The sequence below is a fragment of the Modestobacter sp. NPDC049651 genome, from assembly GCF_040659695.1.
Taxonomy (GTDB): Bacteria; Actinomycetota; Actinomycetes; order Mycobacteriales; family Geodermatophilaceae; genus Modestobacter.
Map to the genome: position 1 here is coordinate 57672 of NZ_JBFAOG010000016.1, position 44954 is coordinate 102625.

Below are 44954 nucleotides of genomic sequence, written 5' to 3' on the forward strand. Positions count from 1 at the left end.
GCACGCCGACCAGCGGCGCACCGACGTCACCACCGAGGTCGTCCGCGGCGGCACCGTCACCGAGCGCTGGGTGCCGGTGCGCCGGGTCGGGCTGTACGTGCCCGGCGGCCTGGCCCCGCTGCTGAGCTCCGTGGTGATGAACGTCGTGCCCGCGCAGATCGCCGGCGTGGAGTCGATCGCGGTGGCCAGCCCGCCGCAGCGCGACCACGGGGGCCTGCCCGACCCGGGGGTCCTGGCGGCGTGCGCGCTGCTGGGCGTGACCGAGGTCTACGCGGTGGGCGGGGCGCAGGCGATCGCCGTCTTCGGCTACGGCGCGGGCTCGTGCGAGCCGGTCGACATGGTCACCGGGCCGGGCAACGTCTACACGACCGCGGCCAAGCGGCTGCTGCGCGGCCTGATCGGCATCGACTCCGAGGCCGGCCCGACCGAGGTCGCCGTGCTGGCCGACGAGACCGCCGACCCCGCGCACGTCGCGGCCGACCTGATCAGCCAGGCCGAGCACGACCCGCTGGCCGGCGCGGTGCTGGTGACCACCAGCGAGGAGCTGGCCGACCGGGTGCTCGACCTGGTGCCCGGCCAGGTGGCCGCCACCAAGCACAGCGACCGGATCACCACGGCGCTCGACGGCAGCCAGTCCGGGGTCGTGCTCGTCGACGACCTCGACGCGGGCCTCGCGGTGGTCGACGCCTACGCGGCCGAGCACCTGGAGATCCAGACCCGCGACGCCCGCGAGGTCGCGGCGCGGGTGCGCAACGCCGGCGCTGTCTTCGTCGGCGCCTGGTCGCCGGTGTCGCTGGGCGACTACATCGCCGGGTCCAACCACGTGCTGCCCACGGGCGGTTGCGCGCGGCACTCCAGCGGCCTGTCCGTGCAGTCGTTCCTGCGCGGCATCCACGTCATCGAGTACGACGAGCAGGCGCTGGCCGAGGTCGCCGGGCACATCGACGCGCTGGCCAACGCCGAGGACCTGCCCGGCCACGCGGCGGCCGTGCGGGTGCGGCAGCGCTGATGACGGACCAGCACGTGACCAGCACCGACCAGTTGCCGCTCCGCCCGGAGCTGCGCGGGAAGTCGCCCTACGGGGCGCCGCAGCTGCCGGTCAAGCACCAGCTGAACACCAACGAGAACCCCTACCCGCTGCCCGAGGCGCTGGTCGCGGACCTCGCGACGGCGCTGGGCACGGCCGCCCAGGGGCTCAACCGGTACCCCGACCGGGACGCGCTCGCGCTGCGCACCGACCTCGCCACCTACCTGACCCGCACCAGCGGCGAGCAGGTGTCCGCGGCGCAGGTGTGGGCGGCCAACGGCTCCAACGAGGTGCTCCAGCAGCTGCTGCAGACCTTCGGCGGCGGGGGCCGGACGGCGCTGGGCTTCACGCCGTCCTACTCGATGCACCCGATCATCAGCGCGTCGACCGGCACCCGGTGGGTCGACGGGCACCGCCGCGAGGACTTCACCATCGACGTCGAGAAGGCGGCCGCGCAGGTGCGCGAGGTCGCACCGGACGTCGTCTTCGTGACCAGCCCGAACAACCCGACCGGCACCGCGGTCGAGCTGGGCACGATCGCCGCGCTCTACGACGCGACCGAGGGCGTGGTCGTCGTCGACGAGGCGTACGCGGAGTTCGCCCGCCCGGGCACGCCGTCGGCGCTGACCCTGCTGCCCGGCCGGCCGCGGTTGGTGGTCAGCCGGACGATGAGCAAGGCCTTCGGCATGGCCGGCCTGCGGCTGGGCTACCTGGCGGCCGACCCGGCGGTGGTCGACGCCGTCCAGCTGGTCCGGCTGCCGTACCACCTGAGCTCGCTGACCCAGGTCGCCGCGCGCACCGCGCTGGCGCACACCGACGCGCTGCTGGCCACCGTCGACGCGGTCAAGGCCGAGCGCGACCGGATCGTCGCCGCGCTGCCGGCGCTGGGGCTGACCAGCGTGCCCAGCGACGCGAACTTCGTGCTGTTCGGCCACTTCGCCGACCAGCACGCCGCCTGGCAGGCGCTGCTGGACCGGGACGTGCTGGTGCGCGACCCCGGCCTGCCCGGCTGGCTGCGGGTGACCGCCGGCACACCCGAAGAGACGGAGGCCTTCCTCACCGCGCTGGGTGAGGTGGCCCCCACCCACCGCCTGGGAGACTGACCCCATGACCCGCAGGGCACGCGTCGAGCGCGCGACCAACGAGACCAAGCTGGTCGTCGAGCTCGACCTCGACGGCACCGGCACGTCCGACATCGCCACCGGGGTCGGGTTCTACGACCACATGCTCACGGCGCTGTCCAAGCACAGCGGCATCGACCTGACGGTGCGGGCGGACGGCGACCTGCACATCGACGCCCACCACACCGTCGAGGACGTCGCGATCGCGCTGGGCCAGGCGTTCGCGGAGGCGCTGGGCGACAAGCGGGGGATCACCCGCTACGGCGACGCCACGATCCCGATGGACGAGGTGCTGGTGCAGGCCGCCGTCGACCTGTCCGGCCGGCCGTACTTCGTGCACGCCGAGCCCGAGGGCATGACGCCGATGATCGGGCCGGACTACCCGACGTCGCTCACCAAGCACGTGCTCGAGTCGTTCGCGTTCAACGCGCGGATCACCCTGCACGTCCGGGTGCTCTACGCCGGCCGGGACGCCCACCACATCGTCGAGGGGCAGTTCAAGGCGCTGGCCCGGGCGCTGCGGACGGCGGTCGCGCTCGACCCGCGGGTCACCGACGTGCCCTCGACCAAGGGCGCTCTGTAGCCGGGTGACGTTCGGCAACATCCTGATCGTCGTCGGGCTCTTCCTGCTCGGCGGCGCGTGGAGCATCTTCCGCGCCGACCACGACACCAAGGGCCGCACCGGCGGGCAGTGGCTGTTCAGCGGCATCCTGCTCGCCGCCGCGGCGCTGGCGGTCGCCGCGGGCGTGCTCCGGCTGGTCTGACCCGGTCGGGCGGCCGACCGGACGGTCCGGTGACCGGACGTGTGGCGAAGGTCTCCGTCGGCACGACGACCTGCCGCGACGGGCAAGCCGCAGGTCAGCGTGCCGGGTGACCCCCGTCACTGGTGCGGGTGTGACCGACCGGTCTCGGAAGTCCCGCGGAGGGGTTGACCGCGACCGGGGGTGCGCACCTACCGTCATTGACCGAGCACCCGGTGTGCTCGTCCGCCCGGACGTGCGTCGTCCCTCCGGGTGGTGCGCCGCGGCCGGCGGACCTGCGTCCCGGCCCGGTGGCCGACGTCGCGTACCAGCCGAAGAGGACCGTCCATGCCCAGCGCCCGCCCCTGCGAGCCGACGCCGTGAGCTCGGCGCTGGACCGCACGTCCCCGCCGCAGTGGCTGTACGTCGACCCCACCCCGAGCGGCCACCGGCTGGAGCAGCTGGCCAACGGGGAGCGCGCGGTGCACCCCGGCGTCACCAGCAGGCGGCGCAAGGCCCCGGCGACCGGGCTGCGGCAGGCCGCCTGGCTCGGCCTGCACCTGCTGCTGGCCGTGGCCCCGCTGGCGGTCTGCTTCGCCGATCCCCGGCCCGGACGCGGCTTCGTCGTCGAGTTCTCCGTCGCGCTGGGGTTCGTCGCGCTGTCGGTGCTGGGGCTGCAGTTCGCCCTGGCCGCCCGGTTCTCCCGGAGCGCGGCGCCCTTCGGGATCGACGTCGTCCTCCGGTACCACCGGCAGGTCTCGTTCCTGGCGGTGGCGGCTGCCTTCGGGCACCCGCTGCTGCTGTTCGCCGACTCCGCCCGCTACCGCGAGCTGCTCGACCTGGCGCACGACCCGCTGCGGGCCCAGTTCGCGTGGCTGTCGGTCGCGGCGCTCGCCCTGCTGATGGTGACCTCGATCTGGCGGCGGGCCCTGCGGCTGCCCTACCCCGTCTGGCACGTCCTGCACTCGGTGCTCGGCGTGGTGATCGTGCTGGCCGGCTTCGCGCACGCGTTCCTGGTCGGGCACTGGCTGGGTGCGCCGTGGGTGCGCCTGGTCTGGTCGGTGTACCTCGCGGCGTTCCTCTGGCTCGCGGTCTGGGTGCGGCTGGTCAAGCCGCTGCGACTGGCGCTGCGACCCTGGCGGGTGGCCGAGCTGTGGCCGGAGCCGGGCGGCAGCGTGACCGTGGGGCTGGAGCCCGCGTTCCGGCACGGCGGGCAGGAGTTCTCCTTCCGGGCGGGGCAGTTCGCCTGGATCCTGCCCAGCCGCAACCCGTTCACCCCGACCTGGCACCCGTTCTCCATCTCGTCCAGCGCGCTGCGGTCCCGGGTGGAGTTCACGATCAAGGACGTCGGTGGCTTCACCGGGTCGATCCGCCGGCTGCGGGTCGGCGACCGGGTCCACCTCGACGGTCCGCACGGCTCGTTCACGCTCGAGAGCAACCCGGGCATGGGCTACGTGATGATCGGGGCCGGCGTGGGCGTCACCCCGTTCCTGTCGATGCTGGCCACGCTGGCCGACCAGGGTGACCAGCGGCCGTGCTGGCTGTTCCTGGCCAACCGCTACGAGGACCAGGTGACCGGGGTCCGGCAGCTGGCCCGGCTGCAGGACCGGCTCAACCTGCGGGTCGTGCACGTGGTCAGCCGGCCCTCCGGCCAGTGGCGCGGGGAGCGCGGCCGGATCGACGCCGACCTGCTCGACCGGCACCTCCCGCTGGAGCGGCGGGTGCTGGAGTACTTCATCTGCGCCTCGGGGGAGGTCGTCCAGTCGGTGGAGACCTCCCTGGGGCAGCTGGGGATCGACGCGGACAACGTCCACAGCGAGCAGTTCGGGATGGTCTGACGATGCGCATGTCCGCCACCGCGGCCGCCTGGCTGGTCAGCGGGATCGTGCTGCTGCTGTGCGTGCTCTGGGCAGCCGTGCAGGCCTGAGGGTGCCGCCTCAGCCCAGCCGGGCGGCGAACGCCTCGGCGGTCGCCAGCCGGGCCCGCAGCGCCGCGACCCGCTCGGCGGCCTGCGCCCGGAACGCGGTCAGCCGGGCGGGGTCGGCGTCGTCCCCGGCGTCGAGCAGCTCCAGCAGCTCGCGCATCTCCTCCAGGGAGAAGCCCAGCGGCTTCATCTGCATGATGACCCGCAGCCGCTCGACGTCGTCGTCCGCGTAGAGCCGGAAGCCGCCGTCCGACCGGGCCGAGGGGACGGCGAGGCCGACCTCCTCGTAGTACCGGATGGTGCGCAGCGACAGGCCGATGCGCTCGGCGACCTCGCCGATCTGCATCCGCCGCGGCTCGCTCACCCGGCACCGCCCAGCCGGCCGGCGAGCCGGCGGTGGTAGTGGCCGGTCACCTCGGTCAGCCCGGTGATCTCCACGGTCTTCCCGCGGCCGGCGTACTTGTGCTCGACCGCGTCGAGGACGGCCACCGACGAGGCGTCCCAGACGTGCGCGCCGGACAGGTCGATGCGCACCCGCCCGGGGTCGCCGGCGTAGTCGAACCGGCCGATCAGGTCGTTGGTCGAGGCGAAGAACAGCGCGCCGGTGACCGTGTACACCCGCGCGCCGTCCGGTGCGTCGGTCGCGGTGACGGTGACCAGGTGGGCGACCCGGCGGGCGAAGAGCACGCAGGCCAGCAGGACGCCGACCGCGACGCCGATCGCCAGGTTGGAGGTGGCCACCACGACGACGACGGTGACGACCATGACGGCGGTCTCGCTGTACGGCATCCGGCGCAGCGTGCGCAGGCTGTGCCAGTCGAAGGTGGCGATCGCGACGAACACCATCACCGCGGCCAGCGCCGCCATCGGGATGACCCCGACGACCGGGCCGAGCACCACGACCAGCACCAGCAGGAAGGCCCCCGCGAGGAAGGTCGACAACCGGGTGCGCGCGCCGGACCGGACGTTGATCATCGTCTGCCCGATCATCGCGCAGCCGCCCATGCCGCCGAAGAGGCCGGTGACCAGGTTGGCCACGCCCTGGCCCCACGACTCGCGGGTCTTGCTGGACCGGGTGTCGGTCAGCTCGTCGACGAGCTTGGCCGTCATCAGCGACTCCATCAGCCCGACCAGGGCCATGCCGAGGGCGTAGGGCGCGATGACCGTCAGGGTGTGCCAGGTGAACGGCACGTCGGGCAGGCCCAGGGTGGGCAGGCTGGTGGGCAGCTCGCCCTCGTCGCTGACCGTCGGGACGTCGATGCCGGCGGTCACCGTGACGACCGTGACGACGACGATCGCCACCAGGGGCGCCGGGACGGCGGTGGTGACCCGGGGGAGCAGGAAGATGATCGCCAGGGCACCGGCGGCCAGCGGGTAGACCAGCCACGGCACACCGGTGAGCTGGGGGAGCTGCGCGGTGAACAGCAGGATGCCCAGCGCGTTGACGAAGCCGACCATCACGCTGCGCGGCACGAACCGCATCACCCTGGCGACGCCCAGCAGGCCGAGCACCACCTGCAGGACACCGGCCAGCAGCACCGTGGCGATCAGGTACTGCAGGCCGTGGTCGCGCACCACGGGAGCGACGACCAGGGCGACGGCCCCCGTCGCGGCGGAGATCATCGCGGGCCGGCCACCGACGACCGCGATCGTCACCGCCATGGTCACCGCGGAGAAGAGCCCCACCCGCGGGTCGACCCCGGCGATCACGGAGAAGGAGATGGCCTCGGGGATCAGCGCGAGGCCGACGACGAGGGCGGCGAGCACCTCGGTGCGCAGCGTGCGGGGCGAGGTGAGCGCGGCGACCCACTGGGGACGCCGGTCGGCGAGTGCGGCTGTCATGACGCCTTTCGTCCATCGGGAGGGCAGCGCACCGTTGCGCGAGCCACCGAACCTACCCTCACGTGAGGGGAGGGTTCCTGTCGGACCCCTGCGGCACCCTCCGGTCATGGACCTCCGCCTGAGCCCCGTCACCCCCGCCACCGTGACCGCCGCCTGCCGGCTGCGGATCCGCCCGGAGCAGGAGGGTGTGGTGGCGCCCGTCGCCGAGTCGCTCGCCGAGGCCTACGCCAGCCCCGACGTCGCGTGGCCGCGGGTGGTCACCGACGGCGACGGCGGCCCCGTCGTCGGCTTCGTCATGGCCGCCTTCGACCCGGGCAACGAGATCGAGGCGTTCCGCTGCGGCATCTGGCGGCTCGCCGTCGCCGCGGAGGCACAGGGGCAGGGAGTCGGCCGGTTCGCCGTCCGGGCCGTGGCCGACGAGGCCCGCCGGCGGGGGCAGGAGCGGATCACCGTGCTGTGGGAGCGGCACCCGCACGGGCCGGAGGGCTTCTACCTGCGCCTGGGCTTCCGGCCCACCGGGGAGGAGCTGTTCGGTGAGGTCGTGGGGGAGCTGGTGCTCTGAGCGGTGGCCGTGGTCACCGCCGTGCGGCGGAACACCGCGGGCCCGTCGGGGGCTGGTGGGTAGCGTGGCAGCTGTGAAGAAGGTCGTCGTGCTGGACTACGGGTCGGGCAACCTGCGCTCGGCCGAGCGGGCGCTCACCCGGGTGGGTGCCGACGTCACGGTGACCGCCGACCCGCACGCCGCCCTGGAGGCCGACGGTCTCGTCGTCCCGGGTGTCGGCGCGTACGCGGCCTGCATGGCGGGGCTGCGGGCGGTCGAGGGGCCGAAGGTGATCGGCCGCCGGGTGGCCGGCGGGCGCCCGGTGCTCGGCATCTGCGTGGGCATGCAGGTGCTGTTCGAGCGGGGCGTCGAGCACGGCGTGGACGCCGAGGGGTGCGGCGAGTGGCCGGGCACCGTCGAGCAGCTGAAGGCGCCGGTGCTGCCGCACATGGGCTGGAACACCGTGCAGCCCGCGGAGGGCTCGACGCTGTTCGCGGGCCTCGAGGACCAGCGCTTCTACTTCGTGCACTCCTACGGGGTGCGGCACTTCCCGCTGTCCGAGCCCGGCGTCACCGGCCGGCTCACGCCGCCGTCGGTCACCTGGGCCGAGCACGGCGACCGCTTCGTCGCGGGCGTGGAGAACGGCCCGCTGTCGGCGACCCAGTTCCACCCGGAGAAGAGCGGCGACGCCGGCGCGCAGCTGCTCACCAACTGGCTCGACTCGCTGGACTGACCTGGTCCTCCGGACGCGGCCGGCGCACCCCTAGGGTGAGCCGGCTCTCGTCTGCTGGAGGTCGTCGGTGCGTGCCGGTCGTGTACCCGGGCTGGTCGCCCTGCTCCTGCTCGGGGCGCTGGCCGCGCTGAGCGTGCTGGTGCTCCAGCCGCCCGCGCCCGCGGCGTCCGACGCGCCGGCCGACCGGTTCAGCGCCGGGCGCGCGTTCGCGGACGTCGAGGAGATCGCGCGGGAGACGCACGTGACCGGCAGCGCCGCCGACGACCGGGTCCGCGACCACCTCCTCGCCCGGCTCACCGGCCTCGGGCTGCAGCCGCGGGTCCAGGACGCCGTCGGCGCGAACCCGGGCGACCCGGGCGAGGTGGAGATGGCGCGGGTGCGCAACGTCGTCGCCGAGCTGCCCGGCCGCGACCCCACCGGCCGGCTGCTGCTCGTCGCGCACCACGACTCGGTGGAGACCGGCCCCGGCGGCAACGACGACGCGGCGGGCGTCTCCTCGGTGCTGGAGACGCTGCGCGCGCTCACCGCGGGCCCGCAGCTGCGCAACGACGTCGTGGTGGTGTTCACCGACGCCGAGGAGGCGTGCCTCTGCGGCGCGGAGGCCTTCGCGGCCGGCGACCCGCTCGCGGCCGACGGCGGGGTCGTGCTGAACCTGGAGGCCCGCGGCACCGGCGGCCCGCCGATCATGTTCGAGACGGCGCGGGGCAACGCCGGGCTGGCCGGCGTCTTCGCCGCGGCCGCGCCGCACCCGGTTGCCACCAGCTTCGCCGTCGAGGTCTACCGCGCGCTGCCCAACGACACCGACTTCAGCCCGCTGCTCGACGCCGGGTTCACCGGGCTGAACACCGCCTGGATCGAGGGCTCGGCGGCGTACCACACGCCCGAGGACACACCGGACCGGATGGACCGCGGCAGCCTGCAGGCGATGGGCGACAACGCCCTGGCGCTGACCCGGGAGCTCGGCGGCCGCGACCTGCGCGAGCTGGCCCGCCCCGGGGACGCCGACGCGGTGTACTTCCCGGTCCTCGGCCGGCTGGTCCGGTTCCCCGGCTGGTCGGTGTGGCCGCTCGCCGGCCTGGCGGTGGCCGCGCTGGGCGGGTTGGCCGCGCTCGCCCGGAGCCGGGCCGGGACGCCGCTGCGCCGGTCGCTGGCCGGCTTCGGGCTCGCGCTGCTGCCCGTCGTCCTCGCCCCGCTGGCGGCGCAGGGGGCGTGGGCGCTGCTGACCGCGGTGCGGCCGGGCTACGCCGGGATGATCGACCCGTGGCGACCGGGCTGGTACCGGCTCGGCGTGGTCGCGCTGGTGCTCTTCGTGGTGCTCGCCTGGTACGCGCTGCTGCGCCGGGTCGGGGCGACGGCGCTGGCGGTGGGGGCGCTGGGCTGGCCGGTGGTGCTGGGCGCCGTCCTCGCCGCGGTCGCGCCCGGCGGGTCGTACCTGGCCGCGCTGCCGGCGCTGGCCGGCGGGGTGGCCGGCGTGGTCGGGCTGCTGTCGGGCCGGCCGTGGGTCCGGCTGCTCGGCGCGCTGCTCGCCGGGGCGGTGGCGGTGGTCGTGCTCGCGCCGACGATCGCGCTGTTCTTCCCGGCGCTGGGGCTGGCGACCGGGGCGGCGCCGGCGCTGTTCGCGGTGCTGCTCGCGCTGGTCCTGCTGCCGGTGCTGGAGCTGCTGTTCCCGGCGGCGGAGCGGGCTGCGGCGGGAGAGCGGCCCCGGCGGCGGGGCGCGGCGCTGGTGCCGGCGGTGGCGGGGGTGCTCGTGGTGGCGCTGTTCGGCACCGGGCTGGTCGTCGACCGGTTCGACGCGCGGCACCCGGTGCCCACCCAGCTGATGTACGCCCTGGACGCCGACCGGGACCGGGCCTGGTGGATCAGCACCGAGGACGACCCGGTCGACTGGACGGCGCGGTACGTCGGCGGGCACGAGGACCTCGGCGACGCGTTCCCGGTGTTCTCCGGCGACGTCACCACCGGCCGGGCGGAGGCCGCGGACCTGCCCGCGCCCGCGCTGACGACCGCGGTCCGGGACCTCGTCGGGGGCCGGCGGGAGCTCACCGTGCGGCTGCAGTCGCAGCGGGCCGCGCGGCTGGTGGTGCTGGACGTCGCCGGCGCGGAGGTCACCGGTGCGGTGGTGGCCGGGCGGGAGGTGCCCGCCGAGGCGCTGGGCACCGACCGGCTGACCGTCACCTTCCACGCGCCGCCGGCCGAGGGGGTCACGGCGACGGTCGAGGTGTCCGGCGACGGCCCGGTGACCGTGCGTGCGCTGGACGGCAGCGACGGGCTCGCCGACCTGCCCGGCTTCGTGCCGCGGCCGGCCGGGGTGGGGGTCGCCGGGACCCACACCTCCGACCTGCTGGTGGTCGGGACCTCCCGCGAGGTGCGCTAGCTGCGCAGGTAGCTGCCGCCGTTGACGTCGACGATCGTGCCGGTGGAGAACGCCGCCTCGGGGGAGGCCAGCCACAGCACCGCGGAGGCGACCTCCTCGGGCTTCGCCACCCGGCCGTAGGGCGACTGGGCGCGGACGGCGTCCCCGCCCGGCCCGTCGAGCACGTCGCGGGCCATCTCGGTCTGCACGAACCCGGGCGCGACGCAGGTGACCGAGATGCCCTGCGGGGCCAGCGCGAGGGCCATCGACTGGGCGAAGGCGTTGAGCCCGGCCTTGGACGCGCCGTAGGCGGGGGTGTCGGGCTCACCGCGGAACGCGCCGCGGCTGGTGACGTTGACGACCGCCCCGCCGCCGGCGGCGACCAGGTGCGGGACGGCGCGGAACGTCGCGTTGGCCGCGCCGGTGAGGTTCACCGCGAGCGTGCGCGCCCAGATCGCCTGCCAGTCCTCGTACGCGGTGGTCAGCGGCGGGTGGGCGGTGAAGACGCCGGCGTTGTTGACCAGCACCTGCAGCCCGCCGAGCGCCTCGGCCGCCTCGTCGACGAACCGGGCCACCGCGGCGGCGTCCGCGAGATCGCCCTGCACGACGGTGTGCCCGCTGCCGGGGAGCTCTGCTGCGACCTGCTCGGCAGCCGCCCGGGAGCTGCTGGAGTGCACGGCCACCCGGTCGCCGCGGGACGCGAACGCGTGCGCGATGGCGCGGCCGATGCCGCGGGAGGAACCGGTCACGAGCACGGGGCGGGAGTCGGTCACCGCGGCAGTCAACCAGCCGCGCCCCACCTGCCCCGGTGCACCACCTCGTCGACCCCGCGGCGCCCGCGCCGCAACGACGGCGACCGCGGGTCGTCGGAGCCGGGGTAGCCGACCGAGACGCAGCCGACCGGCTGGTACCCGTCGGGCACGCCGAACGCGGCGCGGAACGCCGGGATGCGCTCGGGCGGCACGCCGAAGAAGCAGGCGCCGAGGCCCTCGTCGACCGCGGTGAGCAGCACGAGCAGTGCGGCCATGCCGGTGTCGACGTCCCAGTAGGGCACCGGCCAGCGGGCCTCGTCGCGGTCGGTCCAGCCCTTGTCGGCGGCGGCGTAGCGGTCGAGGTAGGCGGCCTTGTGCGACAGCGGCACGACCAGCAGCGGGGCGCGGCGCATCCGGGTGAGCCAGCGGTCCGGCGGGCCGTCCCCGGTGGTCGCCGTCCAGAAGCGGTCGCGCTCCTCGGGGCTCTCCAGGACCAGGAACGCCCAGCCCTGGCTGAACCCGGCCGAGGGGGCGCGGATGGCGTGCTCGAGCAGCCGCTCGCGGACCTCGGGCGGCACCGGGCGGTCGGGGTCGTAGTCGCGGACCATCCGGCGCCGGCGCACCACCTCGCGGAACTCCATGGCAGCACCCTGCCGCAGCGGTCCGGCAGGACCCGTCGGGAGGTCCACCTAGGCTGACGCCGTGCCCGAACTGCAGCTGCTGCCCGCCGTCGACGTCGCCGACGGCCTCGCCGTCCGACTGACCCAGGGGGAGGCCGGGAGCGAGACCTCCTACGGCGACCCGCTGGAGGCCGCGCTGCAGTGGCAGCGCGACGGGGCGCAGTGGGTGCACCTGGTCGACCTGGACGCCGCCTTCGGCCGCGGCTCGAACCGGGAGCTGCTGGCCCGCGTCGTCGGCGAGCTCGACGTCGACGTGGAGCTGTCCGGCGGCATCCGGGACGACGAGTCGCTGGCCGCCGCGCTGGCCACCGGCTGCCGCCGGGTCAACCTGGGCACCGCGGCGCTGGAGTCGCCGGAGTGGTGCGCCCGGGCGATCGCCGAGCACGGTGACCGGATCGCCGTCGGCCTGGACGTGCGCGGCACCCGGCTGGCCGCCCGCGGCTGGACCCAGGAGGGCGGCGAGCTGTACGAGACGCTGGCCCGGCTGGACGCCGAGGGCTGCTCCCGCTACGTCGTCACCGACATCACCAAGGACGGCACGCTGCGCGGGCCGAACCTCGACCTGCTGCGCGAGGTCTGCGCCGCCACCCCGCGGCCGGTCGTCGCGTCGGGTGGGGTCAGCTCGCTCGACGACATCCGCGCGCTGGCCGGGCTGACCGCGGTCGGCGTCGAGGGCGCGATCGTGGGCAAGGCGCTGTACGCGGGGGCGTTCACGCTGCCCGAGGCGCTGGCGGTGACCAGGGGGTGACCACCCAGCGGCTCGGGTCCGGCGCGCCCTGGGAGCCGGTCGTCGGCTACAGCCGGGTGGTCGTCGCCGGTGACCGGGCGTGGGTGAGCGGCACGACGGCGACGGTCGACGGCGTCGTGCAGCACCCGGGCGACCTGGCCGCGCAGACGCGCGTGGCGCTGGCGAACGTGGCCGCGGCGCTGGCGCAGGCGGGCTTCGCGCTGGGCGACGTCGTCCGCACCCGGATGTACGTCACCGACATCAGCCGGTGGGAGGAGGCCGGGCGGGTGCACGGCGAGCACTTCGCCGACGTGCGGCCGGCCACCTCGATGGTGCAGGTGGCGGCGCTGATCGACCCGGCGATGCTGATCGAGATCGAGGCGGACGCGGTGCGAGGAGCTGGGGCATGAGCTTGGCGGTGCGGGTGATCCCGTGTCTGGACGTCGACGCCGGCCGGGTGGTCAAGGGCGTCAACTTCGTCGACCTGGTCGACGCCGGCGACCCGGTGGAGATGGCCCGGGTCTACGACGCCGAGGGCGCCGACGAGCTGACCTTCCTGGACATCACGGCGAGCTCCGGTGACCGGGAGACCACCTACGACGTCGTCCGGCGGACGGCGGAGTCCGTGTTCATCCCGCTGACCGTGGGCGGCGGCGTGCGGTCGGTGGCCGACGTCGACAAGCTCCTGCGGGCCGGTGCCGACAAGGTCGCGGTGAACACCGCCGCGGTCGCCCGCCCGGAGCTGATCAGCGAGATCGCCGACCGGTTCGGCAACCAGGTGCTGGTGCTGTCGCTGGACGCGCGCCGCGTGCAGGACGGCGCACGCACCGACTCGGGCTTCGAGATCACCACGCACGGCGGCCGCCGGGGCACCGGCCGGGACGCCGTCGAGTGGGTGGTGCAGGCCGCGGAGCTGGGCGTGGGCGAGGTGCTGCTCAACTCGATGGACGCCGACGGCACCCGCGCCGGGTTCGACACCGAGCTGATCCGCGCGGTGCGCCGCGAGGTGACCGTGCCGCTGATCGCCAGTGGGGGAGCGGGCGCGGTCGAGCACTTCCCGCCGGCGGTCGAGGCCGGCGCCGACGCCGTGCTGGCGGCGAGCGTCTTCCACTTCGGGCAGCTGCGGGTCGGCGACGTGAAGCAGGCGCTGGACGCGGCCGGTGTGCCGATCCGCCGGGAGTCCGACCGCCCCCTGGTCTGACCGCCGTGGAGCAGCTGGTCGCGCTGGGGACGGCCGACGCCGGTGAGGTGCTGACGCTGCAGCGCGCCGCCTACGTGACCGAGGCGCAGGCGCACGACGACCTGCAGCTGCCCGCCCTGCGGCAGTCGCTCGCGGAGCTGTCCGACGAGCTCGGCCGCCCGGACGTCGTGGCGGTGGGGTGGCGGGACGGTGCCGGGCGGCTGGTGGCGGCCGTCCGGGCGACCGTGGTGGGCGCCGTCGCCGAGATCGGCCGCCTCACGGTCGCACCGGACCGGCAGGGCGAACGGCTCGGGTCGCGGCTGCTGGCCGCGGTCGAGGAGGCCCTGCCGGCCGCGGTCCGGGAGGTGCGGCTGTTCACCGGCGAGCGCAGCGGGGCCAACCTGCGGCTCTACCGACGGCTCGGCTACCGCGAGACGCACCGCACCCGCACCCCCGCGGGGTACGCGCTCGTGCACCTGGGCAAGCCGCGGGGCTGACGTTGCCGGGCGTCTGCACCCCGTTCCGGCGCTGTCCACAGGCACCGTTCCGGCTGGTCAGCGGTCCACCCGGTCGGTATGATCGAACACGTGTTCGAACGACAGGCGAGTGTGCTCGACCGGCCGGGTGGGTCGGCCGTCGAGACCGAGCTGCGCCGGCTGCTCGACAGCGTGTCGTCCGAGCTGGAGCTGCACCCGCCGGTGCCCTGCGTCGAGTGGGTACCGGAGCTGGCCGGCCGGCGCCGTACCGCGGACGCCCGGTTCGCAGCGCGGGCGGAGCGGCTGGACCAGCTGGCCACGGAGGGTGGCGCGCACCTGGAGCGAGCGGTGCGCGCGCAGCGGGAGCTGTCCCGGGCCGCCGCCGAGCAGGCCGAGGCGCTGGCAGGGTTCGCGCGGTGCCGGCCGTCGTCGTTCGACCGGCCGGAGTCGGAGATCGGCGCGGCCGCGGCCCGCACCCGGGCGGCTCGGCCGGCGGTGCTGGCCGACGTCAGCGAGTGGGCGGTCGACGAGGTCAGCACCGGGCTCGGGCTGACCGCCGACGCCGCGCAGGGACTGCTCGTCGACTCGCTGCTGCTGGTCGACCGGCTGCCGGCCACCCTCGATGCCCTGGCCGACGGCCGGATCAGCTGGGGGCACGCCCGGGTGATGACCGACCTGGTCGCGCCGCTGCGCGACGAGGTGCGGGCCGACGCCGAGGCGCGGCTGCTGGCCCGGAGCGCGGGGAAGACACGCAACCAGCTGCGCGCGGCCGCGCGCCGGCTGGTGATGGAGCTGGACGCCGCGGCGGTGGCCCGGCGGGTGACCGAGGCGGTGCGGCGGCGCCGGGTCGTCGTCCACGGCGGCGACGACGGGATGGCCACGCTGTCGGTCGTGCTGCCCGCGCCCGTGGCCCGGGCGCTGCAGGACGCGCTGCGCCGGTTCGCCGACGCAGCAGCGACCGAGGGTGACGAGCGCACGCGGGAGCAGCGGATGGTCGACTGCCTGGTCGACCTGGTGCTGCGCCCGGGGGAGCACGGGCTCTCGCCGGTGCAGGCACGGATCACGCTGGTGACGGCGATCGAGACGCTGCTGGGCGGCGACGAGCCGGGGGAGGTCGACGGGGACCTGGTGCCGGCGCAGATGGTGCGGGAGCTCGCGGAGGCGCTGGGGCTGATGCCGCGGACCGACCCGCCCGAGGCCGAGCGCGAGCCGTTGGCCGACCCGGACCCCGAGCCGCCCAGCCGTACCGCCGCAGATCCTGGACCGGAGCGTGCCCCTGTTGATGAGCTCGACCGCTCGCCCGCGGACGAGCGTGCCCGCGCGGGGCTGGCCGACCTGCTCACCGCGCGGGTCCTGCGGGGCACCGCGCTGGCGCACCGGCCGCACCTGGGGCTGATCGACGGGTTGAGCGGTCAGCTGGTCGCGCTCACCGACGCCCTCGCGCTGCGTGCGGCCGCCGCGCCGGCCGCGCCCTCGGGCCACCACCGGAGACGCCGCGGTACCGACCCGCGGCCGAGCTGGACGCGTTCGTCCGGCTGCGCGACCGGCGCTGCCGGTTCCCCGGCTGCCGCGCGCGGCCGATCCGCTGCGACCTCGACCACACTCTGCCGTTCCCGTACGGCCCGACCGCGCACCACAACCTGTGCTGCCTCTGCCGGCACCACCACCGGCTCAGCCACCAGGCGCCCGGCTGGTCGCTGCGCGGCCTCCCCGACGGCGGGCTGGAGTGGGCCACCCCCACCGGCCAGGTGCTCATCACCCACCCGCCACGCTTCGGGGCGGACGACGACCTGCCGCCGGACCCGACGGCCGCAGGGGCACGGCCGCAGGAAGGGCCCCCGCAGGGCGATCCGCCACCGTTCTGAGCCCCGCCGGGCCACCTCGCCCCCTGCGGTCCCTCGGCAGCCCGACCGGTGATCGGCACCATCTCAGCTGCCAACTCCCTGGGAGTTTCTTCGGCAGCGGCCGCCCGGGTCGTCCGCCGGTCCGCGCGGTGCGGCCGACCTACGGTCCCCCGTGGCTGCCGCGCTCTGCGCCGGCCACGCAGACTCCAGCAACTGACGGGACTTCCAGCATGCGCACGTCGCGACGCACCGGGCCGACCGCCCGCCGGCTCGCCCTCCTCCTCGCCACCGCCGTCGGAGGCGCCGTGGTCGCCACCGCGGCGGCCGGTCCCGCGCTGGCCGCTCCGGCCTCCGCGACCGCGTGGCCCGCCTCGCCGCAGGTGGACTCGCCGTACGGGCTCGACTTCCACGGCGACGTCCTCTACGTCGCGCAGCGGAGCACCGGCATCTCCACCGTCACAGCGGACGGCACCGCGACCCCCATCGTCCAGGGCACCGAGGACGTCATGGGCATCGCGGTCGCCCCGAACGGGGACATCTACTTCACCCTCGACAGCGGGCCCGACGTCCGACGGATCGACGCCACGGACCTCGCCGCCAACCCGGCCGCCTACAAGTCCGCCGGCTGGATGGCGCGGACCACGGTGGTCGCCACCCTGCCCATCTCCGGGACCCTGGGCCTCGAGCGCGCCGACGACGGCACCCTCTACGTCACGGACTACTACACGCGACAGCTCTACCGCGTGAGCAACGGCGTCACCACCCCGCTGCTCAGCGACCCGCACCGGTTCTGGGGCATGGACCTGACCGCCGACGGCGACCTGTACGCCACCGACGACCAGACCTATGAGCTCTACCGCATCGACGCGGCCGACCTGGCCGCCGGTGCGATCACCGACGGCGACCTGACCGACCTGGGCGAGGCCAACGGGACCTGCGGTCTGGCGTTCTTCGGCGACGGCAACACCTACTACGAGAGCGACTGCGGCGGCATGCAGAAGCTGGCCCTCGTGCCGTCGGACGGCGGCGACCAGAGCGGCGGTGGCACCCCCATCGACACCCCCGTCGACACCCCCGACACCTCGACGCCGGACACCTCGACGCCGGACACCTCGACGCCGGGCACCTCGACGCCGGGCACCTCGACGCCCGTGACCGACCCGCCGGTCACCCAGCCTGCGCCGGTCACCCAGCCTGCGCCGGTCACCCAGCCTGCGCCGGTCACCCAGCCCGCGCCGGTGACCCAGCCGGCTCCGGCCTCGGGGCGCGCCGCCAAGGCCTCGGTCGCGCCCGGGCAGGTCCAGACCATCACCGGTGAGGGCTTCCTCCCGGGCGAGCGGGTCCACGGCGTACTGCACTCGACCCCCGTCGACCTCGGCTGGGCGACCGCCGACGCGAACGGCGTGGCGACGTTCACGGTGACCCTGCCCGCCGGGTTCGAGCCGGGGGCGCACAGCGTGACGATGCAGGGCGAGACCAGCGGCCTCGTCGTCACCGCCGACTTCACGGTCGCCGACACGCCGGCCGCTGCCGGGAGCTCCCACGGTCTGGCCTACACCGGCGCGGCCGTGAGCGTCCCGCTGGTCGGCGGTGTGCTGCTGCTCGGCGGTGGCGCGGCTCTCACGCTGGTCGCCCGGCGACGGGCCCAGCAGGGCTGACCCGAACGGGTCCACCCCGGGCCGCCCGGTGACGCACGTCGTCACCGGGCGGCCTGGTTGCGTCAGCCGCCGGTGACCTCCACCCGGGCCACGTCCTGCCGGCCGCTCACCCACAGCAGCACCTCCAGCGGCTCCCCGGCCACCGTCGTCATGGGCGAGCCGCTGCGCAGCCGGCGCACCGACGTCCCGCCCGGCAGGTCGGTGCGCCGGGCGAGCAGCCCGCCGTCGACGCCGGCCGCGTTCGACCGGGCCAGCAGCGGCACCGCCGACCACAGCTGGTCCTGCACGGCCCGGTCCAGCTCCCGCGGCGACCACCCCGGCTGCGCCCGCCGCACGTCCTCGTGGTGGATCACCATCTCCGTGGTGTTGAGCAGCCGGTCCACCACCGGCCACGCGGTGGGCACCCACCCGGGCGGCCCGCTGCGCACGTCCGCGACCAGCGCCGCGAAGTCCCGCTGCGCGGCACCCGCCATCGCCCGGTCGGTCCACGCGCCCAGCCGCCCGCCGACCACGAACCCGGGCGCCGCGTCCGGCCGCCGGTCCCGCAGCACCACGTGCGCCGCGAGGTCGCGGGCCCGCCACCCCTCGCAGCACGTGGGCGCATCAGGCCCGACCTCCGCGAGCAGGTCGGCGAGCGCGCGGCGCTCGGTCCGGGACGGCGCAGGGGAGTCGGTCACCGACCGGGGATACCGAGCCGACGACCAGCGGAAACGGACCCGGGTGCGAGGAAATTACCCGCGGTAACGATCGCGGGTAGTCTGCCAGCACCGCCCACGCACCGAGCAAGAGGAGATCCGTGTCCCGCCGCCGGACCCCCGATCCCGCAGCGGGCACCCGCCCGAGCGCCCCGGACGAGCGGAAGGACGTCGTCCGCCGCGGCCTCCGCCACGTCGCCCGCTCCATCCGCGAGCAGCCCGGCATCTTCACCTGGGCCGTCCTCGGGAGCAGCCTCTACGGCGGCATGACCGTCGCCAGCGCCTACGTCGTCGGCGGTGTCACCGACCGGGTGGTCCTCCCGGCCTACGACGACGGCGACACCTCCGCCGCCGCCCTCACGCTCGCCGCGCTGGTGATCATGGCCGTCGCCGTCCTCAAGATCGTCGGGATCATCGGCCGGCGGCTGTTCGCCGGCATCATGAGCTACCGGCTGCAGGCCGACTACCGCCGCCGCGTCACCGGCCAGTACCTCCGCCTGCCGCTGTCCTGGCACCAGCGCCACCCCACCGGCCAGCTGCTGTCCAACGCCAACTCCGACGTCGAGTCCGCCTGGTACTTCGTCTCCCCGCTGCCCTTCGCCGTCGGCGCCCTGGTGATGATCGGCATCACGGTCGCGGCCCTGCTGCTCACCGACCCGCTGCTCGCGGTCGTCGGCTTCGTCGTCTTCCCGCTCGTCTTCGTCATCAACGCCGTCTACAGCCAGGTGATGAGCCCCCGCATGGCCCGCGCCCAGCAGCTGCGCGCCGAGGTCAGCGAGATCGCCCACGAGAGCTTCGACGCCGCGCTCGTCGTCAAGACCCTCGGCCGCGAGCAGTCCGAGACCGACCGGTTCGCCGAGCGCGCCTACGAGCTGCGCGACGGTCTGGTCGCCGTCGGCCGGGTCCGCGGCCTGTTCGACCCGCTCATGGAGGCGCTGCCCAACCTCGGCACCCTCGCCGTCCTGCTGGTCGGCGCCGAGCGGGTCGCCGGCGGCGCCACCGACGCCGGTGAGCTGGTCTCCATCGCCTACCTGTTCACCCTGCTCGCCCTGCCCATCCGGGCCATCGGCTGGGTGCTCGCCGACCTGCCCCGCGCGCTGGCCGGCTTCGACCGGGTCGCGCCCGTGCTCGCCGCCACCGGCGAGACCCCGCACGGTCCGGACGCCGCCCCGGCCGGCACCGGCGGCGCCGCGCTCGCCGTCGACGACCTCACCTTCGGCTACGACGGCGTCGCGCGCCCCACCCTGGAGGGCGTCACCTTCGACGTCGCCCCCGGCCGCACCCTCGCCGTCGTCGGCCCCACCGGGTCGGGCAAGTCGACGCTCGCCGGCCTGCTGGTCCGCCTCGTCGACCCGTCCACCGGGCAGGTGCTGCTCGACGGCGTCGACCTGCGGACCCTCCGCGAGGGCGAGGTCAGCACCCAGGCTGCGTTCGTCCCGCAGGGCACGTTCCTCTTCGACGACACGGTCCGCGGCAACGTCACCCTCGGCGGACCCTGGGACGACGACGAGGTCTGGGCCGCGCTGCGCACCGCCGCCGCCGACGACTTCGTCAGCCGCCTCCCCGAGGGCCTCGACACCCGGGTGGGGGAGCGCGGCGCCAGCCTGTCCGGTGGTCAGCGGCAGCGGCTCGCGCTGGCCCGCGCCGTCGTCCGCCGTCCCCGGCTGCTGGTCCTCGACGACGCCACCAGCGCCGTCGACCCGGCCGTCGAGGCGCGCATCCTCGACGCGCTGCGCGCCGGCGACCACCCGGTCACCGTCGTGGTCGTCGCCTACCGGCAGGCCACCATCGCGCTGGCCGACGAGGTCGTGTGGATCGACCGCGGCCGGCTCGTCGCCCGTGGCATCCACGCCGAGCTGCTCGCCCAGGTGCCCGGCTACGCCCGCCTCGTGCAGGCCTACCAACCACCCGAGGACTCCCCGACCGCGCTGCAGGAGGTGCCGGCATGAGCACCGGGCTCGACGCCACCGAGCAGCGGCCGAAGAGCGCGCTCGCCACGCTCCGCCGCGGCCTGCGGATGATGCCGGAGTTCCGCCAGGGGCTGCCGGCCACGTTCGCCCTCTCGCTCATCGCCACCGCCGGCCGGGTGGTCGTGCCGATCGCCGTCCAGCAGACCCTCGACCGCGGTCTCGGCGCCCCCGGCGGCCCGGACCTCCCGCTGGTCCGCTGGCTGGTGGCGGCCTGCGCCGTGATCGTGGTCGTCACCGGCGTCGCCGTGTACCGGATGAACGTCCGGCTGTTCCGCACCACCGAGACCGCGCTCGCCGGCCTGCGGGTGCGCGCGTTCCGGCACGTGCACGACCTGTCGGTGCTGCACCAGCAGGGCCAGCGCCGCGGCTCGCTGGTCTCCCGGGTCACCAGCGACGTCGACCAGCTGTCGGTGTTCATGCAGTGGGGCGGCGTGCTCGGCCTGGTCAGCCTCGGCCAGCTCGTCGTCGCCACCGTGGTCATGGCGGTCTACTCCTGGCAGCTGACGCTGCTGGTGCTCGTCTGCTTCGTGCCGCTGGCGGTCGCGATCAAGTTCTTCGCCCGGCGGCTCGCGCACGTCTACGGCATCGTCCGCGAGCGGGTCGGCGACGTGCTGGCCGCGGTCGGCGAGTCCGTCGTCGGCGCCCCCACGGTGCGCGCCTACGGCATCCGCGCCCGGACGGCGGCCCGCATCGACACCGCGATCACCCGGCACTACGAGGCCTCCGTGCGCGCCCAGCGCACCACCGCGGCCGTCTACGTCAGCGGCGAGTTCGTCGCCGCCGTCGCCAACGCCGCGATCGTGGTCGTCGGCGTGCTGCTCGGGATCGGCGGGCACATCAGCGCCGGCACCCTGGTCGCCTTCCTGTTCCTCGTCACGCTGTTCGTCTCGCCGGTGCAGACCGCCAGCGAGGTGCTCAACGAGGCGCAGAACGCGGTCGCCGGCTTCCGCCGCGTGCTCGACGTGCTGGACACCGAGCCCGACGTCCGCGACCCCGCCGCGGGCCGCACGCTGCCGCCGGGCCCGCTGGACGTCCGCTTCGAGCACGTCACCTTCGCCTACGCCCCCGGCGCGCGGCCGGCGCTCACCGACGTCGACCTGGCCATCGCCGCCCGCACCCGGGTGGCCATCGTCGGCGAGACCGGCTCGGGCAAGACCACCTTCGCCAAGCTGGTCACCCGGCTGATGGACCCCACCGGCGGCCGCGTGCTCGTCGGTGGCGTCCCCGTGGACGAGGTGGCGTTCTCCTCGCTGCGCGAGCGGGTCGTGATGGTCCCGCAGGACGGCTTCCTCTTCGACGCCTCGGTCGCCGACAACGTCCGCTACGGCCGGCCCGGGCTCACCGACGCGCAGATCACCGCGGCCTTCGAGGAGCTCGGCCTGGGCGACTGGCTGGGCGGCCTCCCGGACGGCGTCGCGACGCCGGTCGGCCAGCGCGGCGAGTCGCTGTCGGCCGGCGAGCGGCAGCTCGTCGCCGTCGCCCGCGCCTACGTCGCCGACCCCGACCTGCTGGTGCTCGACGAGGCGACCAGCGCCGTCGACCCGGCCACCGAGATGGCGCTCACCCGCGCGCTGGACACGCTCACCAGCGGCCGCACCACGCTGACCATCGCGCACCGGCTGTCGACCGCCGAGCGGGCCGACGAGGTGCTCGTCGTCGACGCCGGCCGGGTGGTGCAGCGCGGCCGGCACGACGAGCTGGTCGACGCCGAGGGCCCCTACGCGCGGCTGCACGCCTCCTGGCGGCGGTCGTCGGGGCGCACGCCCGAGACGATCGCCTGACGCGCTTCCCCCGCCCGGGGGCCCGCAGGCCTTAGGTTCGCGCGCATGTCCCGCCGCCGTCCGCCGGCCGCCGCGCTCGTGGCCGCCCCGCTCGCCCTGCTCACCGCCTTCGGCGTCGGGCTGTTCGAGCTGCTCGCCCTCGCCTTCTCCAACGGCCAGTTCGACGACGGCGGGTGGCTGGTGGTCACCGTGCCGCTGCTGCTGATCGCCTGGCTCGTCGTCGGCGCGGTGCTGCTGCTCGTCGGCCGGTCGTGGCTGGCGCTGCTGCTGCCCGCCGCGGCGCTCGCGGTGTTCCTGGTGGTCGTCGGCGTCACCGAGGACGTCATCGCCGAGCTGGCCGTCGTCGCGCTGGTGCCCGCCGCCACCGCGCTGCTCAGCGCCCTGCCGGGGGTGCGGACCTGGGTGGCCGCGCGCTCCCAGCTCAGTCCCAGCTGACCACCAGCCGGCGCTGGACCGCCGTTCCTAACCTGCGCACCGTGCCGACGTCGACCCAGCGCCGCAGCCCGCGCGCCGTCCCGGCTCCGGCCCGCCGTCCGGCCCGCCGGGGCCCCGTCCCCACCACCCCCGCCCGGCCGCTGCCGGTGCCGTTCGCCGCGGTGTTCGGCGTGCTCACCGCGGTCGTCGACGGCTACCTCGGCTGGGTGCTCGTCTCCGACCCGGACGTGCCCGCGGGCTGGTGGCTCGTCCCGTTCGCCCTGCTGGCGGCGCTCGCCCTCCTCGGCGCCGCGCTCACCCTGGCCGGCCGCGCCCGGGGCGCCGCCGTGCTGGCCACCGCCGGCGCGCTGACGCTCGTCGGGCTCGTCGTCCTGCTGGTGCTCTTCCTCGCCGTCGGGCAGGCCGGCGGCACCTGGTGGGTGCTGGCCCTCCTCGTCGCGCCGCTGGGCGCGCTGGTGCTCGCCGCGCAGCGGCCGGTCCGGGCGTGGACCCACCGCAGGGGCCGTACCGCCCAGTAACGTCCGGCCGGTGAGCAGTGCGCAGAGGGACACGGACGCCGACGTGATCGTGGTGGGCGCGGGGCTGGCCGGGCTGGTCGCCACCGCCGAGCTGGCTGACGCCGGCAAGCGGGTGCTGCTGGTCGAGCAGGAGCCGGCGGCCGCGCTGGGCGGCCAGGCCTTCTGGTCCTTCGGCGGGCTGTTCCTCGTCGACAGCCCCGAGCAGCGCCGGTTGCGGGTGCGCGACTCCCTCGAGCTGGCCCGCCAGGACTGGTTCGGCACCGCTGGCTTCGACCGGCCCGAGGACCACTGGCCGCGCCAGTGGGCCGAGGCCTACCTGCAGTTCGCCGCGGGGGAGAAGCGCGCCTGGCTGCACGCCCAGGGCGTGCGGTTCTTCCCCGTCGTCGGCTGGGCCGAGCGCGGCGGCTACACCGCCACCGGCCACGGCAACTCGGTGCCGCGGTTCCACATCACCTGGGGCACCGGGCCCGGCGTCCTCGCGCCGTTCCTCCGCCGGGTCGCCGACGCCGTCGCGCGCGGCCGGGTGGAGGTGCGGCACCGGCACCGGGTCGACGGGCTCGTGCTCACCGACGGCGCGGTCACGGGCGTCCGGGGCACCCTGCTCGCCCCGGACGACGAGGCCGAGCGCGGCACCGCCAGCTCCCGGGTCGAGGTCGGGGAGTTCGAGCTCGCCGCGCAGGCCGTCGTCGTCACCTCCGGCGGGATCGGCGGCAACCACGACCTGGTGCGCCGGAACTGGCCGGCCCGGCTGGGCCCCGCGCCGCGGCGGCTGCTGTCCGGGGTGCCCGCGCACGTCGACGGCCGGATGCTGCAGATCACCCAGGACGCCGGCGGGCACGTCATCAACCCCGACCGGATGTGGCACTACACCGAGGGCATCGCCAACCACTCGCCGATCTGGGCGCAGCACGGCATCCGCATCCTCCCCGGGCCCAGCTCGCTGTGGCTGGACGCCACCGGCCGCCGGCTGCCCGTGCCCTTGTTCCCCGGTTTCGACACCCTCGGCACGCTCGAGCACATCGGCACCACCGGGTACGAGCACACCTGGTTCGTGCTCACCCGGAAGATCGTGGAGAAGGAGTTCACCCTCTCCGGCTCCGAGCAGAACCCGGACCTCACCGGCAAGGACCTCAAGCTCCTGCTCAGCCGGGTGCGCAGCGGCGCCGCCGCCCCCGTGCAGGCGTTCCTCGACAAGGGGGAGGACTTCGTCGTCGCCCCGACGCTGCCCGAGCTGGTCGCCGGCATGAACCGGGTCACCGGCGGCGCCCCGCACCTGGACCTCGCCGTCGTCGAGCGGGAGGTCGTCGCCCGCGACCGGGAGATCGCGCACACCTTCACCAAGGACGCCCAGGTGACGGCGATGCGCCAGGCCCGCCGGTTCCTCGGCGACAAGCTCATCCGGGTCGCCCAGCCGCACCGGCTGCTCGACCCGGACGCCGGCCCGCTCATCGCCGTCCGGCTCAACCTGCTCACCCGCAAGACCCTCGGCGGGCTGGAGACCGACCTCGCCGGCCGGGTGCTGCGCGCCGACGGCGAGCCGTTCCCAGGCCTGTACGCCGCCGGCGAGGTCGCCGGGTTCGGCGGCGGCGGGATGCACGGCTACCGCTCGCTCGAGGGCACCTTCCTCGGCGGCTGCCTGTTCTCCGGCCGGGTCGCCGGGCGGTCGCTGGCGGAGGTCCTGTGAGGATGGCCCGGTGAGGATGCTGCCGTGACGTCCGCCGACTGGGACCCACCCGAGCCCTACACCGGGCCGCCGCGGTACGAGGGCGGCCGGCCGCCGGTCTGGGCGGCACCCACCTGGGGACCCCCGCCGCAGCAGTGGGGGCAGCAGCAGTGGGGGCAGCAGCCGCACTGGGGGCCGCCCCAGCACTGGGCTCCGCTCCCGCCGCCGTCCCGGCCGCGCCGGCCGGGCACGGTGGTCGCGGCCGCCGTCCTGGCCTACGTCTCCGCCGTGCTGGTGCTCCTGGGCACCCTGTGGGGCCTGCTGCTCAGCGGCCTGCTGGCGCTCGCCGGCCAGCTGCCGCTCGGCTTCGGCCCGGTCATGGCCGGCCTGCAGCTCGCGCTCATCGGCCTGCTGGTCACCGGCGCCACCCGGGCGCTGGGGCTGCGCCGCCGCTGGCTGCTCGCCGCCCTGGTGCTGCAGCTCGCCCTCGCCGGCTGGTGGTGGTCGACGCTCGGCGGCGTCTCCGACCTGGTCAGCGACGGCGGTGTGGCGCAGCTGCCCTGGCTGTTCGCCGGGCTGGCCGTGGTCGCGGCCGGCCTCGCCTGGTCGGCCGAGCTCACCCGCTGGACCGCCCGCGGGCGCGACCACCTGCGCGCACGACGGGGGCGGCAGGGCGCCTGACGCCGGGTGGGACGATCAGCAGCGTGTCCGCTCCCGCACTCGACCCCGCAGTCGGCGCGCTGCTGCGCCGCGACCCCGCCGGGCTCGTCGCCGCCGTCGTCCAGCAGCACGACACCGGTGAGGTGCTCATGGTCGCCTGGATGGACGACGAGGCGCTGCACCGCACCCTGACCACCGGCCGGGCCACCTACTGGTCCCGCAGCCGGCAGGAGTACTGGGTGAAGGGCGAGACGTCCGGCCACCGGCAGTGGGTGCGCGACGTCCGGCTGGACTGCGACGGCGACGCGCTGCTGCTCCTGGTCGACCAGGAGGGCCCGGCCTGCCACACCGGCGAGCGGTCCTGCTTCCACCGGCCGCTGGCGGTGTCCGATGCGGCTCGGTGACACCACCTCCCGGGCGGAGTTCGACGCGGCGCCGGGCCCGGTCGTCCCGGTCACCCGGCGGCTGCTGGCCGACAGCGAGACCGCCGTCGGCATCTACCGCAAGCTCGCCCGCGGCCGCACCGGCACGGTGCTGCTGGAGTCCGCCGAGCAGGGCAAGCAGTGGTCGCGGTACAGCTTCGTCGGCGTCCGCAGCGCCGGCGTCCTGACCGAGCGCGACGGCCGCACCCAGTGGCTGGGGGAGGAGCTGCCCGGGCTGACCGGTGACCTGCCCACCGACCCGCTGGCCGCCGTGCGCACGCTGACCCGCCGGCTGCGCACCCCCCGCCGCCCCGACCTGCCGCCGCTGACCGGCGGGCTGGTGGGCTACCTCGGCTACGACGTCGTCCGCCGGCTGGAGCGGATCCCGTCGTCGGCGACCGACGACCTCGGCATGCCCGAGCTCGCGCTGATGCTGGTCACCGACCTGGCCGTGCTCGACCACACCGACGCGACCGTGCTGCTCATCGCCAACGCGCTGCAGCCCGGCCCGGCCGGCTACGACGACGCCGTCGCCCGGCTGGACGCGATGGCCGCCGACCTCAACCGCGCGTCCCCGCCCGCGGTGGCCACCCTCGCCAGCGCCGAGGTCCCGCCGGTGACCACCAACATGGCGCCGGGGGAGTTCGAGGCCGGCGTCGAGCGGGTGCGCGAGCACGTCAAGGCCGGCGACGTGTTCCAGACCGTGCTCAGCCAGCGCTTCGAGCTGGCCACCGACGTCGCGGCGCTCGACCTCTACCGGGTGCTGCGCGCCACCAACCCCTCGCCGTACATGTACCTGCTCCGGTTCGCCGGCCGCGAGTCGCCGTTCGACGTCGTCGGCTCCTCCCCGGAGGCGCTGGTGACCGTGACCGGCGACCGGGCCGTCGTCCACCCACCGGCCGGCACCCGCCCGCGGGGCGCCACCCCGGAGGACGACGTCCGGCTCACCGAGGAGCTGCTCGCCGACCCCAAGGAGCGCGCCGAGCACGTGATGCTGGTCGACCTGGCCCGCAACGACCTCGGCCGGGTGTGCGTCCCGGGCACCGTGGAGGTCGCCGACTTCATGCGGGTCGAGCGCTACAGCCACGTCATGCACCTGGTCAGCACCGTGGGCGGGCAGGTGCAGGCCGGCCGGGACGCGCTCGACGTCTTCGACGCGACGTTCCCCGCCGGCACCGTCTCCGGGGCGCCCAAGCCGCGGGCGATGGAGGTCATCGAGTCGCTCGAGCCCACCCGGCGGGGCCTGTACTCCGGCACGGTCGGCTACCTCGACGCCTCCGGCGACATGGACATGGCGATCGCGCTGCGCACCGCCGTGCTGCACGACGGGCGCGCGTACGTGCAGGCCGGTGCCGGTGTCGTCGCCGACAGCGACCCGGTCACCGAGGAGGCCGAGACCCGGCACAAGGCGCGCGCGGTGCTCTCGGCGATCGCCACCGCGGAGGGGCTGCGGGAACTGCCGTGAGCAGGTCGACCACCCGGCGCGAGCTCACCCTCGCCGTCCTCGGGTCCGCGCTCGCCGGCGGGCTGGCGCTCTCGGCGTCGTCCCAGCCGTGGGCGCACGTCACCGTGCTGCGGGAGGCGCCGCTGCCCCCGACGTCCGCCGTCCTCGACGGCAGCGCGGCCGCGCCGCTGGTGTCGGCCTGCGGGCTGCTGCTGCTCGCCGCCGCGGTCGCGGTGATCGCCGTGCGCGGCGTGGCCCGGGCCGTCGTCGGACTGCTGGTCGCGGTGGCCGGCGGGGTGCTCGGCTGGTCCGGCGCCGTCGGCCTGGCCGGGCGGCTGGGCGTCGAGCCGGGCGACGTCCCCGGCGCGGGCACGCTCGGGCAGACCGGCGTGCGCACCGAGGCGGTGCACACCTGGCCGGCGCTGGCCCTGGTGGCCGGGGTGCTCGCCGTGCTCGCCGGCGGCCTGGTCGTGCTGCGCGGCCGCGGCTGGCCGGGCATGGGACGCCGCTACGAGCGGGGCCGCACCGGGCCCCACCAGCCCACCGGCCGGCCCGCCGCCCAGCCGGCCGAGCGCGTGGAGCCGGCGCGGCCGGTGACCGCCGAGGACGAGCACTCCGCCGCCTGGAAGGCGCTGGACCGGGGCGAGGACCCGACAGAGTAGGACCCCCGGTCGGCGCGCCGCGCCCGGCCCCCGGCCGGGACCGGACCGGGGCGTCTCTAGAGTGATCTCTGCCTATCGACTGGTGAGGAGGCGTCCCGTGACCGATGCTGAGGGTTTCCTCCGATGAGCGTCCTCGACGAGATCGTCGCCGGGGTCCGGGAGGACGTGGCGGCCCGCCAGGCGCTGCGCCCGCTGGCCGACGTGCAGGCCGCCGCCCAGGACGCCCGCCCGGCGCTGGACGCGCTGGCCGCGCTGCGCGCCCCCGGTGTCGGGGTGATCGCCGAGGTCAAGCGGCGCAGCCCGAGCAAGGGCGCGCTGGCCGAGATCACCGACCCCGCCGCGCTGGCCGCCCAGTACGCCGCCGGCGGTGCCCGGGTGATCAGCGTGCTCACCGAGGGCCGGCGCTTCGGCGGCTCGCACGCCGACCTGGCCGCCGTCCGCGCCGCCGTCGACGTACCGGTGCTGAACAAGGACTTCGTGGTCAGCAGCTACCAGGTGCACGAGGCCCGCGCCTTCGGCGCCGACCTGGTGCTGCTGATCGTCGCCGCGCTCGAGCAGCCGGTGCTCACCGGCCTGCTGGAGCGGGTCGAGTCGCTGGGCATGACCGCGCTGGTCGAGGTGCACAGCGAGGCCGAGGCCGACCGCGCGCTGGCCGCGGGTGCCTCGGTGATCGGCGTCAACGCCCGCGACCTGACCACGCTGTCGGTCGACCGGTCCACCTTCGAGCGGATCGCGCCGGGGCTGCCCAGCGAGGTCGTCAAGATCGCCGAGTCCGGCGTCCGCGGGCCGCACGACCTGATCAGCTACGCGGCGGCCGGTGCCGACGCGGTGCTGGTCGGCGAGGGCCTGGTCACCGCCGGCGACGCGCGCCAGGCGGTGGCCGACCTGGTGACCGCCGGCTCGCACCCGGCGACCCCTCGCACCACGCGGTGACCGGGCGCGCGACACTAGGGGCGTGACCCTCTCGGCTCAGAACCCGGCCCCCGACGTCCGCGAGCTGCCGGCGCGGCCGGGCTGGCCGGACGCCGCGGGCCACTTCGGGAAGTTCGGCGGCCGGTTCGTCCCCGAGGCGCTGGTCGCCGCTCTCGACGACCTCACCGAGGCGTACGAGGCGATGCGGGTCGACCCGGCCTTCCTCGAGGAGTTCGCCCGCCTCCAGCGCGACTACACCGGCCGGCCCAGCCCGATCACCGAGGTGCCGAAGTTCGCCGAGCACTGCGGCGGCGCCACCGTGTACCTCAAGCGCGAGGACCTCAACCACACCGGCTCGCACAAGATCAACAACGTGCTGGGCCAGGCGCTGCTGACCAAGCGGATCGGCAAGACCCGGGTCATCGCCGAGACAGGCGCCGGCCAGCACGGCGTCGCCACCGCGACCGCCGCGGCCCTGATGGGGCTGTCCTGCACCGTGTACATGGGCGAGGAGGACACCCGCCGCCAGGCGCTCAACGTCGCCCGGATGCGGTTGCTCGGCGCCGAGGTCGTCCCGGTGACCACCGGCTCGCGCACCCTCAAGGACGCCATCAACGAGGCGTTCCGCGACTGGGTGACCAACGTCGAGACCACCAACTACGTGTTCGGCACCGTCGCCGGCCCGCACCCGTTCCCGGCGATGGTCCGCGACTTCCAGCGGGTCATCGGCGACGAGGCGCGCGAGCAGGTGCTCGGCCGCCTCGACCGGCTGCCGGACGCCGTCCTGGCCTGCGTCGGCGGCGGCTCGAACGCCATCGGCATCTTCACCGCCTTCGTGCCCGACGAGGGCGTGCGGCTGATCGGCCTGGAGGCCGGCGGCGACGGCGTCGAGACCGGCCGGCACGCCGCCTCGATCACCGGCGGCGACCCGGGGGTGCTGCACGGCGCCCGGTCCTACCTGCTGCAGGACGCCAACGGCCAGACCGTCGAGTCGCACTCGATCTCCGCCGGCCTGGACTACCCGGGCGTCGGCCCGGAGCACTCCTACCTGCACGACATCGGCCGCGCCGAGTACCGCCCGGTCACCGACGAGCAGGCCATGGAGGCCTTCGCCCTGCTCTGCCGCACCGAGGGCATCATCCCGGCGATCGAGTCGGCGCACGCGCTGGCCGGTGCCATGCAGGTCGGTCGCGAGCTCGGGCCCGACGCGCTGCTGCTGGTCAACCTCTCCGGCCGCGGCGACAAGGACGTGGAGACTGCGAGTGCCTGGTTCGGTCTCGGGGAGCACACCGCCCCGACCGACGAGGACGACCGGGCGGTCGAGGCCGGCCGGGGTGCCGAGCCGGGACCGCCGCTGGGCACCGCCGACGACGACACCGTGGGGGACCGGGCATGAGCGCCCTGCACAACAGGATCGAGGCCGCCCGGGCCGAGGGGCGGGCGGCGCTGATCGCCTACCTCCCCGTGGGGTACCCGGACGTGCCGGGCTCGATCGAGGCGATGGTCGCCGCCGTCGAGGGTGGTGCGGACATCGTCGAGATCGGCGTGCCGTACAGCGACCCGGGGATGGACGGCCCGGTCATCCAGCAGGCCGTGGACGTCGCCGTGCGGGCCGGCGTGGGCATGGCCGACGTGCTGCGCGCCGTCCGGGCGGTCGCCGACGCCGGCGCCGTCCCGGTGGTGATGAGCTACTGGAACCCCATCGAGCGCTACGGCGTGGACCGGTTCGCCGACGACCTGGCAGCTGCCGGGGGAGCGGGGGCGATCACCCCCGACCTCATCCCCGAGGAGGCCGGCCCGTGGCTCGCCGCGACCGACCGCACCGGCGGTGACCGGGTGTTCCTCGTCGCGCCGTCGTCCACCGACGCCCGGCTCGCGGCCACCGCCGCGGCCTGCCGCGGCTTCGTCTACGCCGCCTCGACGATGGGGGTCACCGGCACCCGGGCCACCGTCGGCGACGCCGCCGAGCGGCTGGTCGCGCGCACCCGCGAGGTCGCGCAGGTGCCGGTCTGCGTCGGGCTGGGCGTCTCCGACGGCGACCAGGCCGCCGAGGTCGCCGCCTTCGCCGACGGCGTCATCGTCGGCTCCGCGTACGTCCGGGAGCTGCTCGAGGGCCGCGGCCCCGCCGGCGTCCGGCGGCTGTCGGCCGAGCTGGCCGAGGGGGTCCGCCGCGCCGGGGTGCCGGCATGACCGCGCTGGCCGCGATCCCCAGCCCCACCCAGGGGGTCTGGGACGTCGGCCCGTTCCCGCTGCGGGCCTACGCGCTGTGCATCATCGCCGGCATCCTGGTCGCCTGCTGGCTGTCCGAGCGGCGCTGGGTGGCCCGCGGCGGCAAGCCCGGCGACGTGCTGGACATCGCCGTGTGGGCGGTCCCGTTCGGCATCGTCGGCGGCCGGCTCTACCACGTCATCACCACCCCGGAGCCGTACTTCGGCAAGGGGGGTGACCCGGTCCGGGCGCTGGCCATCTGGGAGGGCGGCCTGGGCATCTGGGGCGCCATCGCCCTGGGCGCGCTCGGTGCCTGGATCGGCTGCCGGCGGCGCGGGATCCCGCTGCCGGCGTTCGCCGACGCGATCGCGCCGGGCATCGTGCTCGCCCAGGCGGTCGGCCGGCTCGGCAACTGGTTCAACAACGAGCTCTACGGCAAGGCGACCGACCTGCCCTGGGCGCTGACCGTGCACTGCTGGGACTCCGGCGCGGGGCGCGCGCAGACCTGCCCGGGCGGGACGACGACGGTGCTGGGCACCTTCCACCCGACGTTCCTGTACGAGCTGGTCTGGGACGTGCTGGTCGCGGTCCTGGTCATCTGGGCCGACCGCCGCTTCCGGCTCTCGCACGGCCGGGCGTTCGCGCTGTACGTCGCCGCCTACTGCCTGGGCCGGTTCTGGATCGAGCTGCTGCGCATCGACACCGCCGAGCACTTCCTGGGCCTGCGGCTCAACGTGTTCACCTCGATCGTCGTCTTCGTGCTCGCGGTGGCGTACCTGGTCTGGCAGCGCGGCCGGCCGCGGGAGGTCATCACCCGCGGGGGCGCCACGGCGCCGCAGACCATCGGGAGCACCCCGCCCGCGACCTCGGACGACGCAGGGGACGAGGACGCGGGGGAGAAGGTGGCGGAGGGGGGCGAGCAGGCCCCCCGACCGCCCCGCTGACCCGGCCGGACGGCCTCCGGGAGGGTGTGGCGCGTCTCCCGGAGGAGACATGTGCGACATCTGCCGGACATGTCGACCCGGGGTGCCCGCTGTGTACGCTGAGCGCAACCGTCCCGGCGATCCTGGGTCGGTCGAACCCGTCGGAACCGGGCCAGCGACGCCCCGAGCACGACGCCCCGCGCACCACCGCCCGCGGCCACCAGCCCCCGCGGGCGCGCGGGACGCCCCGGGCCGGGCGGACGCACCGTGTCCCGCCGGACCGCGGACGTCCCACCCGTCAGACCGCAGCGGCTCCCCCCGCCCAGGTCCTCCTCGCACGACCCACCCGCTCTGACCACCCCGGCGGGGCCCCGCGCCCCCCGTACAGCGCCGAACCCGCCCCTGCGGGAGCGATCGGCGGCGCTGCGGCCAGCCGACGACGGGAGTGACAATGCCTGACCTCACCGCGCCCCGCACGGGGAGCACCACCGCTGGGGTGCCCTCTTCGGCAGTGCCGTTCTCCGCGGTGCCCGCGCCCGCCGGCCTCTACGACCCGGCCAACGACTCCGACGCCTGCGGCGTCGCGTTCGTCGCCGACGTGCAGGGCCGCAGCACCCGGGCCATCGTGGCCGCCGGCCTCACCGCGCTGCACAACCTCGACCACCGCGGCGCCGCCGGCGCCGAGCCGAACTCCGGCGACGGCGCGGGCATCCTCACCCAGGTGCCCGACGCGCTGCTGCGCGCGGTCGTCGACTTCGACCTGCCGCCGGCGGGGGAGTACGCCGTCGGCATCGCCTTCCTGCCGGCCGACGCGACCGAGCGGGCCGCCGTCGTCGACGGCGTCGCCCAGCTCGCCGCCGAGGAGGGCCTGACCGTCCTCGGCTGGCGCGACCTGCCGGTCGACCCCGAGGGTGCCGACCTCGGCCCGACCGCCCGCGCGGTCATGCCGCACTTCGCCCAGCTGTTCGTCGCCGAGACCATCGGGGCGCGCGCGGACCAGCAGGCGTTCGGCGGCACCGCCGCCCCGCACGGCGTCACCCGCCTCGAGCGGCGGTCGTTCGTGCTGCGCAAGCGCATCGAGCGGTCCGCCCGGGACGCCGGCAGCAGCTGCTACATCGCGTCGCTGTCGTCGCGCACCATCACCTACAAGGGCATGCTGACCACCGACCAGCTGCCCGCGTTCTTCCCCGACCTCACCGACGAGCGGTACGCCTCGGCGATCGCGCTGGTGCACAGCCGGTTCTCGACCAACACCTTCCCGAGCTGGCCGCTGGCGCACCCCTTCCGGTTCATCGCCCACAACGGCGAGATCAACACCATCAAGGGCAACCGCAACCGCATGCGGGCCCGCGAGGCCCAGCTCGAGACCCAGCTGTTCGACGGCCCCGCCGGCCCGGCCGGCGAGCTCGGGCTGGAGCGCATCTTCCCGGTCACCGCCGGCGACTTCAGCGACTCGGCCACCTTCGACGAGGTGCTCGAGCTGCTGCACCTGTCCGGCCGGTCGCTGCCGCACGCCGTGCTGATGATGATCCCGGAGGCCTGGGAGAACCACGAGGAGATGGACGCGGCCCGCCGCGCCTTCTACCGGTTCCACTCCTCGATCATGGAGCCCTGGGACGGGCCGGCCTGCGTCGCGTTCACCGACGGCACGATGATCGGCGCGGTCCTGGACCGCAACGGCCTGCGCCCCGGCCGCTGGTGGCACACCAAGGACGACATGGTCGTGCTGGCCAGCGAGGCCGGCGTGCTGGAGATCCCGCCGGGCGACGTCGTCGCCAAGGGCCGGCTGCAGCCGGGCCGGATGTTCCTCGTCGACACCGCCGCCGGGCGGATCGTCTCCGACGAGGAGGTCAAGGGCGCGCTCGCCGAGGAGCAGCCGTACGAGGACTGGCTGCACGCCGGCCTGGTGCACCTGCCCTCGCTGCCCGAGCGCCGCCGCGCCCGCCCGTCGCACGAGTCGGTCGTGCGCCGCCAGCTGCTGTTCGGCTACACCGAGGAGGAGCTGCGCGTCCTCCTCACCCCGATGGCCGCCACCGCCGCCGAGCCCACCGGCTCGATGGGCAGCGACACCCCCATCGCGGCGCTGTCGGACCGCTCGCGGCTGCTGTTCGACTACTTCGGGCAGCTGTTCGCCCAGGTGACCAACCCGCCGCTGGACGCGATCCGCGAGGAGCTGGTCACCAGCCTGTCGCGCACCTTCGGCCCCGAGCAGAACCTGCTCACCGCCGCCCCGGCGTCCTGCCGGCAGGTCTTCCTGCCCTACCCGGTCATCGACAACGACGAGCTGGCCAAGATCCTGCACATCGACGACGACGGCGACCTGCCCGGTTTCGCCGCCGTCCGGATCACCGGCCACTTCGACGTCACCGGTGGCGGGCCGGCGCTGGCCCGGGCGATCACCGAGCTGCGCACCAAGGTCAGCAAGGCCATCGCCGCCGGCGCCCGGATCATCGTGCTGTCCGACCGGGACTGCGACGAGAACCGCGCGCCCATCCCTTCGCTGCTGATGACCGCCGCCGTCCACCACCACCTGGTGCGCGAGCGCACCCGGATGCAGGTCGGCCTGGTCGTCGAGTCCGGCGACTGCCGCGAGGTGCACCACGTCGCGCTGCTGCTCGGCTACGGCGCGGCCGCGGTCAACCCCTACCTGGCGTTCGAGTCGATCGAGGACCTGATCCGCGACGGCTCGCTCACCGGCGTGCAGCCCGCCCAGGCGGTCCGCAACGTGGTGAAGGCGCTGGGCAAGGGCGTGCTCAAGGTGATGAGCAAGATGGGCATCAGCACCGTCGGCTCGTACACGATGGCGCAGATCTTCGAGGCCGTGGGCCTGTCCCAGGAGCTCGTCGACGAGTACTTCACCGGTACCTCGGCCCCGCTGGGCGGCGTCGGCATCGACGTGCTCGCCGAGGAGGTGGCGATGCGGCACCGGCGGGCCTACCCGGCCAACGCCACCGAGCGCGCGCACCGCCGGCTGGAGACCGGCGGCGAGTACCAGTGGCGCCGCGAGGGCGAGGTGCACCTGTTCAACCCCGAGACGGTGTTCCTGCTCCAGCACGCCACCCGCTCGCGGCAGTACGAGGTGTTCCAGAAGTACACCGACGCCGTCGACGGGCTGTCCAAGGACGCCGCCACGCTGCGCGGCCTGTTCACGTTCAAGACCGGTGAGCGCACCCCCGTGCCGATCGACGAGGTCGAGCCGGTCAGCGAGATCGTCAAGCGCTTCCAGACCGGGGCGATGAGCTACGGCTCCATCTCCCAGGAGGCGCACGAGACCCTCGCCATCGCGATGAACCGCCTCGGCGGGAAGTCCAACAGCGGTGAGGGCGGCGAGGACCCCGACCGGTTCCGCCCCGACCCCAACGGCGACCTGCGCCGCTCGGCGATCAAGCAGGTGGCCAGCGGCCGGTTCGGCGTCACCAGCGAGTACCTGGTCAACGCCGACGACATCCAGATCAAGATGGCGCAGGGCGCCAAGCCCGGCGAGGGCGGCCAGCTGCCCGGCGGCAAGGTGTACCCGTGGGTCGCGCGCACCCGGCACTCCACGCCGGGCGTGGGGCTGATCAGCCCGCCGCCGCACCACGACATCTACTCGATCGAGGACCTCAAGCAGCTCATCCACGACCTCAAGAACGCGAACAACGAGGCGCGGATCAACGTCAAGCTGGTCGCCGAGGTCGGCATCGGCACGGTCGCGGCCGGGGTGAGCAAGGCGCACGCGGACGTCGTCCTGGTGTCCGGCTTCGACGGCGGCACCGGCGCCGCGCCGCTGACCTCGCTCAAGCACGCCGGCTCCCCGTGGGAGCTGGGGCTGGCCGAGACCCAGCAGACGCTGCTGGCCAACGGCCTGCGCGACCGGATCACCGTCCAGGTCGACGGCCAGATGAAGACCGGCCGGGACGTCGTCGTCGCCGCGCTGCTGGGCGCGGAGGAGTTCGGCTTCTCCACCGCCCCGCTGGTCGTCGAGGGCTGCGTGATGATGCGGGTCTGCCACCTGGACACCTGCCCGGTGGGCGTGGCCACGCAGAACCCGGAGCTGCGCAAGCGCTTCACCGGCCAGCCCGAGTTCGTCGTCACCTTCTTCGAGTTCCTCGCCCAGCAGGTGCGCGAGCTGCTGGCCGAGCTGGGGTTCCGGTCGATCGAGGAGGCCGTGGGCCGCGTCGAGCTGCTCGACACCCGCGTCGCCGTCGACCACTGGAAGGCCGCGGGCCTGGACCTCTCGCCGATCCTGGCCCGGCCCGAGCTGCCCGCGGGCGCCGCGCTCCGCAAGGTCCGCGACCAGGACCACGGCCTGGACGCCGCGCTCGACCAGACGCTGATCCAGCTCTGCGAGGGTGCGCTGCTCGACGCGAGCCCGGTGTCGCTGCAGCTGCCGGTGCGCAACGTCAACCGCACCGTCGGCACCATGCTCGGCTCGATGGTCACCCGCCGGTTCGGCGGCGAGGGCCTGCCCGACGGCACGATCGACCTCACCTTCGAGGGCTCGGCCGGGCAGTCGTTCGGCGCCTTCCTGCCGCGCGGCATCACCATGCGGCTGGTCGGCGACGGCAACGACTACGTCGGCAAGGGCCTGTCCGGCGGCCGGATCGTCGTCGTCCCCTCGCCGGACGCCACGTTCGCCGCCGAGGACAACGTCATCGCCGGCAACGTCATCGGCTACGGCGCGACCAGCGGCGAGGTGTTCCTCCGCGGCCGGGTCGGCGAGCGGTTCTGCGTGCGCAACTCCGGCGCGCTGGCCGTCGTCGAGGGCGTCGGTGACCACGCGCTGGAGTACATGACCGGCGGCACCGCGGTCATCCTGGGCCCGACCGGCCGGAACATCGCGGCCGGCATGTCCGGCGGCGTCGGCTACGTGCTCGACCTGGCCCCCCACCGGGTCAACGGCGAGATGGTGGACGTCGAGGCGCTGGACGGCGAGAGCTCGCAGTGGCTGCGCGACGTGCTCGTGCGCTACCGCGAGGCGACCGACTCGACCGTCGCCGGCGCGCTGCTGGCCGACTGGGGCCGCTGGTCGGAGCGGTTCAGCGTGGTCATGCCGCGCGACTACCGGCGGGCCCTGGAGGCCCGCCGTGCCGCCGAGGCGGCTGGACACGACGTCGACCTGGCTGTGATGGAGGCCGCACGTGGCTGATGCAACGGGGTTCCTGAAGTACGACCGGCAGATGCCGCCGCGGCGGCCGGTCGACCTGCGCCTGATGGACTGGAAGGACGTCTACCTCACCCGGGAGACCGGGGAGGACGCCGTCTTCCCGGTGGCGGCCGTCCGCGAGCAGGCGGCCCGCTGCATGGACTGCGGCATCCCGTTCTGCCACCACGGCTGCCCGCTGGGCAACCTGATCCCCGAGTGGAACGAGCTGGCCCGCCGGGACGACTGGCAGGCCGCGATCGAGCGGCTGCACGCCACCAACAACTTCCCGGAGTTCACCGGGAAGCTGTGCCCGGCGCCGTGCGAGTCCGCCTGCGTGCTCAACATCGACAACACGCCGGTGACGATCAAGCAGATCGAGTTCGAGATCAGCGACCAGGCGTTCGTCAACGGCTGGGTCACCCCGCAGCCGCCGGCCGAGCTGACCGGCCGGAAGGTCGCGGTCGTCGGCTCCGGTCCGGCGGGTCTGGCCGCCGCGCAGCAGCTGACCCGGGCCGGCCACGAGGTCACCGTCTACGAGCGGGACGACCGCATCGGCGGGCTCATGCGCTACGGCATCCCCGAGTTCAAGATGGAGAAGCGCTACCTGGACCGCCGGCTGGACCAGATGCGCGCCGAGGGCACCCGGTTCGTCGCCGGCGTGACCGTCGGCGGCAGCGGCGAGGGCGACGTCAGCACCGAGCAGCTGCGCGGCGAGTACGACGCCGTCGTGCTGGCCACCGGCACGCCGGTCGCCCGCGACCTCGCGGTGCCCGGCCGGGAGCTGTCCGGCGTGCACTTCGCCATGGAGTACCTGCCCGGCGGCAACCTGCAGGCGCTCGGCGAGCTCGACACCCCGCCGATCGACGCCGCGGGCAAGCACGTGGTGATCGTCGGCGGCGGCGACACCGGGGCCGACTGCCTCGGGACGGCGCTGCGCCAGGGGGCCGCCTCGGTGGCCCAGCTGGACTACAAGCCGACCCCGCCCGGCACCCGCCCGCAGGACAACCCGTGGCCGACCTACGAGATGGTGCTGCGCGTGTCGCCGGCCCACGAGGAGGGCGGCGACCGGATGTACCGGGTCAACACCGAGTCGTTCGTCGGCGACGACGAGGGCCGGGTGCGCGCCCTGGAGGTCGTCGAGGTCGAGGTCGTCGACGGCAAGCGGGTCGCCGTCGAGGGCACCCGCCGGGAGATCCGCGCCGACCTGGTGCTGCTGGCGCTGGGTTACACCGGCCCGGACGTCGCCGGGCTCGTCGAGGAGCTGGGCTGCGGCCTGGACGCCAAGGGCACCGTCAGCCGGGACGCCGAGTACATGTCCACCGTCCCCGGGGTGTTCGTGGCCGGCGACATGGGCCGCGGGCAGTCGCTGATCGTCTGGGCGATCGCCGAGGGGCGGGCCGCGGCGGCCGCCGTCGACAACTGGCTGACCGGCAACTCGATGCTGCCGCGGCCGGTCACGCCGACCGCCGTCCCGCTGCGCTGAACTGCGGTAATACGTCTGTGACGACTGCCGCTCGCGTGGGGGACACGACAGACCCGGTCCGTCGTGCCCCCCACGCCAGCGGCTAGTTTTGAGCCATGTCTCGCCGCGCCAAGATCGTCTGCACGATGGGGCCGGCGACCGGCACCCCGGAGCAGGTCACCGCCCTCGTCGAGTCCGGCATGGACGTCGCCCGGCTGAACTTCAGCCACGGCAAGCACGCCGACCACGAGCAGAACTACCGCCTGGTGCGGGAGGCCGCGGAGAAGCAGGGTCGCGCCGTCGCCGTCCTCGCCGACCTCCAGGGCCCCAAGATCCGCCTGGGCACGTTCGCCGAGGGCAAGGTCGAGTGGCCGACCGGTGCCCGCGTCTGCATCACCGTCGAGGACGTCGAGGGCACCGCGGAGCGGGTCGGCACCACCTACAAGAACCTCGCCGCCGACGTCCGCGTCGGTGACCGGCTGCTGGTCGACGACGGCAAGCTCGCGCTGACCGTCGCCGAGGTCAGCGGCCCCGACGTCTGGTGCCTCGTGCTCGAGGGCGGCCCGGTCTCCAACAACAAGGGCCTGTCGCTGCCCGGCGTCGCCGTCAGCGTGCCGGCCATGTCGGACAAGGACGAGGAGGACCTGCGCTTCGCGCTCTCGCTGGGCGTCGACTTCATCGCGCTGTCCTTCGTCCGCTCGCCGCGCGACGTCGACCTGGTCCGCGAGGTCATGGCCCAGGAGGACGTGTACGTCCCGGTCATCGCCAAGCTGGAGAAGCCCGAGGCGGTCGAGAACCTCGACGCGATCGTCGACGCGTTCGACGGCGTCATGGTCGCCCGCGGCGACCTGGGCGTGGAGCTGCCGCTGGAGCAGGTCCCGCTGGTGCAGAAGCGCGCCGTGCAGGCCGCCCGTGAGCGCAACAAGCCGGTCATCGTGGCCACCCAGATGCTCGAGTCGATGATCGAGAACTCGCGGCCCACCCGCGCCGAGGCCTCCGACGTCGCCAACGCCGTCCTCGACGGCGCCGACGCGGTCATGCTGTCGGGCGAGACCTCGGTCGGGAAGCACCCGATCGCCGCCGTCCGCACCATGGGCCGGATCATCGCCGCGGTCGAGGCCGACGAGATCCTCAGCCCCGCCGTGCAGCACACGCCGTCCACCCGGCCCGGCGCCATCGTGCGCGCCGCCAAGGACATCGGCGAGACCCTGGGCGTCGCGGCGCTGGCGGCCTTCACCTCCACCGGCAGCAACGCCCGCCGGCTGGCCGCGCTGCACACCCGGCTGCCGATCCTCGCCTTCACCAACGACGCCCGGGTGCGCAACCGCCTGGCGCTGTCGTGGGGCGTGGAGACGTTCATCGTGCCGACCGTCGAGCACACCGACGACATGGTCCGCCAGGTCGACTTCTCGCTGCTGTCGATCGGCCGGCTGCGCGAGGGCGACCAGGTCGTCGTCGTCGCCGGCTCCCCGCCCAACACCGCCGGGTCGACCAACCTGGTCCGGGTGCACGAGGTGGGTACCGACGCGTGAGTGACCGGTCGGTGCCGGCGGTGGGCTCGCCCGCCGCCGCCCTGATGGCCGTCCTGGACCTGGAGGCGCGCGGCGAGGACCTGTACGTGGGCACCACGCCCACCACGCAGGTGCAGCGCATCTTCGGGGGGCAGGTGGCCGCGCAGGCGCTCAGCGCGGCGAACGCCACCGTCGGCACCGACCGCCACGTGCACTCGCTGCACTCGTACTTCCTGCGGCCGGGCGACCCCCGCGAGGAGATCCGCTACGAGGTGGACCGCATCCGCGAGGGGCGCACCTTCAGCACCCGCCGGGTGGTGGCACGGCAGACCCGCAAGGGCGCCGACGTGGCGATCTTCGCGCTGACCGCGGACTTCACCGCGGGAGAGCGGGCCGTCGTCGAGCACTCGCTGCCGATGCCCGACGTCCCCGGCCCCGAGGGCCTGCCCGGGCTCGCCGAGGTGCAGGCCGCCCACCCCGAGCAGGCCGCCGGCATGCTGCCGCTGGGCGGGGTGGTCGAGCAGCGGTACCTGGCCGACCCGTTCGACCCCGAGCCGCGGACGGCGCCGGACACCGCCGGCCGCACCTGGTTCCGGGTGACCGGCACGCTGCCCGACGACGACCACGTGCACGCCGCCGCGCTCACCTTCGTCAGCGACCTGACGCTGCTGGCCGCGGGCCTGGCGCGGGTCGGCGGCGGCTGGGCCGACGGCACCGTCGGCGCCAGCCTCGACCACGCCGTCTGGTTCCACCGGCCGGTGCGCGCCGACGAGTGGTTCCTCTACGAGACCGACAGCCCCGCTGCGGCCAGCGGCCGGGCGCTGTGCTTCGGCCAGATCTGGGCCGCCGACGGCACGCACGTGGCGACGACGGCCCAGGAGGGCCTCATCCGGTCACTCGGCCGCTGAGCCCTCGGCGGGCTCCTGCGCGGACGCCTGCAGGGCCCGGCGCTCCGCCTCCTCCTGCTCGCGGCGCGCCTCGGCGAAGTCGTTGGCGAGCCAGTCGTGGCCCTCGCACAGCAGCGCCCACAGCCGCTCGACGTGCCGGCGCTGCGTCGTCGGCGCGCCGATGGCCGCCCGGAGCACGGTGCGCCCGCCGACGGTGGTGTGGGTGAGGAACACCTCGCCGCCGTCGTTCAGCCGCTCCAGCAGGGTCATCGTCGCGACGTCGGCGTCCACGCCGTCGGGCCAGCGCGGCCGCAGGCACACCAGCGACAGCGGGTGCGGTGCCGCGACGTCGAACCGGTCGTCGGCGTCCGCCCAGCCGGCCAGCTCCTGGGCCAGCGCGACCCCGCTGCGGACGTGCTCGCGCAGCCCCTCCGCGCCGTACCAGCGCAGCACGAACCACAGCTTGAGCGCCCGGAACCGGCGGCCCAGCGGCACCTGCCAGTCGCGGTAGTCCACGACCGCGCCGGCGTCGGTCTGCGCGTTGCGCAGGTACTCCGGCAGGATCGACAGCGCGCCGGTGAGCGCGGTCCGGTCACCGGTCCAGAACAGCGTGGCGTCGAAGCCGGTGAGCAGCCACTTGTGCGCGTCGGTGGTGTAGCTGTCGGCCCACTCGACGCCGGCCTGCAGCGGCCGCAGCTCCGGCGCGACCGCGCTCACCCCGGCGTAGGCGGCGTCGACGTGCAGCCACACGCCGAAGCGCTGGCAGATCGGGCCGAGCTCGGCGAGCGGGTCGACCGCGGTGGTCGACGTCGTGCCGACCGTGGCGCAGACCAGCACGGGGGTGGAGCCGCGGGCCAGGTCGCGCTCCAGGCGGGCGGCCAGCGCCTGCGGGCGCATCGCCAGGTCGTCGTCCACCTCGACGATCCGGACGGCGTCGCTGCCCAGGCCCGCGATGCGCACGGCCTTCTCCATCGACGAGTGGGTCTCGGCGGAGACGTAGACGGTGTACTCGTCGGGCAGCACGCCGTGCCGGACGGTGGCGCCCTTGCTGGCCCGGTGCAGGGCGGCGAGCAGGGCGACCAGGTTGGCGCCGGAGCTGGAGTCCTGGACGACGCCGCCGCCGGTCGAGGTGGAGCGGAACGACGACGGCAGGCCCAGCAGGTCGGCGAACCAGTCCATCAGGTGCTGCTCGAGCTCGGTGGCCGCGGGGCTGGTCACCCACGACATGCCCTGGACGCCGAGACCGGCGCTCACCAGGTCGCCGAGGACCGACGGGCCGGAGGTGTTGGCCGGGAAGTAGCCGAAGAAGCCCGGGTGCTGCCAGTGCGTGATGCCCGGCACGACGACCCGGTCGAGGTCGGCCAGCACCGCCGACACCGGCTCGCCCTGCTCCGGCGGGGCGGCGGGCAGCGCGCCGCGCACGTCGCCGGGGGAGACCTGCGACCGGACCGGGTGCGCCGCCGGGTCGTCCTGCAGGCGGGCCCAGTAGTCGGCGATCCAGTCGACCACCTCGTGGCCGTGCTGGCGGAACTGCTCAGGAGTCATGTGGCCGGTCACGCGGCCACGGTATTGGCCCGACCCCGTCGTCGAGGAGCGGGTCCCTCCGGCGCGGCGACGGCTCAGCGCAGCCGGGGACGGCACCTGGCCGCGGTGCGGTCCGGTAGGACCGCGATGTGCAGGGTGCCCCCGGTCCGACTCGAACGGACACTGTGCGGGTTTTGAATCCGCTCCCTCTGCCATTGGGGTACGGGGGCTCGGCAGCTCCGTCGGGTGAGACCGCCGACTTGTCACAGTAACGCTCGGTGCCCGACAGCTACGATCACCCCCGTGAGCAGCGAGCCGACCCGGGTCCTCATCGCCGAAGACGAAGCCCTCATCCGTCTGGACCTCAAGGAGATGCTGGAGGAGGAGGGGTACGTCGTCGTCGCCGAGGTCGGTGACGGTCAGGCGGCGGTCGAGCAGGCCGAGGCCCTCCGCCCCGACCTCGTGGTCGTCGACGTGCAGATGCCGATCCTCGACGGCATCGCCGCCGCCGAGCAGATCGCGGTGAAGCGGATCGCGCCGGTCATCGTGCTCACCGCCTTCTCCCAGCGCGAGCTGGTCGAGCGGGCCCGTGACGCGGGCGCCATGGCCTACCTGGTCAAGCCGTTCTCCAAGAACGACCTGGTGCCGGCGATCGAGGTCGCGGTCGGCCGGTTCCAGGAGATGCACGCCCTGGACGCCGAGGTCGCCGACCTGAAGGAGCGGCTCGAGGCGCGCAAGGTCGTCGAGAAGGCCAAGGGCCGGCTGATGGACGAGCGCGGCATGTCCGAGGCCGAGGCCTTCCGCTGGATCCAGCGCACCGCCATGAACGAGCGGACGTCGATGCGCGCCCTGGCCGAGGCGATCCTCGCCACCGACGCCTCCGGCGACGCCGCCCCAGCGGGCCCGACCGCCTGACCCCACCCCCACGCGGGGGCCGTGCGGCCCCACCTCCTCCCAGCACCCGGCGAGCTCCCGCTCGCCGGGTGCTGGTGCGTCCGGGCTGGAAACGGTTCCATAGCACGGCGCGATGTCGCCCACGTCACCCGGCCGCAGCACCCCGACACACCGCGTTCACGCTGGGGCCGCTGATCAGTCACGTTTTCATCACGAGCGATCTCCGTCGTCTGAAGGCATGGACATGACGGATTCCGCTGCCTAGGTTCCGTTCGGCTGACAAAGACGTGGCGCGGAACCGACGCGCCCGGAGCAGGAGGACGTACATGCGATCAACTCGACGCGGGACCTGGGTCCTGGCGTTGGCCGTCTCGGGTGCGCTGGCGCTGTCGGCGTGCTCCAACGGTGGCTCGGACGACGAATCGTCCAGCGGCGGCGGGGGCCTCGGCGGCAGCAGCAGCGGCGGCGAGACCTACAAGATCGCGTTCCAGGGCCCGCTGTCCGGCGACAACCAGCAGCTGGGCATCAACGAGGTCAACGGCGTCCAGCTGGCCATCGACCAGGCCAACGAGTCCGGTGACCTGGACTTCAAGCTCGCGATGGTCAAGGCCGACGACCAGGGTGACCCGGCGATCGCCCCGACCGCCGCCGCCCAGGTGCTGCAGGACAACGCCGTGCTCGGCGTCGTCGGCCCCTCGTTCTCCGGCGCCACCAAGGCCGTGGGCGCGACCTACGGCTCGGCGAACATGGCGATCATCAGCCCCTCGGCGACCAACCCGTCGCTGTCGCAGCAGGGCTTCCCGACCTTCCACCGGATCGTCGCCTCGGACAACGTCGAGGGCACGCAGGCCGCCGACCTGTTCAAGAAGAAGGGCTACGCCAAGGTCGCCGTCGTCGACGACCTCTCCGACTACGGCAAGGGCGTCGCCGACGCGATCCAGACGCAGGCGGAGAAGAACGGCACCCAGATCCAGCGGCTGAGCGTCGACGCCAAGACCACGGACTACGGCTCGACCGCTGCCCAGATCGCCTCCTCGGGCGCCCAGGCGATGTTCTACGGCGGCTACGACGCGCAGGCCGGCCTGGTCGCCAAGGCCCTCCAGGCCGCCGGCTTCACCGGCGACAAGTACACCGGCAACGGTGGCAAGTCCTCGGTGTTCACCGAGGGTGCCGGTGCCGCCGGTGACGGCTGGTACTTCACCTGCGGTTGCTCCGACGCGACGATCGCCCCGGCGGCCAAGGACTTCACCGCGGCTTACAAGAAGGCGTTCAACACCGACCCGTCGACGTACTCGCCCGAGGCCTTCGACGCCGCCAACGCCCTGATCCAGGCGATCAAGGACGCGGGCGAGGACGGCAAGCCGACCCGCGAGTCGGTCAACTCGGCGGTCAACAAGCTGGACTACAAGGGCATCACCACCCAGGTGAAGTTCGACCAGACCGGCGAGGTCGACCAGGCAGCCCAGGTCGTGAACCTGTTCCAGCAGGAGAACGGCGTGATCAAGCTGCTCGGCAACATCAAGGACCAGGGCTGACCACCACCCGGTCCGGGGCCTGACCCGGGGGGCGAGGCGGGCACGACCGGCTGCTGGACGGCGGGCTGCTGGTCGAGGTGCTGGAGACCGCGGCCACCTGGACGGCGCTGCCTGCGGTGTACGAC

General features: G+C 74.8%; 39 protein-coding genes and 1 tRNA gene (1 of these 40 only partly in view). 33 read left to right on the top strand and 7 right to left on the bottom strand.

Annotation, left to right across the window (positions count from 1 at the left end):
- The 5 genes from hisD to AB0J00_RS18405 all read left to right on the top strand — a co-directional run.
- Nucleotides 1–1009: the 3' portion of a histidinol dehydrogenase gene (hisD, locus tag AB0J00_RS18385; RefSeq protein ID WP_357747460.1), read on the top strand. 293 nt of this gene lie to the left of the window's left edge; the window shows 1009 of its 1302 coding nt (coding positions 294–1302); its start codon lies off the left edge, out of view; the stop codon is at nucleotides 1007–1009.
- 14 nt (nucleotides 1010–1023) lie between these two features.
- On the top strand, nucleotides 1024–2130 hold the full coding sequence (locus tag AB0J00_RS18390) for a histidinol-phosphate transaminase (RefSeq protein WP_357747463.1): 1107 nt from the start codon (nucleotides 1024–1026) through the stop codon (nucleotides 2128–2130).
- Between the two features lie 4 nt (nucleotides 2131–2134).
- Nucleotides 2135–2731 carry an imidazoleglycerol-phosphate dehydratase HisB gene (hisB, locus tag AB0J00_RS18395; protein ID WP_357747466.1) on the top strand — a complete coding sequence of 199 codons (597 nt, stop codon included), beginning with the start codon at nucleotides 2135–2137 and terminating at the stop codon, nucleotides 2729–2731.
- Between the two features lie 4 nt (nucleotides 2732–2735).
- Entirely contained in the window at nucleotides 2736–2912 is a 177-nt protein-coding gene (locus tag AB0J00_RS18400; RefSeq protein ID WP_357747469.1) for a hypothetical protein, read from the top strand.
- A 356-nt stretch (nucleotides 2913–3268) separates the two neighbouring features.
- Nucleotides 3269–4726 carry a ferric reductase-like transmembrane domain-containing protein gene (locus tag AB0J00_RS18405; RefSeq protein WP_357747472.1) on the top strand — a complete coding sequence of 486 codons (1458 nt, stop codon included), beginning with the start codon at nucleotides 3269–3271 and terminating at the stop codon, nucleotides 4724–4726.
- A gap of 99 nt (nucleotides 4727–4825) precedes the next feature.
- On the opposite strand, the gene AB0J00_RS18410 is transcribed toward AB0J00_RS18405, so the two are convergent.
- A complete protein-coding gene (locus AB0J00_RS18410; RefSeq protein ID WP_357747474.1) occupies nucleotides 4826–5176 on the bottom strand; it encodes a MerR family transcriptional regulator in 351 nt (116 codons plus the stop codon).
- Entirely contained in the window at nucleotides 5173–6654 is a 1482-nt protein-coding gene (locus AB0J00_RS18415; protein ID WP_357747477.1) for a SulP family inorganic anion transporter, read from the bottom strand. The genes AB0J00_RS18410 and AB0J00_RS18415 overlap by 4 nt, the downstream gene beginning before the upstream one ends.
- 106 nt (nucleotides 6655–6760) lie before the next feature.
- Here AB0J00_RS18415 and AB0J00_RS18420 point away from each other — a divergent pair, with 106 nt between their 5' ends.
- The 3 genes from AB0J00_RS18420 (at nucleotide 6761) to AB0J00_RS18430 (ending at nucleotide 10302) form a co-directional block, all read left to right on the top strand.
- The gene (locus tag AB0J00_RS18420; RefSeq protein WP_357747480.1) at nucleotides 6761–7216 is read left to right on the top strand and encodes a GNAT family N-acetyltransferase; all 456 of its coding nucleotides are present in this window, start codon (nucleotides 6761–6763) and stop codon (nucleotides 7214–7216) included.
- Between the two features lie 73 nt (nucleotides 7217–7289).
- Nucleotides 7290–7928 carry an imidazole glycerol phosphate synthase subunit HisH gene (gene hisH, locus AB0J00_RS18425; protein ID WP_357747482.1) on the top strand — a complete coding sequence of 213 codons (639 nt, stop codon included), beginning with the start codon at nucleotides 7290–7292 and terminating at the stop codon, nucleotides 7926–7928.
- Between the two features lie 67 nt (nucleotides 7929–7995).
- Nucleotides 7996–10302: a M28 family peptidase gene (locus tag AB0J00_RS18430; RefSeq protein ID WP_357747484.1), complete on the top strand. Its 2307-nt coding sequence runs from the start codon at nucleotides 7996–7998 to the stop codon at nucleotides 10300–10302.
- On the opposite strand, the gene AB0J00_RS18435 is transcribed toward AB0J00_RS18430, so the two are convergent.
- Together AB0J00_RS18435 and AB0J00_RS18440 are read right to left on the bottom strand one after the other, a co-directional pair.
- Entirely contained in the window at nucleotides 10299–11054 is a 756-nt protein-coding gene (locus AB0J00_RS18435) for an SDR family oxidoreductase (RefSeq protein ID WP_357747487.1), read from the bottom strand. The two genes, AB0J00_RS18430 and AB0J00_RS18435, sit on opposite strands and share 4 nt — an antisense overlap.
- An 8-nt stretch (nucleotides 11055–11062) precedes the next feature.
- The gene (locus tag AB0J00_RS18440; RefSeq protein WP_357747490.1) at nucleotides 11063–11674 is read right to left on the bottom strand and encodes a nitroreductase family protein; all 612 of its coding nucleotides are present in this window, start codon (nucleotides 11672–11674) and stop codon (nucleotides 11063–11065) included.
- Nucleotides 11675–11735: 61 nt separating this feature from the next.
- On the opposite strand from AB0J00_RS18440, the gene priA reads away from it, so the two are divergent.
- The 6 genes from priA to AB0J00_RS18470 all read left to right on the top strand — a co-directional run bounded on the left by priA (nucleotide 11736) and on the right by AB0J00_RS18470 (nucleotide 17598).
- Nucleotides 11736–12461 (top strand): bifunctional 1-(5-phosphoribosyl)-5-((5-phosphoribosylamino)methylideneamino)imidazole-4-carboxamide isomerase/phosphoribosylanthranilate isomerase PriA, encoded by a 726-nt coding sequence (gene priA / locus AB0J00_RS18445; RefSeq protein WP_357747493.1) that lies wholly within the window; start codon nucleotides 11736–11738, stop codon nucleotides 12459–12461.
- The gene (locus AB0J00_RS18450) at nucleotides 12458–12850 is read left to right on the top strand and encodes a RidA family protein (protein ID WP_357747496.1); all 393 of its coding nucleotides are present in this window, start codon (nucleotides 12458–12460) and stop codon (nucleotides 12848–12850) included. The genes priA and AB0J00_RS18450 overlap by 4 nt, the downstream gene beginning before the upstream one ends.
- Complete coding sequence (gene hisF / locus AB0J00_RS18455) at nucleotides 12847–13641, top strand: imidazole glycerol phosphate synthase subunit HisF (protein ID WP_357747499.1); 795 nt, start codon at nucleotides 12847–12849, stop codon at nucleotides 13639–13641. Before AB0J00_RS18450 ends, hisF begins: the two co-directional genes overlap by 4 nt.
- 5 nt (nucleotides 13642–13646) lie before the next feature.
- Nucleotides 13647–14117, top strand: a complete 471-nt coding sequence (locus tag AB0J00_RS18460) for a GNAT family N-acetyltransferase (protein WP_357747501.1) — start codon at nucleotides 13647–13649, stop codon at nucleotides 14115–14117.
- 90 nt (nucleotides 14118–14207) lie between these two features.
- Nucleotides 14208–16013: a DUF222 domain-containing protein gene (locus tag AB0J00_RS18465; protein WP_357747503.1), complete on the top strand. Its 1806-nt coding sequence runs from the start codon at nucleotides 14208–14210 to the stop codon at nucleotides 16011–16013.
- 157 nt (nucleotides 16014–16170) lie between these two features.
- Nucleotides 16171–17598, top strand: a complete 1428-nt coding sequence (locus AB0J00_RS18470; RefSeq protein WP_357747506.1) for a hypothetical protein — start codon at nucleotides 16171–16173, stop codon at nucleotides 17596–17598.
- A gap of 62 nt (nucleotides 17599–17660) precedes the next feature.
- On the opposite strand, the gene AB0J00_RS18475 is transcribed toward AB0J00_RS18470, so the two are convergent.
- Nucleotides 17661–18275 carry a TIGR03085 family metal-binding protein gene (locus AB0J00_RS18475; RefSeq protein WP_357747508.1) on the bottom strand — a complete coding sequence of 205 codons (615 nt, stop codon included), beginning with the start codon at nucleotides 18273–18275 and terminating at the stop codon, nucleotides 17661–17663.
- A 119-nt stretch (nucleotides 18276–18394) separates the two neighbouring features.
- Between AB0J00_RS18475 and AB0J00_RS18480 the strand changes: the two genes are divergently transcribed.
- The 17 genes from AB0J00_RS18480 (at nucleotide 18395) to AB0J00_RS18560 (ending at nucleotide 40897) form a co-directional block, all read left to right on the top strand.
- Nucleotides 18395–20242 (top strand): ABC transporter ATP-binding protein, encoded by a 1848-nt coding sequence (locus AB0J00_RS18480; RefSeq protein WP_357747510.1) that lies wholly within the window; start codon nucleotides 18395–18397, stop codon nucleotides 20240–20242.
- Entirely contained in the window at nucleotides 20239–22044 is a 1806-nt protein-coding gene (locus AB0J00_RS18485) for an ABC transporter ATP-binding protein (RefSeq protein ID WP_357747512.1), read from the top strand. Before AB0J00_RS18480 ends, AB0J00_RS18485 begins: the two co-directional genes overlap by 4 nt.
- A 45-nt stretch (nucleotides 22045–22089) precedes the next feature.
- Complete coding sequence (locus AB0J00_RS18490; RefSeq protein ID WP_357747514.1) at nucleotides 22090–22479, top strand: hypothetical protein; 390 nt, start codon at nucleotides 22090–22092, stop codon at nucleotides 22477–22479.
- 41 nt (nucleotides 22480–22520) lie between these two features.
- Nucleotides 22521–22997 carry a hypothetical protein gene (locus AB0J00_RS18495; protein ID WP_357747517.1) on the top strand — a complete coding sequence of 159 codons (477 nt, stop codon included), beginning with the start codon at nucleotides 22521–22523 and terminating at the stop codon, nucleotides 22995–22997.
- Between the two features lie 10 nt (nucleotides 22998–23007).
- Nucleotides 23008–24681 carry an FAD-binding dehydrogenase gene (locus tag AB0J00_RS18500; RefSeq protein WP_357747520.1) on the top strand — a complete coding sequence of 558 codons (1674 nt, stop codon included), beginning with the start codon at nucleotides 23008–23010 and terminating at the stop codon, nucleotides 24679–24681.
- Between the two features lie 24 nt (nucleotides 24682–24705).
- Nucleotides 24706–25341, top strand: a complete 636-nt coding sequence (locus AB0J00_RS18505; protein WP_357747523.1) for a hypothetical protein — start codon at nucleotides 24706–24708, stop codon at nucleotides 25339–25341.
- A 23-nt stretch (nucleotides 25342–25364) separates the two neighbouring features.
- Nucleotides 25365–25724, top strand: coding sequence for a phosphoribosyl-AMP cyclohydrolase (gene hisI, locus AB0J00_RS18510; RefSeq protein WP_357747526.1), 360 nt, complete (start codon nucleotides 25365–25367; stop codon nucleotides 25722–25724).
- A complete protein-coding gene (locus AB0J00_RS18515) occupies nucleotides 25711–27207 on the top strand; it encodes an anthranilate synthase component I (RefSeq protein ID WP_357747529.1) in 1497 nt (498 codons plus the stop codon). Before hisI ends, AB0J00_RS18515 begins: the two co-directional genes overlap by 14 nt.
- A complete protein-coding gene (locus AB0J00_RS18520; RefSeq protein ID WP_357747532.1) occupies nucleotides 27204–27848 on the top strand; it encodes a Trp biosynthesis-associated membrane protein in 645 nt (214 codons plus the stop codon). The genes AB0J00_RS18515 and AB0J00_RS18520 overlap by 4 nt, the downstream gene beginning before the upstream one ends.
- A 123-nt stretch (nucleotides 27849–27971) precedes the next feature.
- Nucleotides 27972–28781 carry an indole-3-glycerol phosphate synthase TrpC gene (trpC, locus tag AB0J00_RS18525; RefSeq protein WP_357747535.1) on the top strand — a complete coding sequence of 270 codons (810 nt, stop codon included), beginning with the start codon at nucleotides 27972–27974 and terminating at the stop codon, nucleotides 28779–28781.
- Nucleotides 28782–28845: 64 nt separating this feature from the next.
- Nucleotides 28846–30156 carry a tryptophan synthase subunit beta gene (gene trpB, locus AB0J00_RS18530; protein ID WP_357747567.1) on the top strand — a complete coding sequence of 437 codons (1311 nt, stop codon included), beginning with the start codon at nucleotides 28846–28848 and terminating at the stop codon, nucleotides 30154–30156.
- The gene (trpA, locus tag AB0J00_RS18535) at nucleotides 30153–30950 is read left to right on the top strand and encodes a tryptophan synthase subunit alpha (protein WP_357747538.1); all 798 of its coding nucleotides are present in this window, start codon (nucleotides 30153–30155) and stop codon (nucleotides 30948–30950) included. Before trpB ends, trpA begins: the two co-directional genes overlap by 4 nt.
- Nucleotides 30947–31912 (top strand): prolipoprotein diacylglyceryl transferase, encoded by a 966-nt coding sequence (lgt, locus tag AB0J00_RS18540; RefSeq protein WP_357747541.1) that lies wholly within the window; start codon nucleotides 30947–30949, stop codon nucleotides 31910–31912. Before trpA ends, lgt begins: the two co-directional genes overlap by 4 nt.
- Before the next feature lie 475 nt (nucleotides 31913–32387).
- Nucleotides 32388–37019: a glutamate synthase large subunit gene (gene gltB / locus AB0J00_RS18545; protein WP_357747544.1), complete on the top strand. Its 4632-nt coding sequence runs from the start codon at nucleotides 32388–32390 to the stop codon at nucleotides 37017–37019.
- A complete protein-coding gene (locus AB0J00_RS18550; RefSeq protein WP_357747547.1) occupies nucleotides 37012–38499 on the top strand; it encodes a glutamate synthase subunit beta in 1488 nt (495 codons plus the stop codon). Before gltB ends, AB0J00_RS18550 begins: the two co-directional genes overlap by 8 nt.
- A gap of 95 nt (nucleotides 38500–38594) precedes the next feature.
- Nucleotides 38595–40010: a pyruvate kinase gene (gene pyk, locus AB0J00_RS18555; protein ID WP_357747550.1), complete on the top strand. Its 1416-nt coding sequence runs from the start codon at nucleotides 38595–38597 to the stop codon at nucleotides 40008–40010.
- The gene (locus AB0J00_RS18560) at nucleotides 40007–40897 is read left to right on the top strand and encodes an acyl-CoA thioesterase domain-containing protein (protein WP_357747553.1); all 891 of its coding nucleotides are present in this window, start codon (nucleotides 40007–40009) and stop codon (nucleotides 40895–40897) included. Before pyk ends, AB0J00_RS18560 begins: the two co-directional genes overlap by 4 nt.
- Here AB0J00_RS18560 and AB0J00_RS18565 read toward each other — a convergent pair.
- Nucleotides 40883–42433, bottom strand: a complete 1551-nt coding sequence (locus tag AB0J00_RS18565; protein ID WP_357747556.1) for a pyridoxal-dependent decarboxylase — start codon at nucleotides 42431–42433, stop codon at nucleotides 40883–40885. The two genes, AB0J00_RS18560 and AB0J00_RS18565, sit on opposite strands and share 15 nt — an antisense overlap.
- Nucleotides 42434–42557: 124 nt before the next feature.
- A tRNA-Leu gene (locus AB0J00_RS18570) sits at nucleotides 42558–42630 on the bottom strand.
- A 73-nt stretch (nucleotides 42631–42703) separates the two neighbouring features.
- Here AB0J00_RS18570 and AB0J00_RS18575 point away from each other — a divergent pair.
- On the top strand, nucleotides 42704–43315 hold the full coding sequence (locus AB0J00_RS18575; protein WP_357747559.1) for a response regulator: 612 nt from the start codon (nucleotides 42704–42706) through the stop codon (nucleotides 43313–43315).
- 305 nt (nucleotides 43316–43620) lie between these two features.
- Entirely contained in the window at nucleotides 43621–44829 is a 1209-nt protein-coding gene (locus AB0J00_RS18580) for a branched-chain amino acid ABC transporter substrate-binding protein (protein WP_357747562.1), read from the top strand.
- The last annotated feature ends 125 nt before the right edge of the window (nucleotides 44830–44954 follow it).

Excerpts from the sequence above, each read along its gene's own strand:
- trpC (WP_357747535.1), top strand. The coding sequence starts at position 27,972 with ATGAGCGTCCTCGACGAGATCGTCGCCGGGGTCCGGGAGGACGTGGCG.
- AB0J00_RS18440 (WP_357747490.1), bottom strand. The coding sequence starts at position 11,674 with ATGGAGTTCCGCGAGGTGGTGCGCCGGCGCCGGATGGTCCGCGACTAC.
- pyk (WP_357747550.1), top strand. The coding sequence starts at position 38,595 with ATGTCTCGCCGCGCCAAGATCGTCTGCACGATGGGGCCGGCGACCGGC.
- lgt (WP_357747541.1), top strand. The coding sequence starts at position 30,947 with ATGACCGCGCTGGCCGCGATCCCCAGCCCCACCCAGGGGGTCTGGGAC.
- AB0J00_RS18415 (WP_357747477.1), bottom strand. The coding sequence starts at position 6,654 with ATGACAGCCGCACTCGCCGACCGGCGTCCCCAGTGGGTCGCCGCGCTC.
- trpA (WP_357747538.1), top strand. The coding sequence starts at position 30,153 with ATGAGCGCCCTGCACAACAGGATCGAGGCCGCCCGGGCCGAGGGGCGG.
- AB0J00_RS18580 (WP_357747562.1), top strand. The coding sequence starts at position 43,621 with ATGCGATCAACTCGACGCGGGACCTGGGTCCTGGCGTTGGCCGTCTCG.
- AB0J00_RS18515 (WP_357747529.1), top strand. The coding sequence starts at position 25,711 with ATGCGGCTCGGTGACACCACCTCCCGGGCGGAGTTCGACGCGGCGCCG.
- AB0J00_RS18470 (WP_357747506.1), top strand. The coding sequence starts at position 16,171 with ATGCGCACGTCGCGACGCACCGGGCCGACCGCCCGCCGGCTCGCCCTC.
- hisB (WP_357747466.1), top strand. The coding sequence starts at position 2,135 with ATGACCCGCAGGGCACGCGTCGAGCGCGCGACCAACGAGACCAAGCTG.
- AB0J00_RS18485 (WP_357747512.1), top strand. The coding sequence starts at position 20,239 with ATGAGCACCGGGCTCGACGCCACCGAGCAGCGGCCGAAGAGCGCGCTC.
- AB0J00_RS18420 (WP_357747480.1), top strand. The coding sequence starts at position 6,761 with ATGGACCTCCGCCTGAGCCCCGTCACCCCCGCCACCGTGACCGCCGCC.
- AB0J00_RS18490 (WP_357747514.1), top strand. The coding sequence starts at position 22,090 with ATGTCCCGCCGCCGTCCGCCGGCCGCCGCGCTCGTGGCCGCCCCGCTC.
- hisF (WP_357747499.1), top strand. The coding sequence starts at position 12,847 with ATGAGCTTGGCGGTGCGGGTGATCCCGTGTCTGGACGTCGACGCCGGC.